The sequence below is a fragment of the Methylobacterium sp. PvP105 genome, from assembly GCF_017876975.1.
GTDB lineage: Bacteria > Pseudomonadota > Alphaproteobacteria > Rhizobiales > Beijerinckiaceae > Methylobacterium > Methylobacterium radiotolerans.
This window is the reverse complement of the sequence record NZ_JAGIPA010000001.1, coordinates 1618724-1673886: the sequence shown is the minus strand read 5'-3', so window position 1 is coordinate 1673886 and position 55163 is coordinate 1618724. Positions and strand designations below refer to the sequence as shown.

At 72.9% G+C, this 55163-nt stretch carries 54 protein-coding genes and 1 tRNA gene (2 of these 55 running past the window's edge); 36 read left to right on the top strand and 19 right to left on the bottom strand.

Going from position 1 to position 55163, the window contains the following annotated elements; all coding sequences use genetic code 11:
• From J3A75_RS08030 to J3A75_RS08010, 5 genes are all read left to right on the top strand, one after another.
• Positions 1-463, top strand: partial view of a MotE family protein gene (locus J3A75_RS08030; protein ID WP_012317821.1) — the 3' portion only. It extends 398 nt beyond the left edge of the window; 463 of the gene's 861 nt are visible here — the last part of the coding sequence; its start codon lies off the left edge, out of view; it ends in the stop codon at positions 461-463.
• A gap of 148 nt (positions 464-611) precedes the next feature.
• Complete coding sequence (locus J3A75_RS08025; protein WP_209649942.1) at positions 612-2249, top strand: ABC transporter ATP-binding protein; 1638 nt, start codon at positions 612-614, stop codon at positions 2247-2249.
• Positions 2250-2251: 2 nt separating this feature from the next.
• Positions 2252-3472, top strand: a complete 1221-nt coding sequence (locus J3A75_RS08020; protein ID WP_209649941.1) for a phosphopentomutase — start codon at positions 2252-2254, stop codon at positions 3470-3472.
• A 12-nt stretch (positions 3473-3484) separates the two neighbouring features.
• Positions 3485-3676 carry a DUF1192 domain-containing protein gene (locus J3A75_RS08015; protein WP_012317818.1) on the top strand — a complete coding sequence of 64 codons (192 nt, stop codon included), beginning with the start codon at positions 3485-3487 and terminating at the stop codon, positions 3674-3676.
• Positions 3677-3679: 3 nt separating this feature from the next.
• A complete protein-coding gene (locus J3A75_RS08010) occupies positions 3680-4978 on the top strand; it encodes a leucine-rich repeat-containing protein kinase family protein (protein WP_209649939.1) in 1299 nt (432 codons plus the stop codon).
• 48 nt (positions 4979-5026) lie between these two features.
• On the opposite strand, the gene J3A75_RS08005 is transcribed toward J3A75_RS08010, so the two are convergent.
• Positions 5027-5626, bottom strand: a complete 600-nt coding sequence (locus tag J3A75_RS08005) for a cysteine hydrolase family protein (RefSeq protein ID WP_209649937.1) — start codon at positions 5624-5626, stop codon at positions 5027-5029.
• Between the two features lie 170 nt (positions 5627-5796).
• Between J3A75_RS08005 and J3A75_RS08000 the strand changes: the two genes are divergently transcribed.
• From J3A75_RS08000 to J3A75_RS07990, 3 genes are all read left to right on the top strand, one after another.
• Entirely contained in the window at positions 5797-6753 is a 957-nt protein-coding gene (locus J3A75_RS08000) for a lytic transglycosylase domain-containing protein (RefSeq protein ID WP_029360067.1), read from the top strand.
• A gap of 83 nt (positions 6754-6836) precedes the next feature.
• Positions 6837-7739: an alpha/beta hydrolase gene (locus J3A75_RS07995; RefSeq protein ID WP_012317814.1), complete on the top strand. Its 903-nt coding sequence runs from the start codon at positions 6837-6839 to the stop codon at positions 7737-7739.
• Between the two features lie 127 nt (positions 7740-7866).
• Positions 7867-9192 carry an O-antigen ligase family protein gene (locus tag J3A75_RS07990; protein WP_182178688.1) on the top strand — a complete coding sequence of 442 codons (1326 nt, stop codon included), beginning with the start codon at positions 7867-7869 and terminating at the stop codon, positions 9190-9192.
• A 445-nt stretch (positions 9193-9637) separates the two neighbouring features.
• On the opposite strand, the gene J3A75_RS07985 is transcribed toward J3A75_RS07990, so the two are convergent.
• The gene (locus J3A75_RS07985; protein ID WP_012317812.1) at positions 9638-11395 is read right to left on the bottom strand and encodes a pyrroloquinoline quinone-dependent dehydrogenase; all 1758 of its coding nucleotides are present in this window, start codon (positions 11393-11395) and stop codon (positions 9638-9640) included.
• A gap of 61 nt (positions 11396-11456) precedes the next feature.
• Positions 11457-11990, bottom strand: coding sequence for an ankyrin repeat domain-containing protein (locus tag J3A75_RS07980; protein ID WP_024830955.1), 534 nt, complete (start codon positions 11988-11990; stop codon positions 11457-11459).
• A gap of 134 nt (positions 11991-12124) precedes the next feature.
• On the opposite strand from J3A75_RS07980, the gene J3A75_RS07975 reads away from it, so the two are divergent.
• Complete coding sequence (locus J3A75_RS07975) at positions 12125-12343, top strand: hypothetical protein (protein WP_012317810.1); 219 nt, start codon at positions 12125-12127, stop codon at positions 12341-12343.
• A 16-nt stretch (positions 12344-12359) separates the two neighbouring features.
• Here J3A75_RS07975 and uvrB read toward each other — a convergent pair whose 3' ends face one another.
• On the bottom strand, positions 12360-15131 hold the full coding sequence (gene uvrB, locus J3A75_RS07970) for an excinuclease ABC subunit UvrB (protein WP_059410258.1): 2772 nt from the start codon (positions 15129-15131) through the stop codon (positions 12360-12362).
• Between the two features lie 313 nt (positions 15132-15444).
• On the opposite strand from uvrB, the gene J3A75_RS07965 reads away from it, so the two are divergent.
• The 8 genes from J3A75_RS07965 (at position 15445) to J3A75_RS07930 (ending at position 23480) form a co-directional block, all read left to right on the top strand.
• Complete coding sequence (locus J3A75_RS07965) at positions 15445-16062, top strand: hypothetical protein (protein ID WP_012317808.1); 618 nt, start codon at positions 15445-15447, stop codon at positions 16060-16062.
• Positions 16049-16438 carry a transcriptional regulator gene (locus J3A75_RS07960; protein WP_012317807.1) on the top strand — a complete coding sequence of 130 codons (390 nt, stop codon included), beginning with the start codon at positions 16049-16051 and terminating at the stop codon, positions 16436-16438. The genes J3A75_RS07965 and J3A75_RS07960 overlap by 14 nt, the downstream gene beginning before the upstream one ends.
• A gap of 76 nt (positions 16439-16514) precedes the next feature.
• A complete protein-coding gene (locus J3A75_RS07955) occupies positions 16515-17237 on the top strand; it encodes a di-trans,poly-cis-decaprenylcistransferase (protein ID WP_012317806.1) in 723 nt (240 codons plus the stop codon).
• Between the two features lie 43 nt (positions 17238-17280).
• The gene (coaBC, locus tag J3A75_RS07950) at positions 17281-18504 is read left to right on the top strand and encodes a bifunctional phosphopantothenoylcysteine decarboxylase/phosphopantothenate--cysteine ligase CoaBC (RefSeq protein WP_012317805.1); all 1224 of its coding nucleotides are present in this window, start codon (positions 17281-17283) and stop codon (positions 18502-18504) included.
• A gap of 317 nt (positions 18505-18821) precedes the next feature.
• Positions 18822-20918, top strand: coding sequence for a methyl-accepting chemotaxis protein (locus tag J3A75_RS07945; RefSeq protein WP_024830957.1), 2097 nt, complete (start codon positions 18822-18824; stop codon positions 20916-20918).
• 107 nt (positions 20919-21025) lie between these two features.
• On the top strand, positions 21026-21442 hold the full coding sequence (locus J3A75_RS07940; RefSeq protein WP_026605341.1) for an FKBP-type peptidyl-prolyl cis-trans isomerase: 417 nt from the start codon (positions 21026-21028) through the stop codon (positions 21440-21442).
• A gap of 48 nt (positions 21443-21490) precedes the next feature.
• A complete protein-coding gene (locus J3A75_RS07935) occupies positions 21491-22861 on the top strand; it encodes a Wadjet anti-phage system protein JetA family protein (RefSeq protein ID WP_012317802.1) in 1371 nt (456 codons plus the stop codon).
• A complete protein-coding gene (locus tag J3A75_RS07930; protein WP_012317801.1) occupies positions 22854-23480 on the top strand; it encodes a DUF4194 domain-containing protein in 627 nt (208 codons plus the stop codon). The genes J3A75_RS07935 and J3A75_RS07930 overlap by 8 nt, the downstream gene beginning before the upstream one ends.
• A gap of 60 nt (positions 23481-23540) precedes the next feature.
• On the opposite strand, the gene J3A75_RS07925 is transcribed toward J3A75_RS07930, so the two are convergent.
• Positions 23541-25217, bottom strand: coding sequence for a methyl-accepting chemotaxis protein (locus J3A75_RS07925; RefSeq protein ID WP_209649935.1), 1677 nt, complete (start codon positions 25215-25217; stop codon positions 23541-23543).
• Positions 25218-25393: 176 nt separating this feature from the next.
• Here J3A75_RS07925 and J3A75_RS07920 point away from each other — a divergent pair, with 176 nt between their 5' ends.
• Complete coding sequence (locus J3A75_RS07920; protein WP_059409633.1) at positions 25394-28831, top strand: SbcC/MukB-like Walker B domain-containing protein; 3438 nt, start codon at positions 25394-25396, stop codon at positions 28829-28831.
• 70 nt (positions 28832-28901) lie between these two features.
• Here J3A75_RS07920 and J3A75_RS07915 read toward each other — a convergent pair whose 3' ends face one another.
• Positions 28902-29117, bottom strand: a complete 216-nt coding sequence (locus tag J3A75_RS07915) for a hypothetical protein (RefSeq protein ID WP_012317798.1) — start codon at positions 29115-29117, stop codon at positions 28902-28904.
• Positions 29118-29545: 428 nt separating this feature from the next.
• Between J3A75_RS07915 and J3A75_RS07910 the strand changes: the two genes are divergently transcribed.
• Genes J3A75_RS07910 through J3A75_RS07900 form a run of 3 tightly spaced genes read left to right on the top strand, consistent with a single transcriptional unit; the run spans position 29546 to position 31710 of the window.
• Complete coding sequence (locus tag J3A75_RS07910; RefSeq protein WP_012317797.1) at positions 29546-30676, top strand: S1C family serine protease; 1131 nt, start codon at positions 29546-29548, stop codon at positions 30674-30676.
• Positions 30673-30945, top strand: a complete 273-nt coding sequence (locus tag J3A75_RS07905; protein ID WP_209649933.1) for a hypothetical protein — start codon at positions 30673-30675, stop codon at positions 30943-30945. The genes J3A75_RS07910 and J3A75_RS07905 overlap by 4 nt, the downstream gene beginning before the upstream one ends.
• Positions 30946-30948: 3 nt before the next feature.
• Positions 30949-31710 carry a DnaJ domain-containing protein gene (locus J3A75_RS07900; protein ID WP_043374929.1) on the top strand — a complete coding sequence of 254 codons (762 nt, stop codon included), beginning with the start codon at positions 30949-30951 and terminating at the stop codon, positions 31708-31710.
• A gap of 105 nt (positions 31711-31815) precedes the next feature.
• On the opposite strand, the gene J3A75_RS07895 is transcribed toward J3A75_RS07900, so the two are convergent.
• Positions 31816-33285, bottom strand: coding sequence for a D-alanyl-D-alanine carboxypeptidase (locus J3A75_RS07895; protein WP_029361563.1), 1470 nt, complete (start codon positions 33283-33285; stop codon positions 31816-31818).
• A 336-nt stretch (positions 33286-33621) separates the two neighbouring features.
• Between J3A75_RS07895 and J3A75_RS07890 the strand changes: the two genes are divergently transcribed.
• The 5 genes from J3A75_RS07890 (at position 33622) to J3A75_RS07870 (ending at position 38823) form a co-directional block, all read left to right on the top strand.
• On the top strand, positions 33622-33969 hold the full coding sequence (locus J3A75_RS07890) for a phasin family protein (RefSeq protein WP_012317793.1): 348 nt from the start codon (positions 33622-33624) through the stop codon (positions 33967-33969).
• Between the two features lie 205 nt (positions 33970-34174).
• On the top strand, positions 34175-34561 hold the full coding sequence (gene clpS / locus J3A75_RS07885; protein WP_012317792.1) for an ATP-dependent Clp protease adapter ClpS: 387 nt from the start codon (positions 34175-34177) through the stop codon (positions 34559-34561).
• Positions 34562-34599: 38 nt separating this feature from the next.
• Entirely contained in the window at positions 34600-37086 is a 2487-nt protein-coding gene (gene clpA, locus J3A75_RS07880) for an ATP-dependent Clp protease ATP-binding subunit ClpA (protein ID WP_012317791.1), read from the top strand.
• A 92-nt stretch (positions 37087-37178) separates the two neighbouring features.
• Positions 37179-37463 carry a hypothetical protein gene (locus tag J3A75_RS07875; protein WP_012317790.1) on the top strand — a complete coding sequence of 95 codons (285 nt, stop codon included), beginning with the start codon at positions 37179-37181 and terminating at the stop codon, positions 37461-37463.
• A 61-nt stretch (positions 37464-37524) separates the two neighbouring features.
• Entirely contained in the window at positions 37525-38823 is a 1299-nt protein-coding gene (locus J3A75_RS07870; RefSeq protein WP_076728910.1) for a flavin monoamine oxidase family protein, read from the top strand.
• A gap of 22 nt (positions 38824-38845) precedes the next feature.
• Here J3A75_RS07870 and J3A75_RS07865 read toward each other — a convergent pair whose 3' ends face one another.
• The 3 genes from J3A75_RS07865 to egtB are packed head-to-tail and all read right to left on the bottom strand — an operon-like array spanning position 38846 to position 42199.
• A complete protein-coding gene (locus tag J3A75_RS07865; RefSeq protein ID WP_076728909.1) occupies positions 38846-39910 on the bottom strand; it encodes an adenylate/guanylate cyclase domain-containing protein in 1065 nt (354 codons plus the stop codon).
• Between the two features lie 27 nt (positions 39911-39937).
• Positions 39938-40912, bottom strand: a complete 975-nt coding sequence (gene egtD / locus J3A75_RS07860; RefSeq protein WP_012317787.1) for an L-histidine N(alpha)-methyltransferase — start codon at positions 40910-40912, stop codon at positions 39938-39940.
• An 18-nt stretch (positions 40913-40930) separates the two neighbouring features.
• Positions 40931-42199 carry an ergothioneine biosynthesis protein EgtB gene (egtB, locus tag J3A75_RS07855; RefSeq protein WP_029360624.1) on the bottom strand — a complete coding sequence of 423 codons (1269 nt, stop codon included), beginning with the start codon at positions 42197-42199 and terminating at the stop codon, positions 40931-40933.
• 298 nt (positions 42200-42497) lie between these two features.
• On the opposite strand from egtB, the gene murI reads away from it, so the two are divergent.
• Complete coding sequence (murI, locus tag J3A75_RS07850; RefSeq protein WP_029360622.1) at positions 42498-43373, top strand: glutamate racemase; 876 nt, start codon at positions 42498-42500, stop codon at positions 43371-43373.
• A 151-nt stretch (positions 43374-43524) separates the two neighbouring features.
• Here the strand turns inward: murI and J3A75_RS07845 are convergent, their stop codons facing one another.
• Both J3A75_RS07845 and J3A75_RS07840 read right to left on the bottom strand, forming a co-directional pair.
• Complete coding sequence (locus J3A75_RS07845) at positions 43525-43722, bottom strand: hypothetical protein (protein WP_012317784.1); 198 nt, start codon at positions 43720-43722, stop codon at positions 43525-43527.
• A 422-nt stretch (positions 43723-44144) separates the two neighbouring features.
• Entirely contained in the window at positions 44145-44357 is a 213-nt protein-coding gene (locus J3A75_RS07840) for a hypothetical protein (protein WP_012317783.1), read from the bottom strand.
• A gap of 258 nt (positions 44358-44615) precedes the next feature.
• Here J3A75_RS07840 and J3A75_RS07835 point away from each other — a divergent pair, with 258 nt between their 5' ends.
• The 4 genes from J3A75_RS07835 (at position 44616) to J3A75_RS07820 (ending at position 46974) form a co-directional block, all read left to right on the top strand.
• Positions 44616-44828 carry a hypothetical protein gene (locus tag J3A75_RS07835; protein WP_012317782.1) on the top strand — a complete coding sequence of 71 codons (213 nt, stop codon included), beginning with the start codon at positions 44616-44618 and terminating at the stop codon, positions 44826-44828.
• Positions 44829-44934: 106 nt separating this feature from the next.
• Positions 44935-45192: a hypothetical protein gene (locus tag J3A75_RS07830; RefSeq protein WP_012317781.1), complete on the top strand. Its 258-nt coding sequence runs from the start codon at positions 44935-44937 to the stop codon at positions 45190-45192.
• A 138-nt stretch (positions 45193-45330) separates the two neighbouring features.
• Positions 45331-45972, top strand: coding sequence for a DUF47 domain-containing protein (locus tag J3A75_RS07825; protein WP_209649931.1), 642 nt, complete (start codon positions 45331-45333; stop codon positions 45970-45972).
• Between the two features lie 15 nt (positions 45973-45987).
• A complete protein-coding gene (locus J3A75_RS07820) occupies positions 45988-46974 on the top strand; it encodes an inorganic phosphate transporter (RefSeq protein ID WP_012317779.1) in 987 nt (328 codons plus the stop codon).
• A 30-nt stretch (positions 46975-47004) separates the two neighbouring features.
• Here the strand turns inward: J3A75_RS07820 and J3A75_RS07815 are convergent, their stop codons facing one another.
• From J3A75_RS07815 to J3A75_RS07800, 4 genes are all read right to left on the bottom strand, one after another.
• Positions 47005-47340, bottom strand: coding sequence for a GCG_CRPN prefix-to-repeats domain-containing protein (locus J3A75_RS07815; RefSeq protein ID WP_209649929.1), 336 nt, complete (start codon positions 47338-47340; stop codon positions 47005-47007).
• 66 nt (positions 47341-47406) lie between these two features.
• Positions 47407-47670, bottom strand: a complete 264-nt coding sequence (locus J3A75_RS07810) for a GCG_CRPN prefix-to-repeats domain-containing protein (RefSeq protein ID WP_012317777.1) — start codon at positions 47668-47670, stop codon at positions 47407-47409.
• Between the two features lie 181 nt (positions 47671-47851).
• A complete protein-coding gene (locus tag J3A75_RS07805; protein ID WP_209649926.1) occupies positions 47852-49225 on the bottom strand; it encodes a cell wall metabolism sensor histidine kinase WalK in 1374 nt (457 codons plus the stop codon).
• Complete coding sequence (locus tag J3A75_RS07800) at positions 49225-49959, bottom strand: response regulator (protein WP_012317775.1); 735 nt, start codon at positions 49957-49959, stop codon at positions 49225-49227. The genes J3A75_RS07805 and J3A75_RS07800 overlap by 1 nt, the downstream gene beginning before the upstream one ends.
• Before the next feature lie 149 nt (positions 49960-50108).
• Here J3A75_RS07800 and J3A75_RS07795 point away from each other — a divergent pair, with 149 nt between their 5' ends.
• On the top strand, positions 50109-51188 hold the full coding sequence (locus J3A75_RS07795; RefSeq protein ID WP_209649924.1) for a tartrate dehydrogenase: 1080 nt from the start codon (positions 50109-50111) through the stop codon (positions 51186-51188).
• Positions 51189-51213: 25 nt separating this feature from the next.
• Here J3A75_RS07795 and J3A75_RS07790 read toward each other — a convergent pair whose 3' ends face one another.
• Entirely contained in the window at positions 51214-52269 is a 1056-nt protein-coding gene (locus J3A75_RS07790) for a zinc ribbon domain-containing protein (RefSeq protein WP_058608166.1), read from the bottom strand.
• Positions 52270-52537: 268 nt separating this feature from the next.
• Here J3A75_RS07790 and J3A75_RS07785 point away from each other — a divergent pair, with 268 nt between their 5' ends.
• From J3A75_RS07785 to J3A75_RS36995, 4 genes are all read left to right on the top strand, one after another.
• On the top strand, positions 52538-52990 hold the full coding sequence (locus tag J3A75_RS07785) for a hypothetical protein (protein WP_012317772.1): 453 nt from the start codon (positions 52538-52540) through the stop codon (positions 52988-52990).
• Between the two features lie 4 nt (positions 52991-52994).
• Positions 52995-53414: a thiol-disulfide oxidoreductase DCC family protein gene (locus J3A75_RS07780; protein WP_024830971.1), complete on the top strand. Its 420-nt coding sequence runs from the start codon at positions 52995-52997 to the stop codon at positions 53412-53414.
• Between the two features lie 4 nt (positions 53415-53418).
• Complete coding sequence (locus J3A75_RS07775; RefSeq protein ID WP_012317770.1) at positions 53419-53634, top strand: hypothetical protein; 216 nt, start codon at positions 53419-53421, stop codon at positions 53632-53634.
• Positions 53635-54049: 415 nt separating this feature from the next.
• Positions 54050-54184 carry a hypothetical protein gene (locus J3A75_RS36995; RefSeq protein WP_012317769.1) on the top strand — a complete coding sequence of 45 codons (135 nt, stop codon included), beginning with the start codon at positions 54050-54052 and terminating at the stop codon, positions 54182-54184.
• A gap of 560 nt (positions 54185-54744) precedes the next feature.
• Here the strand turns inward: J3A75_RS36995 and J3A75_RS07770 are convergent.
• Both J3A75_RS07770 and leuC read right to left on the bottom strand, forming a co-directional pair.
• Positions 54745-54829 (bottom strand) — tRNA-Leu (locus tag J3A75_RS07770).
• 67 nt (positions 54830-54896) lie between these two features.
• Positions 54897-55163, bottom strand: partial view of a 3-isopropylmalate dehydratase large subunit gene (leuC, locus tag J3A75_RS07765; protein ID WP_012317768.1) — the end only. The gene runs 1146 nt beyond the window's last position; 267 of the gene's 1413 nt are visible here — the last part of the coding sequence; its start codon lies off the right edge, out of view — the gene reads right to left on this strand; its stop codon occupies positions 54897-54899.

The following is a 55163-nucleotide window of genomic DNA, read 5'->3' as shown; positions in this document are numbered from 1 at the left end:
GCTCCTCGAGAAGCTCGGCGCCCGGCGCGACGCCCTGCGCCAGAAGAGCGACGAGCTGGAGCTGCGCGAGAAGATGCTGGGCGAGGCCGAGCGCAAGCTCGAGACCGGCCTCGGCGACCTCAAGAAGGCCGAGGACAAGGTCGACGCCGCCGCGAAGGCCAAGGAGGAGGCCGAGAAGCAGGGCCTGAAGAACATCGTCACGATGTACGAGGCGATGAAGCCCAAGGACGCCGCCCGGGTGTTCGACCGGCTCGGGCTCGACGTGCTGGTCCCGATCGTGCTGGCCATGAACCCCCGGAAGATGTCCGAGGTGCTGGCGGTGATGCAGCCCGAGACCGCCGAGCGCCTGACCGTGGCCCTCGCGAACCGCGCCCGCGGCGCCGCAGGGCCGCAGGCCCAGGCGGGAACGGGGCTCCCGGCGAACGAGCTGCCGGCGATCGATCCCGGGGCGCCCGTGCGGTAGCTCCGCGGCGCCGCAGGGCGCCGGGCCGATCTTCCGAGGCTGCCGGCGGATCCGTCCGGCCGGCTCTGTCCGCGCGGCCCTCCCCGCTCGACCCCGTGCGGCGTCCGCGCGGGCTAGGGTCCGGGGCCGGGCGCGCTATAAGGGGCTCATGTCAGAGGTCGATCCCCAGCCGCTCCTCGCCGTCGAGGACCTCTCCGTGGCGTTCCGCGCGCGGGAGGGCGAGACCGTGGCGGTCGACGGCGTCTCCTTCACCATCCGCCGGGGCGAGACCGTCGCGCTCGTGGGCGAATCGGGGTCCGGCAAGTCGGTGACGGCGCTGGCGATCCTGCGCCTCCTCGACCCCGCGGCCCGTCAGGACGGGCGGATCCTGTTCGCGGGCCGCGACCTCGCGCGGCTGCCCGAGCGGGCGATGCGGGACGTGCGCGGCGCCGACATCACCATGGTGTTCCAGGAGCCGATGACCTCGCTGAACCCGCTCCACACGATCGAGCGGCAGATCGGCGAGGTGCTCGGCCTGCACCGCGGCCTCACCGGCAAGGCGGCCCGCCGGCGGATCCTGGACCTTCTGGAACTCGTGGGCCTGCGCGACGCCGAGCGGCGCATGGGCGCCTACCCGCACGAGCTCTCCGGCGGTCAGCGCCAGCGCGTGATGATCGCCATGGCGCTCGCCTGCGAGCCCGACCTCCTGGTCGCCGACGAGCCGACCACGGCCCTCGACGTGACCGTGCAGGCGCAGATCCTGGCGCTGCTCGCCGACCTGCAGAAGCGCCTCGGCATGGCGATGCTGTTCATCACCCACGATCTCGGCATCGTCGAGCGCATCGCCGACCGCGTCTGCGTGATGCTGAAGGGCAGGATCGTGGAGGCCGGCGCCACCAAGGCCGTCTTCGCGGACCCGCAGCACGAGTACACGCGCCGCCTGATCGCGTCCGAGCCCAAGGGCCGGGCCAACCCCGTCCCGGCCGACGCCGCGCCGCTCCTGGAGGCCGGCCCCCTGAAGGTCTGGTTCCCGCTGAAGTCGGGCCTGCTCCGGCGCGTTACCGGCCATGTCAGGGCCGTGGACGGCGTCTCCCTGCGGGTCCGGACCGGCGAGACCATCGGCGTCGTCGGCGAGTCCGGCTCGGGCAAGACGACCCTCGGCCTCGCCCTCTTGCGGCTCACGGGCTCGGAGGGGCCGATCGTCTTCCTCGGCCAGGCGATCGACGGCTACGGCGTGGCGCAGATGCGCCCGCTGCGGAAGGACATGCAGGTGGTCTTCCAGGATCCCTACGGCTCGCTGTCGCCTCGCATGTCGGTGGCCGACATCGTGGCCGAGGGGCTGGTGGTGCAGGGCGCCGCGCGCTCGCGGGCGGAGCGCCGGGCCGTGGTCGCCAAGGCACTGACCGATGTCGGGCTCGATCCGGCCGCCATGGACCGGTACCCGCACGAGTTCTCCGGTGGCCAGCGCCAGCGCATCGCCATCGCCCGGGCGATGGTGCTCAACCCCCGCTTCGTCGTCCTCGACGAGCCGACCTCGGCCCTCGATCGCTCGGTCCAGGCACAGATCGTGACCCTGCTGCGCGACCTCCAGCGCGAGCGGGGACTCGCCTACCTGTTCATCAGCCACGACCTGAAGGTGGTGCGGGCGCTCGCCAACTACGTGATCGTCATGCAGAACGGCCACGTGGTCGAGGAGGGCGCCGCGGAGACGATCTTCGCGAATCCCCGGACCCCCTACACCCGCGCCCTGTTCAAGGCCGCCTTCGCCCTCGAGAGCGACGCGGCCGCCGAGCTGGAGTCCGCCTGACCGTGGCGCGCGCCCTCATCATCGTCCTCGATTCCGTGGGCGTCGGCGGGGCCCCGGACGCGGACCGCTACGGCGATGCCGGGTCCGACACGCTGGGGCACATCGCCGAGCGCTGCGCGGAGGGCCGCGGCGACCGGGCGGGGCTGCGCGCGGGTCCCCTGCGCCTGCCCCACCTCGCCGAACTCGGGCTCGGCTTGGCGGCCGCCGGGGCCTCGGGCCGCATCCCGCCGAACCTCACCCCGGTCGGCCCGCCGCGCGGCGTCTACGGCCACGCGGTGGAGACGGCCGCCGGCAAGGACACGCCCTCCGGTCACTGGGAGATTGCCGGCCTGCCCCTGCCCGAGCCCTGGGGGCATTTTCCCGATACGCGGCCGGCCTTCCCGCCGGAGCTGACCCGCGCGCTCGTCGCCGAGGGCGACCTCCCGGGCATCCTCGGCGATTGCCACGCGCCGGGCGTCGCGATCATCGACGCGCTGGGCGCCGAGCACCTCCGGACCGGCCGGCCGATCTGCTACACCTCGGCCGACAGCGTGTTCCAGATCGCCGCCCACGAGGAGGCGTTCGGGCTGGAGCGGCTCTACGACCTGTGCCGCGTGGCGCGCCGCCTGTGCGACCGCTACCGCGTCTGCCGGGTGATCGCCCGGCCCTTCGTGGGCTCGCCGGAGGCGGGCTTTCGCCGGACCGGCAACCGCAAGGATCTCGCCGTCGCCCCGCCCGGGCGCACGCTGCTCGACCGCGCCGAGGCGGCCGGTCGCGCGGTCGTGAGCGTCGGCAAGATCGGCGACATCTTCGCCCACCGCGCCACAGGCCGCGAGATCAAGCCGGGCCCGAACGCGGCCTGCCTGACGGCGGGGCTCGACGCGCTGGCGACGCTGCCGCAGGGAGGCCTGATCTTCGTCAACCTCGTCGATTTCGACACGGAGCACGGCCACCGCCGCGACGTGCCGGGCTACGCCGCGGAGCTGGAGGCGTTCGACGCCCGGATCCCCGAGATCCTGGCGGCGCTGGCACCGGGCGACCTCGCGGTGATCACGGCCGACCATGGCAACGACCCGACCTGGACCGGGACCGATCACACCCGCGAACAGGTCCCGGTCTTGGCCTTCGGCCCCGGCGTGGCCGCCCGACCGATCGGGCGGCGCGAAACCTTCGCGGATATCGGCGCCACCGTGGCGGCCCATCTCGGCCTCGCCTGGGACGGGGCCGGAACACCGCTCCTGTAGGGAGGACACGACGTGCGGGACGACGACGACCGGCCGCGCAAGGCCGTTGCCCACGAGATCGGGCAGCCCCTCGACACGCTCTCGCTCGGAGATCTCGACGAGCGCGTCGCGCTCCTGCGCGCCGAGATCGCCCGGCTCGAGGCGGCGCGGGCCGCCAAGCAGGCGGCGCAGGGCGCGGCCGACGCCTTCTTCAAGCGGGGCTGAGGCTTGGACCGGAGCGAAACCCTCGCCGCCCTGCGGCGCGGCGAACTCGGCGGCGCGCGGGAGCTGCGGCTGCCCGACGGGCTGACGGCGGTGCCGCGCGAGGTCTTCGCCCTCGCCGACACGCTGGAGGTACTGGATCTCGGCCGGGGCAGCCTCGTCGACCTGCCGGACGATCTCGGCCGCCTCCACCGCCTGCGCGTCCTGTTCTGCTCCGGCAACCCGTTCCCGCGCCTGCCGCCGGTGCTCGGCGCCTGCCCGGCGCTGAGCCAGCTGGGCTTCCGCGGCTGTGGCATCCGCGAGGTTCCGGCGGAGTCGCTGCCGCGCGAGCTGCGCTGGCTGACGCTGACCGACAACGCGATCGCCGAGCTGCCCGCCGCCCTCGGCGAGCGGCCGCGCCTGCGGAAGCTGATGCTGGCGGGCAACCGGCTCACCGCGCTGCCCGACAGCCTGTCGGGGGCGGACGAACTCGAGCTGATCCGACTCGCCTGCAACCGTCTCGCGGCGCTCCCGCCGTGGCTCGCGCGCCTGCCCCGCCTCGCCTGGATCGCCTACGCCGGCAACCCCGCCGAGCCGCCGACGGCGCCGGTGGCAGCGCCCGCGGTGCTGTGGGCCGACCTCGCCCTCGGCGAGCTGCTCGGCGAGGGCGCCTCGGGGCGGGTCCACCGGGCCCGCTGGCGGGGGCCGGCCGGCGGGGAGGACGTGGCCCTGAAGCTGTTCAAGGGCGCGATGACCAGCGACGGCCTGTCCGAGCGGGAGATGGAGGCCTGCCTCGCCGCCGGGATGCACCCGGCCCTCACGGGCGCGCTCGGCCGGCTCGACGGCCATCCCGACGGCGCGACGGGACTGCTGCTCCGGCTCCTGCCGGCGCACTGGCGCCCGCTCGCCGGGCCGCCGAGCCTCGCGAGCTGCAGCCGCGACGTCTACGACCCGGACCTGCGCCTCGACGGCGACGCGGCCCTGCGGATCGCCCGCGCCGTGGCCGAGGCGGTGGCGTACCTGCATGGGCGGGGCCTGCTGCACGGCGACGTCTACGCCCACAACACGCTCTGGGACGCCGGAACCGGCGCGGCTGTGCTCAGCGATTTCGGGGCGGCCTCGGCCCTGCCGGACGGGCCGCTCGGCGCGGCTTGGGCGCGGGTCGAGGTCCGCGCCGTCGGCATCCTGATCGGCGAGCTGCTCGACCGCTGCGCGGCGCCGCCGGAAACCCTGCGCGCCCTGGCGCAGGCGTGCACGGGGTCGGATGTCGACGGGCGGCCGGACCTCGGGGCGGTGATCGCCGAGATCGGGCGGCTCCAGGCCTGAGCGCGGCGTCGACCGGTCCCGGGACCCTTCCGCCGCCCTCGCCGCGGCTCAGTCCGGGATGTCGCCCTGCCCGCGCGCGACCACCGCGAACAGGTCGCCGAGGGCCGCGAGGCTCGCCGCCTGGAGCTGGGCCGCCGGCACCACGCCGCCGTCCGGTCCGGGCAGGTCCCGCGTCGCCGTGGCGGCGGCCACGACGGTGGGGCGGAACCCGAGGTTGAAGGCGCTCCGGGCCGTGGAGTTGACGCACATGTGCGTCATGAAGCCCGCCAGGACGACGTCCTTCACGCCGGCCTGCTCGAGCCGCGCCTGGAGGTCCGTGCCCACGAAGGAGCTCGGATAGGCCTTGGTGATCACCGGCTCGTCGCCCTGCGGCGCCACTTCCGGGCTGATCTGGCCGATCGGGGCGGTCACGTCGTAGGGCGTGCCCGGCCCGGCATCGTGGCGGACGTGGATCACCGGGATCCCCGCGTCGCGGGCCCGTCGCAGGAGCGCGGCCGCCTCCCGGAGCGCGGGCTCGACGCCGTCGAGCCGCATCACGCCCTCCCGGTAGGTCTGCTGCAGGTCGATCATCACGAGCGCCGAGCCCTTGAGCGGGGCCGGCGCGGGGCTCAGGCCGGACAGGCCGCGCAGGGTTGCCGGATCGGACATCGGCGGTTCCTCCAAGGGGCCGCCTCGGAGGCGGCTCTCTGAACCCGGGACGCTACGACGGTGCGGCCCGGTCGCGCCAGTGGGCAAAGGTGCAACGCTCGGGCACGCGGGCCGGATGTTCCCCCAGGAAGGTTGGCCGCGCGGATTGATCCGCCCCGGCGCGTCGCTACATGCGCGGCGTGACCGCCCCGCCCCTGCGCCTCGGCGCGCTGCTCCTCGCCCTTGCCTGCGCGCATCCGGCCGCGGCCGCCCCGTCCGAGGGAGCGACCGAGACGGTGGAGCAGGCGCTGTGCCGCCTCATCGACGACTCCGCAAAGGCCCGCGGCCTGCCGGTGCCGTTCCTGACACGCCTGATCTGGCGCGAGAGCAGCTTCCGCGTGGGCGTCGTCAGCCCGGCCGGGGCGCAGGGCGTCGCGCAGTTCATGCCCGGGACGGCCCGCGAGCGCGGCCTCCTCGACCCGTTCGACCCCGAGCAGGCGATCCCGCACGCGGCCCATCTGCTCGCCGACCTGAGGACCCAGTTCGGCAATCTGGGTCTCGCCGCCGCGGCCTATAACGGCGGCGCCGCGCGGGTCAGCAAGTGGCTCGCCGGCGACGGTGGCCTGCCCGCCGAGACCCGGGCCTACGTGGCCGCCATCACGGGCCGGCCGGTGGACGACTGGCGGACCGGCCCGGCCAAGGGGATCGAGTTTCCGGAAGGCGGCGCGCCCGCCAAGCCCGAGAGCAAGCCCGAGGGCAAGGACGCGAAGGACCAGAAGGACGCCAAGGTGGAGGTGAAGCCGGATGCGCCGCAGACCTGCCTGCAGGTCACCGCGAGCCTGCGCGTCCCGTCGCGCGGCGACCGCTTCGCCCTCGGCCTCAACGAGGGGCCGGCCGCCCCGTGGGGCATCCAGCTCGCCGGCAATTTCTCCAAGGCGCTGGCGCTGCAGAGCTTCAACCGCGCGCGGAGCGCCTACGTGGGGGTGATCGGCGAGGTGCGGCCGATGATCATCGGCACGCGCCTGCGCAACCGCGGGACCCGCGCCTTCTACCGGATCCGCATCCCGGCGCAGAGCCGGCAGGCGGCCGACGACCTGTGCGGCCGCATCCGCAAGGTCGGCGGCGCCTGCATCGTGCTGCGGACCTGATTTTTCGTGCCCCGCCCCGAGACCGTCATCAATCCGCCCCGAGGGCGGTGCGGTATGGCCCGGTCGGGACAACCGGATGGGATATGACACGTCTCCTCACCGCGCTCGCTAGCCTCCTCTGCCTCGGGCTCGCCGCGTTCGGCTTCACCGCTGCCTCGCCGCTCGCGCTGTTCGACGCGATCGGCCCGCGCGATCCGGGAGGGCGGCTCGCCGCGAAGGACCAGCCCTTCGGCGAGGGCCCGCGGCGGCGGCTCGACGTCTACGTACCCACCGCGGGCGCCGAGAACGCGCCGGTCCTGGTGTTCTTCTACGGCGGCTCCTGGCAGAGCGGCGCCAAGGACGACTACGCCTTCGTCGGGCACGCCCTCGCGGCGCAGGGCTTCGTCACGGTGCTGCCCGATTACCGGCTCTACCCGGAGGCGCCGTTCCCCGGTTTCCTCGAGGACGGCGCCGAGGCCATCGCGTGGGTGCGCGACAACATCGCCGGATACGGCGGCGACCCGCGCCGCATCGTGCTCGCCGGCCACTCGGCGGGCGCCTACAACGCCGTGATGCTCGGCCTCGACCCGCGCTACGTGATCGCCGCCGGGGTCGATCCCAAGGTGATCAAGGCCGTCGCCGGCCTGTCCGGCCCCTACGATTTCCTGCCGTTCGATCAGGACACCACCGTCAAGGTGTTCGGCAAGGCCCCCGACCCGGAGGCCACGCAGCCCGTCGCCTTCGCGGGCCCGCTCTCGCCCCCCGCCTTCCTGGCGACCGGCGACGCCGACACCGTGGTGAAGCCGCGGCACACGGTCAGCCTCGCCGCCAAGCTGCGGGCGGAGCACGTTCCGGTCCAGGAGCGGCTCTACCCGGGCCTCGACCACAAGGACACGCTGCTGGCGCTGTCCGTCACCTTCCGCTCGAAGGCGCCGGAACTCGCCGAGATGGCGTCCTTCCTGATGCGGCAATCCGCCGGGCGCTCGCAGTACACGATGCGGCGGTGATCGCCCCGGGCCCGCGTCAAGGTTATCGCGCGATCGTCGGCCGCAACCGTCCGATTTCCCGTCGCCCGGCACCCGCGGCCCGCTAGAATGGTCCTGGCCGCGCGGCGCGGCCTCGCGGTGGGACGGCATGGCTTCTGCGGACGCGGCGATCGGGATCCCGGCCGACGGGCGGCAGCGCGGCGTCGCGGGCCGCGACGTGCCGGACGTGCTGCGCGTGCTCCTGAACGGGGCCGTCTTCGTCCTGCTCTGGAACCACGTCTGGCTGAAGGACCTGTCCGACCGGTCGATGCTGGCGGCCTCCGAGGACGGCAGCCTGCTGACGCAGATCCTGTTCCTCTCCGCCGGCGCCGCCATGGCGGCGGCGATCCACCGGATCGGCGTGCGCCACCTCCGTCCTCTGGTGACGCGCCCGCTCGTGCTCTGCGCCCTCTGGCTCGGGGCGACGGCGCTGCTCTCCATCGAGCCGAGCCTGTCGCTGCGGCGGCTCGCGCTGTTCGCCATCGCCGCGATGCTCTCGGCGGGCGTGCTGATCGTCGCCCGCTCCCCCCGGCAGCTGGCCCTGACCATGGCCGGGTCCGCCCTGGTGATCGTGCTCGCCTCCTACCTCGCGGTCGGTCTCGTGCCGAACCTCGCGATCCACTCGGCCTTCGATGTCAATTCCGATCCGAGCCATCCGGGTCTCTGGCGCGGGATCTTCCCGCAGAAGAACGAGGCCGGCGCCGCCATGGTCATCCTGGTGATCGTGGGCCTCTACGTCGCCACCGTGGCGAGCCGCGTCCTCGGCTGGGCGATCGTCCTGCTGGCGACCGGGTTCCTGGTTGCGAGCGGCTCCAAGACCGCGATCCTGCTCCTGCCGGTCATCCTCGCCGTGACCGGCCTGTGCCAAGTCCTGACTGGCGGGTTCCTGCGCCGCCTGCTGCTCCTCGGCCCGGTGATCGGGTTCTCGCTGATCTCGATCGGCTCGGTGCTCGCGCCGCCGATCCAGGAGGCGGTGGGCTCGCTGCTCACCGACGCGACCTTCACGGGCCGCAGCGAGATCTGGCAGTTCGCTATCGACAACATCATGATCCGACCCTGGCGCGGCTGGGGGATCGGCGCATTCTGGATGACCGAGCGGACCATGTATGCCGGCTCCGAGGCGCTGACCTGGGTCAATACCGTCGACCACGCCCACAACGCCTATCTCGACACGGCGCTGATCGGCGGCCTGCCGTTCCTCGCCCTGACGGTCGTGGCCTTCGTGCTCGCCCCGGTGCGCGACCTGCAGCGCGTGGCCGGCGGCACGCGCCTCGACGCGGAGACCCTGCTGTTCCTGAGGCTGTGGTTCCTCGGGCTCGTCTCGGCCTCCTTCGAGACGGTGCTCTACAACGGCAACAACGCCACCTGCTGCATGTTCATGATGGCGGTGTTCGGCCTGCGCCTGCGCACCCGCTACGCCGTCGCGGCGGGCTGAGGCGGTCCAGGCGCCCGGAAGTCGCGCGCCGTCCGCGGGGGTCCGCGCGTCGTGGGCGCGCCTGTCCCGGCCGGCGCCCCCGCGCGAACGCCCCGTCGCCCCGCGCTGACGGCTTCTGTCCGGTAGCGGACGGCAACAACTTGTCCGGGAATTTGTTGTTCAGAATTCTCGCGGAGATTCTGCATGCCGGGCAGGACTCGTTTCGCTTGGACCGACGTGACGTTCGCGCTGGGTGTGAGCATCCTGTGCGCACTGTCCCTCTTCGTAGCGCACTAGCCGCGGAGCCGCGTCGAGGCCCGTCACGCGGATCGGTCCGCGCGGCCGCTCCCGTCACGCCGCGCGCCGCGGCGTCGAGAGCCCGGCGCGCCGTGACCTCCGAACGCGCCGGCCGCCAGCCCGCGAGGACGTCGCCGGCGGACTTCCGCGAACCGTCGCCCGGCCGCGGTCAGTCGGGCAGTGCGAAGACCAGCAGCGCGTCGCCGGTCCCGAAGCCGGACGCACGGGTGAAGGAGGCGCCGCCCGCCGCCACCGCGACGTACTGCTTGCCGTCGAGTGCGTAGGTCATCGCCGGCCCGCTGATGCCGGCCCCGCACTGGAAGCGCCAGAGGATCCGGCCGTCCCGCGCGTCGTGGGCGTCGAGATGCCCGTCCTCCTCGCCCGAGAAGACGAGCCCGCCGGCGGTCGCCAGCGTGCCCCCGGACAGGCGGCTCGCGCCGCGGACCGACCACGCGATGCGACCGCCCTCCGCGAGGTCGACGGCGGTGAGCGTGCTGAAGGACGGCTCGCCCCTGGCCTCGCCGGTCTCCGTGTAGCGGATCTCCGGTCGCCCCGCGGCGGCCGGCACGGTCTTCACCGTGTAGGTCGTCGCGCCGTGGCGGACCTGCACGTAGGCGCGCGTCCCGTCATAGGCGGTCGGCGGCCACGAGACGGCACCGAGGGGGCCGGGCGCCACCACCGTGCCCTGCGGGGTCGGCGGCGCGAACAGGTTCTTCTGCGCGAGGAGCGGGGCCGAGCGGGCTAGCAGTTTCCCCGTGGCGCGGTCGTGGACGTAGATCCAGCCGGTCTTGCTCGCCGAGGCCACCGCCCTGGCGCCGCCCGGCATGTCCAGCAGGAAGGGCGGCGCGGCGACGTCGTAGCCCCACTCGTCGTGCGGCACCTGCTGATAGTACCAGCGCAGCGTGCCGGTTTTCACGTCGAGGGCGACGAGGCACATCGTGTAGAGGTTGTCGCCCGGACGCGACAAGCCGAAATTCTGCGGCGCCGGGTTGCCGGTCCCGAGGAAGATCAGGCCGAGATCGGGGTCGTAGGCGGGCGTCATCCAGAGGGAGCCGCCGCCCACCCGCCACGCGTCGCGGTTGGCGGGGGCCGCCGCCTTCTCGGCGGCGATGTCGCGGTGGAGCGCCGTGCCGTCGGCGGTCCTCTCCACGAAGCCCCCCTCCCAGCCCTCCGCGGGCGTGACGTACCAGCGCCAGCGCTCGTCGCCGGTCTTCGCGTCGTAGGCCGCGAGCCAGCCGCGCCGCCCGTAGCCGCCCTCGATGCCGACCACCGCGCCGCCGTCGAGGCCGCCCGCCTCGTCCTCGATGTGGAGCCCGTAGCCGGCGCCGGTGACGCCGACGATGACGAGCCCGTCGGCGACGAGCGGCGGCATCTTGAAGCCGAGGCGGCTCGAGCCCTGGACGGGCTTGCCGCCGAGGGTCGCGGCGAGGCCCGAGGCGGTCTCGGTCTCGCCCTCCTCCGGGCGCACCGCCTCCTTCTCCCAGACGACCTTGCCGGTCTTGGCGTCCAGGGCGATCAGCTGCCCGTCCATGGTCGCCTCGTAGACCAGGCCCCCCGACACCGCGACCCCGCGGTTCGAGGGCGGCCCGAAGATCTTCTCGGTGCGCGGCCTGTGGGTGTAGGTCCAGAGGGGCTTGCCGGTCCGTGCGTCGAGGGCGGCGACGTTGTTCTGCGTCGTAGAGACGTAGAGGGTGCCGTCCACCATCACCGGCTGGGCCTGGAAGTAGCCGGTCACCCCGGTCTGGAAGATCCAGGCGGGGCGCAGACGCCCGACCGTGTCGCGGTTGATCTGGGTCAGGTCGGAGAAATTGCGGTTGCTCGGATCGTGCCCGAAGGCCGGCCAGGGCGTCTCGGCGGCGGAGGCCGGGCCAAGGGAAGCAGGTCCTGCAAGGCAGGCCAGCAGGGCGGCCCCGATCCATCGCGTCAAAGCTGTGCTCCCGTGTGCGGCGACCGTGGCGCCCGAGCAGGTGTGTTCCCGAAGCGTGGCCTTAGGCCTCCCGACGGACCGCCGCGTCGAGCTGCGCCGGCGTCGCCTGGGCGCCCATCGCCCGGGCCATGTCGGCGGCGCTCTGGCCGGAGGCGTCGCGGCGATCCGGGTCGGCGCCGTGCTGGAGGAGCAGGTCGACCATGTCGGTGCGGTCGAACATGGCCGCGGTCATCAGGGCCGTGCGGGTGCCGTCGCCGGTCCCGTCCACCGCGGCCCCGTGCCGGAGCAGGAGCTGCGCGATGGCGAGGTCGTTCTTGAAGGCCGCGCCGGCGAGCGGCGTCTGGCCGCGGTCGTTGGCGAGTTCCGGGTCGCCGCCGGCCTCCAGGATCACCCGGACGGCGTCCGCCTGGCCATTGTAGGCAGCCAGCATCAGCAGGCTGTCACCCTTGTCGTTGCGCAGGTTCGCCGGCAGCCCCTGCCCGAACAAGTCGGCGAGTTCCTCCGCGTGGCCCATCCGCGCGTACTGGAAGACCCGGGCCGCGAAAGCCAGGGTCGCGTCGTCGAGGGTCGGGGGCGTGTTCGTCTCTGAGGCCATCGCGTGCTCGTCTCTCATCGCGGCTGATCTGGGCCGCTGCGGCATCGACGTCCAGCGGCGGCGGGAACAGTTTCGTCGCGCGGCTCGTTCCAGCCGCCAATCCGGGCGAGGCCCGGCGTCTCCGGAGCGCGACGATGCCCCGACCGTTTGAGCCGTACGCCGACGCACTGCGCACCGCCCGCGAGATCGTGCGCGAGCGGGCGGGAGCCGTCGTCGAGGCGGCGGTCCGCGCGGATTCCCAGGCGTTCGACGAGGCCTGCAACGTCCTGGTCGTCCGCATCGCGGAAGCCATCGTCGATGCCGGCGAAGCCGGGCGCGGGCACGGTCTCGGCCGGGGCAGCGAGGCCGCCTGAGACGCGGGCGGCCGGGTCAGCCCCGCCGTCGCCCGCCGCCGCCCTTGTACTTGGGCTTCTGCCCGCCGAGCCCCTGCGTCGAGCGCGGCTTCGGCCGCTCCTGCCAGACCGGCGCCGCGCCGCCCACCGGCAGCTCCCGGTCCGTGCCCGGGCCCATATGGTCGAGGTCGGGCTTGGCGATGCGGCTGCCCCCGCCCCCGCGCGGCGCCTTCCGGCCGAACTTCCCCGCCTCGCGCTCCACGTCGCTCTGCCGCGCCATCGGGTCGTCCGAGACCAGCAGCTCGGTCGCCTGAAGCCGCTTCAGCTCGTCGCGCAGCCGCGCCGCCTCCTCGAAGTCGAGGTCCGCGGCCGCCGCGCGCATGCGCTTCTCGAGGTCCGCCATCACGGCCTTGAGGTTGTGGCCCACCGTGATCGCGTCCTTGGCGAGCCCGGTATCGACCTGGACGTGGTCGCGCTCGAACACGCTGCTCAGGATGTCGGCGATCCCGCGCTTCACGCTCTGCGGCGTGATCCCGTGCTCTTCGTTGTAGGCGAGCTGCTTGGCGCGTCGGCGCTCGGTCTCGGCCATCGCCCGCTCCATCGAGCCGGTGATCGAGTCCGCGTACAGGATGCAGCGCGCGTCGGCGTTGCGGGCGGCGCGGCCGATCGTCTGGATCAGAGAGGTCTCTGAGCGCAGGAAGCCCTCCTTGTCGGCGTCGAGGATCGCCACCAGGGCGCATTCCGGGATGTCGAGGCCCTCGCGCAGCAGGTTGATGCCGATCAGCACGTCGAAGGCGCCGAGCCGCAGGTCGCGGATGATCTCGATCCGCTCCAGCGTGTCGATATCGGAGTGCATGTAGCGCACCCGCACGCTGTTCTCGTGCAGGTACTCGGTGAGGTCCTCGGCCATGCGCTTGGTCAGCGTGGTCACGAGCGTCCGGTAGCCGGCCTGCGCCACTTCGCGGACCTCGCCCAGCAGGTCGTCGACCTGGCTGCGGGCCGGGCGCACCTCGATCACCGGATCGACGAGGCCGGTCGGGCGGATGACCTGCTCGGCGAAGACGCCGCCGGTCTGCTCCATCTCCCATTTGCCGGGCGTGGCCGAGACGTGGACCGTCTGGGGCCGCATCGCGTCCCACTCCTCGAAGCGCAGCGGCCGGTTGTCCAGGCAGGAGGGCAGCCGGAAGCCGTACTCGGCGAGCGTCGCCTTCCGGCGGAAGTCGCCCCGGTACATGCCGCCGATCTGCGGCACGGTGACGTGGCTCTCGTCGGTGAAGACCAGGGCGTTGTCGGGCAGGTACTCGAACAGGGTCGGCGGCGGCTCGCCGGGCTTCCGGCCGGTGAGGTACCGCGAATAGTTCTCGATCCCGTTGCAGGCGCCGGTGGCCTCGATCATCTCGATGTCGAAGGTGCAGCGCTGGTCGATGCGCTGCGCTTCGATGAGCCGGCCCATCTTGGTCAGCTCCTCGATCCGGCCCTTCAGCTCGTGCTTGATGCCCTTGATCGCCTGCTGCAGCGTCGGGCGCGGCGTGACGTAGTGCGAGTTCGCGTAGACCTTCACGAACTTCAGCTCGGAGATGGTCTTGCCGGTGAGCGGGTCGAACTCGACGATGCTCTCGACCTCGTCGCCGAACAGCCCGATCCGCCAGCCGCGATCCTCCAAGTGGGCCGGCCACAGCTCGATCGAATCGCCGCGCACCCGGAAGGTGCCGCGGGCGAAGTCGGACTGGATGCGCTTGTACTGCAGGGCCACGAGGTCGGCGATCAGCTGGCGCTGCTCGATCCGCTCGCCGAGCGAGACCGTGAACGACATCGCCGTGTAGGTCTCGACCGAGCCGATACCGTAGATGCACGAGACCGAGGCGACGATGATGACGTCGTCGCGCTCCAGCAGGGCGCGGGTGGCGGCGTGGCGCATCCGGTCGATCTGCTCGTTGATCGAGGATTCCTTCTCGATGAACGTGTCGGAGCGCGGGACGTAGGCCTCGGGCTGGTAGTAGTCGTAGTAGGAGACAAAGTACTCGACCGCGTTGTCGGGGAAGAACGCCTTGAACTCCCCGTAGAGCTGCGCGGCGAGCGTCTTGTTGGGGGCGAGGATCAGCGCCGGGCGCTGCGTCTCCTCGATGATCTTCGCCATCGTGAAGGTCTTGCCCGAGCCGGTGACGCCGAGCAGAACCTGGTCGCGCTCCAGCGCCTGCACGCCGCCGACCAGTTCGGCGATGGCGCGGGGCTGGTCGCCGGCCGGCGTGAAGTCGGAGTTGAGCGTGAACCGGACGCCGCCCTCGGATTTCTGCGGCCGCTCAGGCCGGTGGGGCGTCCAAGTCTTGCCGTCCTTGAAGAGCGGATTGCCCTCGGTGAGCAGCCGCTCCAGCGCCGTCACCGTCGCCGAGGCGCCGCCGTCGCCGCCGGGATCCGGCAGGTCGGCACCCTCCGGCGCGGGGCCGTCCTCGGGCGGCGTCAGGCCGAGCGCCTGGGCCAGGCGCGGGTCGACGTCGGCCGCGTCGCCGAGGGCGTAGCCGGCCTGGGGCGCCTCCGCGAAGCCGTCGCGGGCGATCTCGGCCCTCCGGGTCGCGGCCGCCGACGTCCCGTCCTTCGGACCACCCTTCCCGCCGCCCGGCTTGCCGCCTGTCTTGCGGCCGGGCCGCGCGGGCGCCTCGGGCGGCGGCTCGACGGCGGCCGGACGGTTCCGGTTGAGCGCTGGGTTCAGCAGCTCCGCCAGATAGGTGTCCAGGGGCTTCAGCTCGGGCTTCGACGCCTTGGCGGACGTGGCCGTCACGGAGGCGGCGCGCGGTTTCTTCGGTGCGGGCATGAGAACAATATGGGCCCGGACCGCGCTCCGAGAAACCCTGCGCGGGTGCGGTTTGACGGCTTTCGTCTGCCGCCGGCGGCAGCGGGGACCGGCTGCGGACCGGCCGCGGAGCGCCGCGCCTTTCCACTAAAGACGGTGTGGCGAATACAACCGTTAGGTAGAATTCACCCGGGAGCGAACTCGACCGCGGTCCCGGATGCTGAGAAGATCCGCCTCCGTACACGGGAAATCGGCTTGCCGTGGGCCGACCCCGGCGATACTTTGCGATGCAAAGCGGGGTGGACGGCATGCTGCGGCCGGGGGCTTGAGGCACATGCAGGACCTGGACAAGGCGCTGGCCGACATCGTGGCCATCCGGTCGCAGATCGCCCGCGATACGGCGTTCCGCGGATTGGGCGCCGCGACGGTGGCCGGCACCGGCGGCCTCGCGCTCGCCTGCGCGGCGGGACAGGCCCTGTGGCTCGGGGATCCCGCGGCGCGGCCGGGCCTGTTCTTCGGTCTCTGGATCGCGGCGGCGCTGGCGGCCTTCGCGATGATCGGCGTCGAGGCGGTCCGGCGCAGCCGGCGCCTGCATTCCGGCCTCGCCGACGCGATGGTGTGGAACGCCATCGAGGTGTTCCTGCCGGCCGCGGGCGCGGGGGCCTGCCTCGCCCTGGTCATCGCCCGCTTCGCCCCCGACGAGGTCTGGATGCTGCCGGGTCTCTGGCAGGTGCTGGTCGGCCTCGGCCTGTTCGCCTCGGCGCGGATCCTGCCCCGGGCGGTCCAGGGCGTCGGGGCCTGGTACCTGCTCGCCGGGCTCGCCGTGCTGGCGATCTCGGCCGAGACGCGGGCCCTGTCACCCTGGACGATGGGCCTGCCCTTCCTGTTCGGCCAAGCGTGGCTGGCCGGGATCATCCATCACGGGGCCCGGGCCTTCGATGACGACCGCTGACCGTTCCGACGGGCGCTTCTCCTACGAGGGGCTCGACAGGATCATCCACGAGCGGGCGCGCCTCAGCGTCCTGACGTCGCTGGTGGCGCATCCGAAGGGGCTGCCCTTTCCGGACCTCAAGCGCCTGTGCGGGCTCACCGACGGCAACCTGAGCCGCCACCTCGCCGTGCTGAGCGAGGCGGACCTGGTGAGTCTCGAGAAACGCTTCGCGCAGAGCCGGTCGCAGACAATCTGCCGCCTAACCCCGGTCGGGCGTCAGCGCTTCATCGGCTATCTCGGTGTGCTGGAGCAGGTGGTGCGCGACGCCGCGGATGCGGCCGAGCGCGGCCCCGAATCCGGTGTCCGCGGCCTCGATCCGGCCACGAAAACGGCGTGAGACCGCCCGTCCCGCCAGGAATGTTAACCCCGTTTCGATAGACCTCTGCGCCACGCCCATGCCGGGAGACTTTACGATGCAAAGCGAAGCGGTGCCGGGAGCCCTGCACGCCGCGATCATCATGGACGGCAACGGGCGCTGGGCGACGCAGCGCGGCTTGCCGCGGCTGGCCGGCCACCACCGGGGCGTCGAGGCGATCCGCCGCACCGCCGAGGCCTGCCCGGATCACGGCATCGGCACGCTCACGCTCTACGCCTTCTCGGCGGACAACTGGCAGCGGCCGGCCGAGGAGGTCGGCGGCCTGATGCGGCTCCTGCGCTCGTACCTGCGCAACGAGACCCAGCGCCTCGCCCGCACCGGTACCCGCCTCAGCGTCGTCGGCCGGCGCGACCGTCTGCCGGACGGCATTCCCCAGGCGATCGCGGCCGCGGAGGCCGCCACGGCGGGGGGAACCCGGCTGCACCTGCGGATCTGCGTCGACTACTCGGCCCGCGACGCGATCATCGCGGCGGCCCAAGGCCTCGCCGGCGAGGAGCCGACGCGCGAGAGCTTCGGCAAGCTGGTCGCCGGCCCGATGCACGGCTCCCCGGTGGATGTCGATCTGCTGATCCGCACAGGCGGCGAGCGGCGCCTCTCCGACTTCATGCTGTGGGAAGCCGCCTACGCCGAGCTGCTGTTCACCGAGCGGATGTGGCCCGATTTCGGCCCCGACGACCTCGCCGAGGCCGTGGCCGAGTTCGGCCGCCGCGAGCGCCGGTTCGGCGGGCTGAAGGCACCGGCCGTTCCGGCCGCGGCCTGAGGCCGCTTGACGCGCGCGCGCCGGCGCGCAGAGGGTCGGCGGCATGACCGAGACCCTCGCCCAACGCCGCGTCCTCCTCGTCATCGGCGGCGGCATCGCGGCCTACAAGGCCCTCGACCTGATTCGGCGGCTGCGCGAGCGGGGCGCCAGCGTCTGCCCGGTGCTGACCGCGGGGGCCCAGGAATTCGTGACGCCGCTGGCGGCTGCCGCGCTCGCGGGTGAGCGGGCCCATACCGACCTGTTCGACCGGGCCTCCGAGGCCGAGATCGGCCACATCAAGCTCGCCCGTCAGGCGGATGCCGTGGTGGTGGCGCCCGCGACCGCCAACCTGATGGCCCGGATGGCCGGCGGCCACGCGGCCGACCTCGCGACCACGATCCTGCTGGCCACGACTCTGCCGATCCTGATCGCGCCGGCCATGAACGTCCAGATGTGGGCGCACCCCGCCACCCGCCGGAACCGCGCGGTCCTGGAGGGGGACGGCGTCCGGATCGTCGGCCCGAACGCCGGCCGGATGGCCGAACCCGAATCCGGGCCGGGCCGCATGGCCGAGCCCAACGAGATCGCCGACGCGCTGGAACGGATGCTCGGCGCCCCGGCCGGGGACAGGCCCCTGGCCGGCCGCCGGGTGCTCGTGACGTCGGGGCCCACCCACGAGCCGATCGACCCGGTCCGCTACATCGCCAACCGCTCCTCCGGCCGCCAGGGTCACGCCATCGCCGCGGCCGCCGCCGCGGCCGGTGCCGCCGTGACCCTGGTCTCCGGGCCGGTGGCGATCCCCGACCCGCCGGGCGTCGCCGTCGTGCGGGTCGAGACCGCCCGGCAGATGCTGGCCGCCGTCGAGGCGGCGCTGCCGGCCGACATCGCGGTCTTCGCCGCCGCGGTCGCCGACTGGCGCCCGGAGCAGGAGGCCGGCAGCAAGAAGATCAAGAAGGACGGCACCGGGCCGGCGCCGATGCCGCTGGTCGAGAATCCCGACATCCTCGCCACGGTGGCGCGCCGGCCGTCCGGGCGCCCGCCCCTCGTGGTCGGGTTCGCCGCCGAGACCGACGCGGTGGTCGAGCACGCCCGGACGAAGATCGCCCGGAAGGGCTGCGACCTGATCGTGGCCAACGACGTGTCGGCGGAGGGCGGCGTCATGGGCGGCGTCGACAACACGGTGCACCTGATCGGGCGGGACGGCGCGGTAGAGACCTGGCCGCGCCTGGGAAAAGACGAGGTCGCGCGCCGGCTCGTGGCCCATCTCGCGGCCCTGCTGGCCGGCTGACGCCGCCCTGCGGGTTCGCCGCCGGTATCCGAGCCGGACTCGCCAAACGGCGTGACTCGTTCCGGGGCCGAAGGCCGTTGCGCACAGGGAAGATAGAAGTCTATCTCGCGCCGTCTCCGCTGTCTATCGAGACCAGGCAGAGTGTTTCGGTAGAGATGAGCGGTCTTTTTCGGGCCGTTCCGCGACATATCCGGGTGCGAAAAGTCAATTCGAGGTCGGACGCTGCCTGCATCCTCGCGCGTTGCCCGGATCGTGCCGGGAAAAACTTGCTATGATTTGGTTCGCCCGGCCGATCGGGCGACCGGAGACCAGGCACGATGCGCGTACGGGACCTGTCCATCCGGACGACGATGAGCCTCGTCCTCGTCGTCATGGCCACGATTCTGCTCGGCTTCGCGACGGGCACCGTGCGGGAGGCGCGGCAGCAGGCCGCCGAGGCCGACCGGGTCATCGCGCTGGTGCGGGCGAGCCGCGCCCTCCTCCAGACGCTGAACGTGACCCGGTTCGAGCGGGGCGCGACACTGCAGTTCCTGGCCGCCGCCGAGCCGGTCGAGGCCGAGACCCGCGCGTCGCTCTACGCTGACCGGGAGCGGGCGGTCGCGGGGCTCGCCGCGGCGCGGCCGCTCCTCGACGGGCTGGAACTTCCCGCCGTGACGGCGACCCTCGGCCGGCTGCACGAGGCGAGCGGACGCGTCGAGCGCCTCCGGCCGCGGGTCGACGCGGTTCTGAATGTGTCGGGCGCGCAGCGCGACGGCGCGGTGATGGCGGAGGCGAGGGCCGCCTTCCAGGCCATGCTCGATGCCCTGATCGCGACCAGCGACGCCGTGGACGGCGCGATCCCGCTGTCCGACGCGATCCTCCGGCGCGACCTCGCCCTGAAGCGGGCGGCGTGGGCGACCCGCATGGCCAACGGCGCCGTCGCGCTGCGCGTGCAGACGTCGCTGGCGGCCGGGGCATCGTGGTCGCTGAACGAGACCGTCGCGGCCGCCGAGGAGCGGGGACGGCTCGACGCGGCGTGGAGCGCGGCGACCGAGGCGGCGGCCGAGGCCTCGGAGACGGTCGGGGCCGCGTTCCGGCGGGCCGGGGAGAACAATTTCGCGGGTAGCCCCCTCGCCCGCCGGCGCGCCGTGGCGCAGGCACTGGCTCGCGGCGCGCCGCCGGGGCTGACGCTCGCGCAGGCGCGCAAGCTCGACACGCCCGAGCAGGTCACCCTCGTCGACCTCGCCTTCGTCTGCCTCGACGAGATGGTCGCGCGGGCCGAGACCCTGGCCAACGCGGCGCGCAGCACCCTGTGGCGCGACGGAGCGGCCCTGGTCGCAACCCTGCTGCTCGTCGCGCTCGGTCTGCTCGCCCTGTTCCGCGGCGTGCTGCGGCCGATCCGGGTGATCACTGCGGCCATGGAGGCCCTCGCGGCCGGAAACGCCGCCGTGGCTGTCCCGGGCCTGAGGCGGCGCAACGAGATCGGCGCCATGGCGGCGGCCGTGCAGGTGTTCAAGGACAACCTGATCCGCAGCCGGCAGCTCGAGGCCGAGGCCGAGGCGGCCCGGCAGGACGCGGAGCGCCAGCGCAGCCTCGTCATGCGGCAGATCGCCGACCGGTTCGCCGACACCGTCGGCGGGATCGTCGCGCAGGTCTCGGCCGCGGCGACCGGCCTGCAGGCGACGGCCCGGAGCATGACCGAGACCGCCGCGCAGACCGCCGAGCAGTCGAGCACCGTCGCGGCCGCGGCCGAGCAGGCGGCCAGCAACGTCGGCACCGTGGCGGCGGCGGCCGAGGAACTCGGCACCTCGGTCCAGGAGATCGGCCGGCAGGTCGACGGCTCGGCCAGCCTCGCGCGCGCGGCCGTCGCCGAGGCCGATCAGACCGGCGCGCTGGTCCAGGAGCTGAGCGAGGCGGTGACGCGGATCGGCGACGTGGTCGGGCTGATCTCGACCATCGCGGGCCAGACCAACCTGCTGGCGCTCAACGCCACGATCGAGGCCGCGCGTGCCGGTGCGGCCGGTCGCGGTTTCGCCGTCGTGGCCACCGAGGTGAAGGCGCTGGCCGAGCAGACCGCCCGGGCGACCGAGGAGATCGCCGGCCAGATCGGGCGGGTCCAGGCCTCGACCGGTCAGGCCGTGGCGGCGATCGGGACGATCACGGCGCGGATCCGCGACATCGACGGCGTCGCGACCTCCATCGCGGCGGCGGTCGAGCAGCAGGGCGCGGCCACCCACGAGATCGTCCGCAACGTCGGGCAGGCGGCGCAGGGCGCGGCCGCGGTCACCGGCCACGTCGCCGGCGTCGCCGCGGCCTCCGGCGCGACCGAGGCGGCCGCGGGCGAGGTCCTGGGCGCGGCCGCCGCCCTGTCGACCCAGGCCGTGCAGCTGACCGCCGAGGTCGGCCGCTTCCTCGACGGCGTCCGGGCCGCCTGAGAGCGCCCCGGGGGGCACCAACCGTCTCTCCCTGGCCTGGACGGGTCCGAGGCGATAGAAGGCCTCCCGACGGCCGGCGCGCACGGCGCCGGCTCCAGGGAGAAACCATGCCTCGCCTGTCCCCCCTCTTCGGAGCCGCGTTGATCGCCATGACCACTGCCGCCAATGCCGAGACCGTGACCACCCCGTCGGGCCTCAAGTATCAGGACGAGGTCGTCGGCACCGGGCCTGAGCCGAAGGCCGGCCAGACGGTCACCGTCCAGTACACCGGCTGGCTCGACGAGGGCGGCAAGAAGGGCAAGAAGTTCGACTCGTCCCGCGACCGCAACCAGCCCTTCAGCTTCCCCCTGGGCGCCGGCCAAGTGATCAAGGGCTGGGACGAGGGCGTCGCCACCATGAAGACCGGCGGCAAGCGCACCCTGATCATCCCGCCGCAGCTCGGCTACGGCGCCCGGGGCGCCGGCGGCGTGATCCCGCCGAACGCCACGCTGATCTTCGACGTCGAGCTCCTCGGCGCGAAGTAAGGCAACGATCGGGGCTCGGGCTGCGCGACGGCGAGAGTTCACAGTACCATGCTGTTCGCGCAGCTGTCCGACGAGCTGTTCAAGCCGCTGGCCTCGCCGAGCCGCGGCTTCAACGCCGCCCTGCTCCTGCACCTGCACCGGCGCGTCCTCGGGGCCGAGCCGGTGCGCAAGGCCGAGCTCCTGGCGGAGATCGGCGACTTCGCCGCCGGCTGGAGCGACCCCGAGGTCAGCGGCGACGAGCCGATCTCGGCCGACCCGGCCGAGCGCCGCACGGCGCTCTACCGGCGCCTCCTCGACACCGGCTGGCTGATCGAGCGCCGCGAGCGCTACGTCCCGGTCGCGGAGTTCGACCCCGAGGCCCGCCTCCTGCTGGAGGAGCTGTCCCGGCTCGAAAGGGGCGAGACGCGCTCCTACGGCGGCGCCGTGCTGGAGGTGCTGGGCGGGCTCGAGAGCGCCCTGTCGGACCCGGCGAACCGCTCCGAGGCGCTGTCCAACGCCGCCCGGGCCGCTGCCGCCTTCCTGTCGCACGTGCGCGGCCTCGCGGCCGGCATGCGCAAGGTCGAGGAGCGCATCCTGCGCGAGCCCGACCGCGCCAAGACCTTCCGGCTGTTCTTCGAGGATTTCGTCGAGCGCCACCTGATCAGCGACTACCGGACGCTGCACACCCGCTTTAACCCGTTCCGCTTCCGCGCCAGCGTGGTGCGCGAGGCCGGTCGGGCGCTGCGCGACGCCCTCACGGTCCGGGCGCTGGCCGAGGGCCTGATCCGCGAGGGGCGGAGCGCCGACCTCGACGCGGCGCAGAAGGCCGTCCGGGCGGATCTCGCCCAGATCCTCGCGGTGTTCGAGGGCCTCGACAACCACCTCGACGCCGTCGACGCCGTGGTGGCGCGGCTGGAGCGCCGGATCGCTTCCGCCCTGCACGTGATGGACCGCCCGGACCCGAGCGGCGTCGAGCGCGTGGCGGCGATGCTGCGCGCCGTCGGCGGGTCCGAGATCGCCCCCGAGGTGCCGGGGGACGTCTCGCTGCTGCGGCCGCCGATCGGCCACGCGCATCTCCAGGCGCCGCGGGCCCGCAAGTCGGCCATCGACATGGAGCCCCTGCCCGACATCGAGGACGACCCCGTGGTCGACGCCTTCGCGGCCGCCAAGGCGGAGTTCCGGCGCCGCACCACCGTGACCCCGGAGAGCATGAGCGCCTTCGTGGAGGCCCGCCTCGGCAAGGCCGTGCGCCTGCGCGGGTCGCAGATCGTGATCGCGGGCGTCGACGACTTCATCGTGTTCCAGCGCCTGCGCGAGATCGACGTGCTGTTCGACGCCAAGCTCGGCGCGCGCTACGCCCTGACCCGGCTGCCCGAGCGGGTTGTCAACGGCTGGCTGGACTGCCCGGACTTCCTGCTGGAGCGCCGTCCCCGTGCTTGAGGGCTTCCGCGCGATCATCGACGGCGACGAGCCGCCGCCCCCCGGCGCCCGGGCGCCGGACGCCGAGGAGCTGTGCCGCGCTCTCCAGGTTCTGCTGAAGGGGCAGGTGATCTACGCCGAGACGCAGGGGATCGGACGGTCCTACGAGCTCGCCCGGCACTACGCGCCGTTCTTCACCGACTACTTCGCCTGCCTCGGCTACGCGCTGACCGTCTCGCACCGCGACCAGATGGTCTCGCTGAGCCCGGCCGCCGACGCCCCGCGGCACGACATCGTCTCGGAGCGCCTGCGCAAGGACGAGACCCTGGTGCTGCTGGCGCTCCGGCTCCTCTACGAGGAGGGCCTGCGCGACCACCGGGCCGGCACGGACGGGATCGTCGACTGCACCACCGACGAGATCGTCGAGAAGATCCGCGCCGTGGCCCGCAACGAGCCCCCCGAGGAGGGCCGGCTCGCCGACATCCTGCGCCTCTACGCCAAGCGCGGCGGCCTGCGCCTCGGCGAGCGCGACCGGGTCGAGCGGGTCACGCCGCTTTCGCTCCTGCCGGGCGTGACGGTGCTGGCCTCCGACGCCTGGATGGAGCGCCTGCGGGCGTGGTCCGAGGCCGGCGAGGCCTGAGCTCACCGCCGATCGCTCCGGAGGGAGCGACCCGGACCACCGCGCCCGCCGGTTCCCGGTTCAGGCCGCCCGGACCGTCGCCAGGAAGTGCTCGACCTCGCTGCCGAGATGGGCCGCTTGGCGGGCCATCTCGGACGCCGAGGCCAGAACCTGCGCGGCGGCCGCGCCGGTCTCCTCGGCGGCGCCCGCGACGCCGCTGACGTTGGCGGTCACCGACTCGGTCCCGGTCGCGGCCTCGGCGACGTTGCGGACGATCTCCTGGGTGGCCGCGCCCTGCTCCTCCACCGCCGCCGCGATGGAGTTGGCCATGCCGCTGATCTCGCGGATGCGGCCGGCGATGCCGTCGATGGCCTGGACGGCCTGGCCGGTCGAGCCCTGGATCTGGGCGATCTGGGCCGAGATCTCGGCCGTGGCCTTGGCGGTCTGGTCGGCCAGCGCCTTCACCTCGGTGGCGACGACCGCGAAGCCGCGGCCGGCGACCCCGGCCCGGGCCGCCTCGATCGTGGCGTTCAGCGCCAGCAGGTTGGTCTGGCTGGCGATCGCCGAGATCAGGTCCACCACCTCGCCGACCCGGCGCGCGCCGGTGCTCAGGGCCTGGACGAGGTCGGCCGTGGCGGCCGCCTCGCGGACGGCGGCCTGCGCCAGGTCCGCGGAGGAGCCGACCTGGCGGCCGATCTCGTTGACCGAAGAGCCCAGCTCCTCGGCCGCCGCCGCGACCGTGGTGACGTTGGAGGAGGCCTCCTCGGCGGCGGCCGCGGCGCTGGTCGACTGGCCGGCCGTCTGCGTCGCCGTCGCGGTGAGGCTCTGGGCGGTAGACTGGAGCTGCGTCGCTGCCGACGTCACCGAGCCGACGATACCGCCGATGGCCGACTCGAACCGGTCGGCGAGTTCGCGCGTCGCCTGCCGGCGCTGGGCCTCGGCGCCGGCCCGGGCCTGCGCGGTCTCGGCCTCCAGGGCGCGGGCGTGCAGCAGGTTCTCGCGGAAGACCGCGACGGTCGCCGACATGGCGCCGATCTCGTCCCGCCGCGCGGCGTAGGGGATCTCGGCCTGCGTGTCGCCGTCGGCGAGCCGCCGCATCGACAGCGTCATCCCGGCGAGCGGCCGCGAGACGCCCGTGAAGGCGTACAGCATGGCGCCGAGCGCGATGACGAGGCTGACGAGCAGGCTCACGACGGTCGTCCGAACCGCGTCCGCCTGGCTGTCGCGGGCCGCGCGTCCGGCCGCCTCACCGTTCCGGATGTTCAGGTCGGCGAGGGCGCGGGTCGCGGTCGAGGCCGCGAGGTAGTTGGCGTTCATCGGCCCGCGGAAATAGGCGAGCGCCTGGTCGTGCTGGTCGGCCGGGAAGGCGCGCAGGCGGGTCCAGTCGGCCTGCTGCACCGCCAGCTTGGCGAGCAGATCGTCGTAGATGGTCTGCTCCTCCTTCGACGCCACCAGGCCGCGGTAGGCCTCGGCCTTCGCCTGGCGGTTCCGCATCATCTCGTCGGCGTTCTTCAGGCTGGTCTCGCGCTCGGCGTCGGTATCCGCCGTCACGTAGCGGAACTGCCACAGTCGCGAGCGCATCACGAGGGCGTTGATCGCCTGGGCCTCGTTGATCGACGGCACGGCGTTGTTGATCAGCTCCGCGAGCCGCTGGTCGACCGCCTGCATCTTGTAGAGGGTCACGCCGCCCTGAACCATCGCCGCCAGGAGCATGAGGGCGAAGAGGCCGCTGAGTTTTGCTTTGAGACTGAGACGCATCGGTCGGTTCCGGTCGTGCGAACGGCACCCGCAGGACATGAACGGCTTGTGCTAACAGTGTCATAACCTGAGGTAGGATCAGGCATCATGGGTTCGCGCGTGTCGGCTTGCATACGCGGCCGAGTCCGGCCAACTGGGCCGCACATCCCTCATCACCGGCCCGCCCCACCGACACCGTGTACGTCCTCACCGACATCGCCATCTCGAACTGGTACCTGATCCGCCGCGAGCAGATCCGCCTGCGCGGCGCCGCGGCGCTGGTCGGGCCGACCGGGGCCGGGAAGTCGACGATCTTCGACGCGGTCGGCACCGTGCTGGCCGGCAACAACGCCAGCCGCCTCGCCCTCAACGCCTCGGCCTCCGGCCGCAGCGCCCGCACCGTGCGCGACTACTGCCTGGGCTGGATCAGCGACCCGGCGGAGGGCGGCCGCCCGACGCGGGAATCCTGCGAGACCGTGCTGGTGCTGGTCTTCGAGAACCCCGATTCCGGCCGGGTGGTCTCGGTCGGCCTCGCCCTGGCGGCCCGGGCCGTGGAGCCGAAGGAGACCGTGCTGTCGCGCTTCATCGCGGTCGGGCACCGGTTCGAGGTCGCCGACTACGCGCGCACCGCTCCCGGCGGCACCTACACGGCGCCCTGGAGCGAGATCGCCGCCGACCTGCGCGCCCGCGCGTCGAGCTTCACCGAGTACCGCACCTCCGGCGAACGCTTCACGGCCGACGTGCTCGCGACCCTGCGCGAGGGGGCGCCGGCGCCGGAGCCGCGCCACTTCCTGCGCAGCTTCGCCAACGCGGTGGCGTTCAAGCCGATCTTCGACACCAGCGCGTTCGTGCGCGCCTTCGTGCTCGACCCGGAGCCCCTCGACGTCGAGCGCGTGCGCCACTCGATCGCCAACTGGCGGCGCCTCCTGGAGACCATCGCCGAACTGGAGAGCCGGCTCGGGCGCCTGCGGCGCCTGCGCGACCGCTACGAGGCCTGGGGCGAGGCGGTCCTGGCCGCCGCGACCCACGAGCTGCGGGCGGCGAGCGCCGAGCTGCGCCGCCGCAGCCTCGACCTCATCGCCGTCCGGAGCCGCCTCCGCGAGGGCGCCGACACCCTGCGCATCGCGCGCGAACGCGTCACCGCGAGCCGAGGCTACGTCCGCGAGATCGACGGCGAGATCGCCGAGAAGAAGGCGCTGGCCGCCGCGAGCGCCGCCGAGGGCCGGCTCGCGGCCTCGACGCTGGGCCTGTCCATGCTGGAGCGGGACCGGAAGGAGCTGATCGGCCGGATCGGCGACCTCGTGGGGCTCGTCGGGCAGATGGCCAAGCTCCAGCCCGTCGCCCCGCTCCTGCGCCAGAGCTGCCCGCAGGCGGCCCGCCTCGCCGAGGCCTGCGCCCGGGCGGGCCTGCGCCGGGAATCCTCGCCCGAGGAGATCCTGCGCCCCGAGGGCCCGCTGGCCGAGCTGGCAGACGGACTGGCGCGCCTGCCCGATTTCGACGAGGCCCTGGAGCGGGCCGCCGAGGACGCGGCGCTCAAGGCCCGGGCTCAGGAGAGCGAGGCCGAGCGCACGGCCCCGCGCACCGGCGGCGGCCCGGCGGCGCGCCTGTCCTCCGACACGGTGGCGTTTCGCGGCGAGCTGGAGCGGCGCGGCATCGACGCGCTGCCGATCTGCGAGCTGGCGGAGATCGTCGATCCGACCTGGGGGCCGGCCCTCGAAGGCCTGCTCGGGCGCGCCCGCGAGGCGCTGGTGGTCGCCCCCGACCGGCTGAGCGAGGCGCTCGGCGTGCTGCAATCGGGCCGCGACCGCTTCAGCCGCTGCATCCTGGTGAAGACCACCGACACCGCAAAGCAGCGGTCCCGCCGCTACGACGACGGGCCGCTCACCGTGATCGAGACCAGCGACCCCCACGCGGAGGCCTTCCTCGGCGTGCGGCTCGGCGGCTACGACCTCGCCCGGGACGATGCCGAACTGGCGCGCCTGTCCCGCGCCGTGGCGCCGAGCGGTCGGACCACGGCCGGCATGGCCTACACGGTGACCCGCAACGTCGACCTGCTGATGACTCGCGGTCATCGCGGGCCGACCGCCGACAGCCGCCGCGCGCACGAGATCGCCGTCGCGGAGGCGCGGCGCCTGCGCGGCGAGGCCGCGGTCCTGCGCGAGGCCGCCCGGACGGCCGCCGCGATCCGGGCCCGCGTCGCCCGGGGCCTCGACGACGTGGAGGCCTTGCGGGCCGAGCTCGACGGGCTCGAGGGACGGCGGCGCACGCTCCAGACCGAGCGGGAGGGCATCGAGAAGCGCGACACGGCGGGGCTCACCGCCGAGATCGCCGCGCTGACCACCGAGCGGGTCGGCTACCTGCGGGAACTGTCGGAGGAGCTGGAGCCGAAGCTCGATCGTCTGCTCGCCGACGAGGCGGCCCTGCGCGCCCGGATGGGGCCTGTGCGCGAGGCCGTCCGCGCCGCCCTGTCGGCCCGCCGCGCGGCCCTGCGCCAGCTGAGCGGGGGCGACGCGGCGCGGGTGCGCCTCGCCCGCGCCGAGCCGTTCGACCTCGGTGCGGTCGCCGAGGCGCGGCGGTCGCTCGCCGGACTCGACGCCAAGGCGGCCGGGGCCCGGGTGAGTGCCGAGCGCGGCCTCGCCCGCGATTCCGCCGAGGCCGCCCGCTCGCACGGGCGGATCGCCGAGCGCGAGCTGGCGGAGGCCTGCGCCGCCTGGCGGGTGGAGAACCCGCTCGCCTCCGGGGACGCCCCGGCGATCGACGGTTTCGCCTGGGTGCGGCGGGAATACGAGGCGGTCGAGGGGCACGAGCTGCGTCGCTACCGGGCGCAGGCCGAGCGGGCCGAGGCCGAGATGCGCCGCCTGATGACCGAGGACCTGCTGACGCGCCTCGCCGACCGGTTCGAGCGGGTCCACGCCCGCCTCGCGGCCCTGAACGAGCGGCTCTCGGCGCGCAGCTTCACCGGCCAGACCTACGCGTTCGAGGCGGCGGTCGACCGCCGCTACGCCGCCGTCCACGCGCTGGCCACCGAGACCGCCCGCTCGCCCGAGGCCGCGCAGGCGCTGCTCGCCGGTGAGGCCGAGGGGCCGATGGCGGCCGCGCTCGAGGAGATCACCGCGCTGATCGCCGGAGAGGAGGACGCGGCGCGGCTCGCCGATTACCGCAACTACTTCGTCTACGAGATCGGCATGCGCGACCGGGCGGGCAACCGCACCACCATGTCGGCCCGGGCGCTGCGCGGCTCCGGCGGCGAGGCGCAGGCGCCGTTCTACGTGGCGATCGCCGCGTCGCTGGCCAGCGCCTACTATCCGGGCGACCGGCCGGGCGACGAGAATCCGGGGCTCGGCCTGTGCCTGCTCGACGAGGCGTTCTCGAAGCTCGACGTGCGCAACAGCCAGGCGCTGGTCGATCTCTACCGCGCCTGGGGGCTGCAGCTCCTCATCGCCGCCCCCGAGGACAAGCGCACCACGCTGACCGAGGTGATGGACACGATCGTGACGGTCTACAAGAGCCCGGATCTCACCTCGGTGCGGATCGAGGCCGAGCACCCCCTCGAGGCGGCCCGGCGGGCGCTGCACGCGATCAATCCCGACCAGATCGGGATCGAGGGCTTCCGCCGGTCGGACGCCGCCGAGTGAACCCACGGGGTACCGGGGCGGGGCTTCGCGCCGCCGTCCCCGGTATCCCCGTTCTTCGGGTGACGGATCGTCAGTTCAGGTAGGTGCGGATCCAGTTCGGCGAGAGGATCTCGCCCTCTTCGGTGATGATCCAGGGCTGCTTGGCCGGGTCGGCCAGGGCGCCGGCCGCGGCGGCGATCGCCTCCCGCAGGGTCTGGTAGCGCTCGGGCTGCGCGAGCGGGGCGCTCGCCGGGGCCGTGCGCCAGATCGTCAGATCCGCGGGCCGTTCCAGAGCTTCGGTTTCCATCTGTACTCGTCCTTCCGAACCGTTTTGGACCGTTCAGACCGCCGCCGCCGGGCTCTGCCGAGGGGCTGCGGCGATCGATGGTCTGAGCGTCAATGCAAGCATCTCTGCGGCAGCTTTGCGATCAATTCGGGCGGTTTTCGAAACCAGCATCCGGTGCCGAGGCAGGAGTCCGGGCGCAGCTCGGTGTTCCATGTCCGTATTGAGCGCAACTGAGCTGCCCTGGACTTGCGAGAATTGTGGCTCCTGAATGATGACCATTCCGTTAGCCAGTCTGCGCCGGTCGCCGACGTGCGCCAGAACACGTCAGGGGCCTGTCGGCGGCGGTGCCCCTCTGTGTTGACGCCCCGATCCTGAACGCGCACTTAAGGCTCCGCCCGTCGCGGGCCCGCCCGCGCGCGTTCCCGCGCGCCCATGCATCGGAGACACCCGTGCCGGATCGTACCGTGCGCATCCTGTTCGCCGCGGTCGTGGTCCTGCTGGCGCTCTACGTCGCCCAGCCCTACCTGCAGCCGCTGCTCTACGCGGCCGACACCCCCCGGGCCGTGACGGCCCGCGGCGATCTGGCGCCGGCCGAGGCCTCGACGGTGGCGCTGTTCGAGCGCGCGAGCCCGTCCGTCGTTCACGTTTTCGCGCAGAGCGCCGCCCAGAACCGCGACCTCCTCGACCTCGACGACCAGGGCGGCGAGCAGGGCGGGACCCAGACCGGCACCGGCTTCGTCTGGGACGGCGCCGGCCACATCGTCACCAACACCCATGTCGTGCAGAACGCCGCGCGGAGCGGCGGCTCGGTCTCGGTCCGGATGAGCGACGGCGAGGTCGTGCCCGCCACCCTCGTCGGGATGGCGCCGTCCTACGACCTCGCGGTCCTGCAGCTCGGGCGGGTGCGGAACATGCCGCCGCCGCTGGCGATCGGCACCTCGGCGGATCTCAAGGTCGGGCAGTCGGCCTTCGCCATCGGCAACCCGTTCGGCCTCGACCACACGCTGACGACCGGCGTCATCAGCGCCGTGCGGCGGCGGATGCCGACGAGCGAGGGCCGCGAATTGTCCGGCGTGATCCAGACGGACGCGGCGATCAACCCCGGCAATTCCGGCGGCCCGCTCCTCGATTCCGCGGGCCGGCTGATCGGGGTCAACACCGCCATCGTGTCGCCGTCCGGCGCCAGCGCCGGGATCGGGTTCGCGATCCCCGTCGACGTGGTGAACCGGATCGTGCCGGAGCTGATCAAGGCCGGACGGGTGCGCAATCCCGGCATCGGCATCATCGCCGCCCAGGAGGCGGCCACCGCGCGGCTCGGCATCGACGGCGTGGTGATCGTGCGGGTGCTGCCCGGCTCCCCGGCCGCGCAGGCCGGCCTGCGCGGCGTCGATCCGCAGACCGGCGACATCGGCGACGTGATCGTCGAGGCCAATGACCGCCCCGTCCACCGCCTCGCCGACCTGACGGCGGCCATCGAGGAGGCCGGCCTCGGCGCCGGCGTGACCCTCAAGGTCGAGCGCGATGGCCGGATCCGGCAGGTCCGCGTCACCACCGCCGAGGTCGCGGAGAACCGGCGATGACACACCCGAACCGCCGCCTGCCCCTGCCCCTGCCCCTGCCCCTGCTGCTGATCCTCGTCGCCGGCGCCGCGCAGGCCGGCGAGGTCCCCACCCGCGCGCGCCTCTGCCCGGAGAACCTCCCCGAGGGCGTGCGCCTGCCGCCGCAGCCCGGCTGCGACACCGCGACCCGCCCGCCGAGGCCGTCCCGGCCGGGGCACTTCGATCTCGGCGACGGCACGAGTATCCGGATCGGCGGGAGCGCGTCGGCCATCTACGGCGTGCGGCGCTGAGCGATGGCGCTGTTCGCCGGCCTGCTCGCCTGCCTGACCCTGTGGTGGCTCTCGAAGAACTCGGGCGGCCTCGGCCGTCGGCTGCGCCGCGGTCTCCGGGCGGGCCTCGACGCCGCCCGCGGGCGGGCGCGTCTGCCGACCTTCGGCGCCTTCGCGCTGCTCGCCGCGGGGTTCCTGCTCCTGCGCGGGAACATCGTCCTCGCGGCGCTGCTCGGGCTCAGCGGCGTCTGGATGATCGAGGGTCAGGCGGCCATGACCGCGCGGCTCCGCCGCCTGATCCGGCCGCGATCCGGCGACCGCCCCCGCGACCCGCAGGACCGCCGCTTCCGCACGGTCCTGATCGACGCGCTCCTGCGCCCGGACGGCAGCCTGCGCACCGGCCGCGTCATCGCGGGGCCGGGCGCCGGCGCGTGGCTCGACAGCATGCCCACCGGGGCCGTGGTCGAGCTGCTGCGGCTCTGCCGGATCCGCGACGCCGCGGGCGCCGCCCTGCTAGAGCCGTATCTCGACCGCCGGGCGCCCGGATGGCGTGTAGACGCTGAGGGCGATCGCGACCCGCGGCCGCGCCGTCCGCCGCACCCAGGGACGATGACGCAGGAGGAGGCGTACGAGATCCTGGGGCTTCAGCGCGGGGCGACCGCTGAGCAGATCCGGTCGGCCCACAGGTCTCTCATGAAGCGCGCCCACCCCGACCAGGGCGGCAGCGCCGAGGGAGCGGCGCGCGTCAACGCGGCCCGGGACAGGCTTCTGAACCGACATCGCTGAACTCCACGCGCGTTGTCAGAGAGATACCGATCGTCGGCCGCGGGCGAACTCGGTCGCGGCCGTTCCGTATCCGGCGCGCGGGCGCGCCGTCGGGTCTCGCGGGCCTCAGCTCCGGGTGGCGAAGCAGCTGAAGCCGCTGCGCTTCAGGGCCGAGCAGGCCTCCTGGGCGGAATCCTGCTCGGCGAAGCCCGAGAAGCGGGCGCGGAACAGCGTGGTGCCGCCGTGCTCGACCTTGACCGTGTACGGCGCCGCCTTCGACAGGCTGCCGCCGACCTTGGCGCGCGCCTCCGAGAGCATCGAGCGGGCCTTGCCCTCGTCGTCCATGGCGCCGAGCTGGATCACCCAGGCGGTCGGCACGACGCGGGCGCCGGAGACCGCCTTCGGCGGCTCGTCGCGCTCGAGGGAGGCCACCCGGGCCGTGGACTTGGACGCGCCCGGGAAGGGCGGCTGGGCGTTGCCGCCGCCGGCATAGGCCTGGGCCGCCTTCGGGATCGCCTGCGGGCCCGGCTTCCAGGTGCCGCCCGGCGTCGTCGTCTTGGAGGGAGACAGGTCGAGGGGCTCGCCGGTGGTGCCGGTGGTCTCGACGTCCTCGTCGTCCGCGGAGGCGACCTGCGTGCGGGTCCGCGAGACCGCGTCGGCGACGACCGCCGGGCGGGCGCGCTCCGCGACCTCGGTGACCGGCGCCGAGATCCGGGCACCGGCATAGGCGCGCGGCAGGCTGGATCGGACGAGGTCGGCCATGATCCGGTCGCGGCCCGCTCCGGACTTGCCGCCCAGCACGATCGCCACGATCTGGCGGCCCTCGGACTTCGCCGCGGTCATCAGGTTGAAGCCGGAATCGCGGGTGTATCCGGTCTTGATCCCGTCGACGCCCTGGACGTTGCCCAACAGGTGGTTGTGGTTGCCGATCACGCGCCCGCGGAACGCGAAGGACCGGGTCTGGAAGTAGCGGTAATAGTGGGGGAAGCGGTCCTGGATCGCCCGGGCCAGCACGGTCAGGTCGCGGGCGGTGGTGAGCTGCTCCGGATCGGGCAGGCCCGAGGCGTTGGCGTAATGGGTCCGGCTCATGCCGAGGGCGTGGGCCTTCGCGGTCATCATCTGGGCGAAGCGCTCCTCGGAGCCGGCGATGTTCTCGCCGATCGCGCAGGCCACGTCGTTCGCCGACTTCGTCACGATCGCCTTGATGGCGTCCTCGACCGAGATGGTCTGGCCGGGGCGCAGGCCGAGCTTCGACGGTGCCTGGGCGGCGGCGTGGGCCGAGATGGTCAGATCGGAATCGAGGGCGAACTTGCCCCGCTCCATCTGCTCGAACAGCAGGTAGAGCGTCATCACCTTGGTGATGGAGGCCGGGTGCCGCAGGGCGTCCTCGTTGACCGCGTGCAGCGTCTTGCCGCTCTTCACGTCCACGACCATGGCGGCGTAGGGCGGGTTGTAGCCGCCGGCCGCGCGGGCGTGGTGGTGGTGCCGGCCGCGCCGGGCCTCCGCCGGCGAGGCCAGTGCCGTCAGGACCGCGGCCGCCAGGATCGCGGCCGGGAGCGCTGGAATCGATCGAGAGCGGCCTACTACGCTACGCATCACGCCTGATTGCCTCGCGAGACCGGTCCGGCCGGTCGTATCCCCTGCGGAGCCTCCCGCCGATCGCGTGGCCCCGCTGCATCAGTGGAGAGTTAGGCAAGTGCAGTTACAGGCCCGTTAATGCGGTCGCGGCGGATGCCGGATCGTGTCGTCCCTGCCATCGCTTACCGGTCGTCCCCGACCCGCTGTCGCCGCGCGGCCATCGCCAGCCGGCTCCTGGCAGGGGGCTTACCGGCCCGAGCTTGACGCTGGCTGTCGTGCCGCACACTCTCGCGGCGGTCCGAAACGGCCGGTCGCCCATGGCCAGCCGGCTCGGCTGCGGTCCGGAGATCGGCGATGCAGAGACCCCCTGCCCTTCCTCTGGGCCCGGCCGTCCTCGGGTTCGGCACGCCGCTGCGGCGGTTCGGGATCGCGAGCCGGGCGGCCCAGTCCCTCGGCATCGAGTATCTCGACTCGTTCAAGAAGGCTCTCGACGACCTCGGCGCCACCTGGGGGGCGCTGGCGGCGGCCCGCAGCCCGACCGAGATCCTGGCGGTGCAGACCGCGTACCTGCATCGGGCCGGAGAGCGCGCCGCGGCCCGCTCCGCCGCCGCCGGCGACGCGCTGCTGGGCCTGAGCGGCGAACTCCTGCGGCCGAGAGCGGGGTCGCCGGCGCCCGCGGCCCGTCCCGGCCCGACACGCTAGCGGGTCGGCGGTCATGCGCCGAAGACGCGCCGTGCGGGGCGGACAAGTGCGCACAGGCGTCTGGCGAAGTCGGCTCACCGTCTGTAGATTGAACGGCGCGGAGCTGAGCGCTGCTCCCGGCAGGCCAGGATCAGGATCGGCCGTCAGGGCCGGCGGCGCCCGCTCCGAGCGAGGGATCGGTTCGACGCACATGACACAGGTCCCCATGCAGGGCACCGCGACTTCGACGAGGGACCACCGGCCGGCGCGCATCGCGGTCACGGCATCCGGTTCGCGCGCCCCCGGGGGCGACGACCGGTCCAACACCGCGATCATCACGCGGACCAAGCCGCGGACAAAGCGGCCCAGCCTGTACCGGGTACTCCTTCTGAACGACGACTATACGCCGATGGAGTTCGTGGTCCTGGTGGTCGAGCGGTTCTTCAACAAGAGCCACGAGGACGCCTACCATATCATGATGCACGTGCATCAGAACGGGGTCGGCGAGTGCGGGGTCTTCACCTACGAGGTGGCGGAGACCAAGGTGACGCAGGTCATGGACTTCGCGCGCAAACACCAACATCCTCTCCAGTGCGTTATGGAAAAGAAATAGGCGCCGCTCGCGGTAGGCACGAAGGACAGAGGCCAGCTTTGCCAAGCTTCTCACGCAGCCTAGAACAAGCCCTCCACCGCGCCCTGGCGCTCGCCGGCGAGCGCCGGCACGAATACGCGACGCTGGAGCATCTCCTGCTCGCCCTGGTGGATGACCAAGATGCGGCCGCGGTCATGCGCGCCTGCAACGTCGAGATCGACACGCTCAAGCGCAGCCTGGTCGACTACGTCGACACCGAGCTCTCCAACCTCACCGGCGACGGCCGTCAGGACGCCAAGCCCACGGCCGGATTCCAGCGCGTCATCCAGCGCGCGGTGATCCACGTCCAGTCCTCGGGCCGCGAGGAGGTGACCGGCGCCAACGTGCTGGTGGCGATCTTCGCCGAGCGCGAGAGCCACGCCGCCTACTTCCTGCAGGAGCAGGACATGACCCGCTACGACGCGGTCAACTACATCAGCCACGGCATCGCCAAGCGGCCCGGCGCCTCCGAGGCGAAGCCGGTGCGCGGCGCCGACGAGGAGGGCGCCTCCGAGCGGCCGAGCGACGACGGCGATCCCCGCGGCGCCAAGAAGAAGGGCGACGCGCTCGACGCCTACTGCGTCAACCTCAACAAGAAGGCGCGCGACGGCAAGATCGACCCGCTGATCGGCCGCGAGAGCGAGGTCCAGCGCACCATCCAGGTGCTCTGCCGGCGGCAGAAGAACAACCCGCTGCTCGTGGGCGATCCCGGCGTCGGCAAGACCGCGATCGCCGAGGGTCTGGCGCGCAAGATCATCCAGCACGAAGTGCCGGAGGTTCTGGCCGACGCGACCGTCTTCTCCCTCGACATGGGCACGCTGCTCGCCGGCACCCGCTATCGCGGCGACTTCGAGGAGCGCCTCAAGCAGGTGATGAAGGAGATCGAGGCGCACCCGAACGCCATCATGTTCATCGACGAGATCCACACGGTGATCGGCGCCGGTGCGACCTCGGGCGGGGCCATGGACGCGTCGAACCTGCTGAAGCCTGCCCTGGCCTCCGGCACGCTGCGCTGCATCGGCTCGACCACCTACAAGGAGTACCGCCAGTACTTCGAGAAGGATCGCGCCCTGGTGCGCCGGTTCCAGAAGATCGACGTCAACGAGCCGTCGATCCCCGACACGATCGAGATCGTGAAGGGGCTGCGGCCGTACTTCGAGGAGTTCCACAAGCTCAAGTACACGACCGAGGCCGTGAAGGCCGCGGTGGAGCTGTCGGCCCGCTACATCAACGACCGCAAGCTGCCCGACAAGGCGATCGACGTGATCGACGAGACCGGTGCCTCGCAGATGCTGGTGCCCGAGGCGCGCCGCAAGCGCACCATCGGCATCAAGGAGATCGAGGCGACCATCGCCACGATGGCCCGGATCCCGCCGAAGACCGTTTCCAAGGACGACGCGGTGGTGCTCCAGCACCTGACCGAGAACCTGAAGCGGGTGGTCTACGGCCAGCCGAACGCCATCGAGGCCCTGACCTCGGCGATCAAGCTGGCCCGGGCCGGCCTGCGCGACCCGGATAAGCCGATCGGCTCGTACCTGTTCGCGGGCCCGACCGGCGTCGGCAAGACCGAGGCCGCCAAGCAGCTCGCCGCATCCCTCGGCGTCGAGATGCTGCGCTTCGACATGTCGGAGTACATGGAGCGCCACACGGTGAGCCGCCTGATCGGCGCGCCCCCCGGCTACGTGGGCTTCGACCAGGGCGGCCTGCTCACCGACGGGATCGATCAACACCCGCACTGCGTGCTCCTCCTCGACGAGATCGAGAAGGCGCATCCGGACCTGTTCAACATCCTGCTGCAGGTGATGGACCACGGGAAGCTGACCGACCACAACGGCAAGCAGGTCGATTTCCGCAACGTCATCATCATCATGACGTCGAATGCGGGCGCGTCCGATCTGGCCAAGGCCGCCTACGGCTTCACGCAGTCGAAGCGCTCCGGCGACGACGTCGAGGCGATCAACCGCCTGTTCGCGCCGGAATTCCGCAACCGGCTCGACGCGATCATCTCGTTCGGCCACCTGCCGAAGGAGGTGGTGGCGAAGGTGGTGGACAAGTTCGTCCTCCAGCTCGAGGCGCAGCTCGCCGACCGCAACGTCACGATCGAGCTCTCCGACGAGGCTCGGGACTGGCTGGTGGAGCACGGCTACGACGACGCGATGGGCGCCCGGCCCATGGCCCGGCTGATCCAGTCGACCATCAAGACGCCGCTCGCCGACGAGGTCCTGTTCGGCCGGCTGAAGGACGGCGGCGCGGTCCGCGTGGTCGTCCGCAAGCCGGAGGACGGCGAGGCCAAGACCGGCGCGAAGGACGGCCTGACCTTCGAGTTCCCGGCCGGCCCGGTCACGCCCAAGCCCGAGAAGGACGTGACCAACGCCGCCAAGCGCCACAAGCGGGCCAAGCCCCGCACCGCGTCCCGGAAGAAGACGCCGAAGGACAATAAGGGTGGCGGCGGCAGCTCGGGCGGCGGCGTCCGGACCGTGCCGAAGGTGCCACTCGTGCGCGCCTAATGCTGTGCGTGCCGGCCGGCGGCCTTCCGGACTCGGGGGCCGCCGGTCTATGACCGCCGCGACGCGCATGCGCCGCGGCGAGGAGGCGCCCGATGACTGACAACCTGCACGAGGGACCTCTGTCCCCCGTCGCGCAGCCGGCGCCCCCCAAGAAGCTCACCCGGCGCGAGGAGCGGCGCCGGCGTCGCCAGCGGCGCCGCCGCGGCGAGGAGGTGCTCGCCTGGGTGCTCGTGCCGTTCATCTGCTTCGGCATCTACTGGGGCATCGCCGCCGGCTTCGACTTCTTCGGCACCTCGCCGGGCCAGGTCTGGGACCAGCTGATGCAGGTCAAGGCCATGATGGAGAAGCGCTCGGGCAGCCAGGGCGCGCGCGGGTAGCGCGCCGCGCAGCCCGCGCGCGGAGGCCGACGCCTCCGGACGGATCCGCGCGGGCGCGTTCATGACACCGACTCGACGATCGCTTCTCGCTGCTCCCCTCCTGGCGATGCCGGCCCTCCGCGGCCGGGCCAGCGGCGGACCCGTGGTCGTCGTCGGCGCCGGAGCCGCCGGGCTCGCCGCGGCCGCCCTCCTGCGGGCCGCCGGGCAGAGCTTCACCCTCGTCGAGGCGCGGGAGCGGATCGGCGGCCGCGCCTTCACCGACCGGGCGCTCGGCGCCGCGTGCCGGTTCGACGCCGGCGCCGAGTACATCCACTGGGCCGAGCGCAACCCCTGGGCCCCGATCGCCCGGGCGGCGCAGGCGCCCGTCGCCCGCGAGGACGGCTGGGCGCGCAAGCTCGTGATCGACGGCCGTCCCGCCACCGCCGCCGAGGCGGCGCAGCGGCGCGCCGGCTTCTCCGGCCTCGACGCGCTGCTCGCCCCGAAGGCCGGCGACCCGTCCCTGGCGGAGGCGGCCCGGGCCGGCGGTCCGGACGCCGCCACGGCCGCGGCCGGTCTGAGCCGACTCTCCCTCGGCGAGGATCCCGAGCGGGTCTCGGCCGTCGACTACGACCGGCTCTGGTCCGGCTCCGACCTGTGGATCGACGGCTACGGCGACCTCGTGGCGCGGCACTTCGCCGACCTCCCGGTCAGCCTCGGCTGCCCCGTGCGGGCGATCGACTGGTCGGGCCGAGGGGTCCGGGTCGAGACGGCGCGGGGCACGATCGCGGCCGCCGCCGCGATCGTCACGGTGCCGGTCGGCGTGCTCAAGGCCGGGGCCGTGGCGTTCACGCCGGCCCTGCCGGAGGCCGCCCGGACGGCGCTCGACGGCCTGTCGATGGGCGCCTACACCAAGATCGGCCTGCGCCTCGACCCGGCACGCCTCGACGGAGCCGCCCTCGGCGACGCGGTCTCGGCCGCGACGGGCGGACCGACCATGTACTTCGAGATGCAGCCCTTCGGCCGGTCCCTGGCGGTGGCCAATCTCGGGGGCGACTTGGCGCGGGACCTGTGCCGGGCCGGCGAGGCGGAGGCGGTGGCGCTCGCCACCGAGCGACTCGTCGCGGTGCTCGGCGGCGGCGCCCGGAGCGCCGTCGAGGCAGGCCGCCTCGCCGGCTGGTGGACGGATCCGCACGCGCGGGGCTCCTACTCGATCGCCGCCCCCGGCCACGCGGAGGCCCGCGACCGCCTGCGCGCGCCGGTGGGCGGGCGCTTGTTCTTCGCCGGCGAGGCGTTGGCTGGCGGCGGCGCCATGACGGTCGGCGGGGCGACGCTCGACGGCGAGCGCGCCGCGCGGGCGGTGCTGAAGGCGCTGGGCGCCTGAGCGGCCGTCCGCCGCGGCCGGATCAGGCGGTCGCGGCGCGGCCCGGCAGCGGCCGCACCGGCGCCGCGACGGCGACCCGGCGCCGGACCGCCGCCACGGCCAGGGGCTCGGCGCGGCCGCGCAGGGCGTGGCTGCCGAGATCCTCCGCCACGAGGTCGTCCGGCAACGGCCCCATCCGGGCGAGGAGGTCGGCCGAGACGAGGACGTCGACCCCCAGGGTCTTCGACAGCGCCTCCAGCCGGGCCGTCGTGTTCACGACGTCGCCGAAATACGCGATCTTGTGCCGCTCCAGCCCGATCTCGGCGGTGACCACCGGCCCGCAATGCAGCGCCGCGCGGAACTGCGGCACCTGTCCGAAGCGGCCGCGCCAGTTCTCCGCCTCGGCGGCGAGCCGCTCCTGGAACGCGAAGACGCAGCGCAGGCAGGCGGCGTCGCGCAGGCCCCGCTCCATCGTCCAGGTCACCAGCGCCAGGTCGCCGACGTAGTCATCGATGGAGCCGCGGGCGTGCGCCACCGGCAGCGCCAGGGCGTTGAAGACCTGCCCGAGATAGGCCTGCGCGGCCCGGTCGCCGTACCGGTCGGCGAAGCGCGTCGACCCCGTCACGTCGAGGAAGAGGAAGATCCGCTCCTCGCTGATCGGCCGGTGGTAACGCCCGATCAGCAGGTTGGCGAAGACGCCGGGGCCGATCAGGTCGCGGACCCGGAACACGAACACCACCAGGGCCGAGATGCCGAGCGCGTAGAGCAGGCCGGACTGCGACATCAGCATCGCGTTCCGCTCGCTGTACATGAACCGGAACAGCTGATTCAGCACCGTGCTGGCCACGGCGTTCCCGACGACGATGAGCGCGATGTAGAGCGCGACCGTCGCGAGCAGGAACAGCGGCGTCGCGAGGCCGCGGACGCGGTCGCGCAGGCCCGGCGCCAGCAGCCGGCGCTCGTAGAGCAGGATCGGCGTGCCGATGATCGCGCCGCGGATCGCCGTGCCGGTCAGCGGGGCGATCCCGAAGATCGCCCCGTAGAGCAGTCCCGCCAGGGCGCCGAGACCCGGCGCCACCAGCAGGAACCAGCGCGGGCTGAAACGCATGGGTCGCGTCCCCTGCCCGGCCGACCCTCAGTCCAGCCGGAGCGCGTGGACCGAGAACAGCTGCTCCGGGTCCGTCCAGACCGTCAGCCACGTCCAGCCGGCGCGCTCGGTGAGCGCCCGGAACGTGGCCGGCGTGTACTTGTAGCTGCTCTCAGTGTGGATCGTCTCGCCCGCCGCGAAGCGGAAGGTGTCGGCGCCGACCCGCACGGCCTGCGCGTCGCGGGCCACGAGATGCATCTCGATCCGCGACGCGTCGGTGTTGAACACCGCCCGGTGGCTGAAGGCGCCGGGCTCGAAGCGGCCGGCGAGCTCCCGGTTGATCCGGGTCAGCAGGTTGAGGTTGAAGGCCGCCGTGACGCCCTGCGCGTCGTCGTAGGCGGTCTCCAGCACCGCGGCGTCCTTCACGAGGTCGACGCCCACGATCATGTGGGCGCCCGGCCCCAGGATCCGGCCGAACCGGCGCAGCAGCGCCTCGGCCTCGTGCGGGTCGAAATTGCCGATGGTCGAGCCCGGGAAGAAACCGGCGCGCGGCAGGCCGTTCAGGCTCTCCGGCAGGTCGAAGTCGCGGGTGAAGTCGGCGACGACCGGCTCGACCCGCAGGTCCGGGAAGTCGCCCCGCAGGGCCTCCGCCTGCCCGCGCAGGAACTCGCCCGAGACGTCCACCGGCACGTAGGCGGCCAGCGTGTCGAGATGGTGCAGGAGCCGGCGCAGCTTCACGGTCGAGCCGCTGCCGAACTCCACCAGCGCCGCGTGGGCCGGCAGCAGCGCGGCGATCTCGGGGCCGCAGGCCTCGAGGATGCCGATCTCCGTGCGGGTCGGGTAGTATTCCGGCAGCTGCGTGATCGCCTCGAACAGCGCGGAGCCGGCCGCGTCGTAGAAGTATTTCGGCGACAGGGCCTTCTGGGGCTTCGAGAGGCCCGCGCGGACGTCGTCGAGGAAGCTCAGCGGCGGCGCGTCCAGCGTGACCGGCGTCGCGTCGGTGAAGGTGGGCTTGATGGTCAAGGGCGGCTCCGGGGCGCGTCAGGCGGCATCGGCGAGGCGCAGGCCCGTGAACTGCCAGCGCTGGTGCGGATAGAAGAAGTTGCGGTACGGCAGCCGGGCATGGCCCTCGGGAGTCGCCACCGACGAGCCCCGCAGCACGAACTGGTTGGCCATGAACTTGCCGTTGTACTCGCCGAGCGCGCCCGGGAGCGGCCGGTAGCCCGGATACGGGACGTAGGCGCTGCGGGTCCATTGCCAGACGAGGCCGAAGGCGTCCGGCAGGCCGCCGTCGCGCGCCGCGACCTCCCATTCGAACTCGGTCGGCAGGAAGCGGCCGGCCCAGCGGGCGTAGGCGTCAGCCTCGTAGTAGCTGACGTGGGTGACGGGCGCGTCGAGGTCCACGGGGCGCTCGCCGCCCAGCGTCATGGTCGCCCACCCCTCCCCGGCGCGGCGCCAGTAGCCGGGAGCCTCCCAGCCCTCCGCCGGCCCGGCATACCAGCCGTCCGAGAGCCACAGCTCTGGCTTGGCGTAGCCGCCATCCTCCATGAAGGTGAGCCACTGGCGGTTGGTCACGAGCGCCCGATCGATCCGGCCGGCCGGGATCAGCGTCTCGTGCCTCGGGGATTCGTTGTCGAACGAGAAGCCCTCCCCCGCGTGCCCGATCCAGGCGATCGCGCGGTCGAGCGTGACCTGGCCGTCCTGCGCCGCTGCCTTCGGGAACCGCCAGTCCGGATCGTAGGCCGGGTTGAGCGGGTTCTGCGCGAAGGCGTGCAGGATGTCGGTGAGGAGGAGCTCCTGGTGCTGCTGCTCGTGGTAGAGGCCGATCTCCAGGATCGGCAGCACCGCCTCCAGGGCGCGCTCGGAGGCCTGGCCCAGCAGGGCCTCGACGGCGCGGTCGATATGGGCCCGGTAGGCGGCGACCTCCGCCATGGTCGGGCGGGTGATCATGCCGCGCTGGATGCGCGGCTGACGGGGACCCGCCGCCACGTAGTACGAATTGAACAGATAGTGCAGCCGCGCGTCATAGATCGCGTAGCCCGGCAGGTGCTCCCGGAGCAGGAACTGCTCGAAGAACCACGTGACGTGCGCCCGGTGCCACTTGGTCGGGCTGGCGTCGGCCATGGACTGGACCTGCTGATCCTCCGGGGAGAGCGGCGCGGCGCGGCGCTCGGTCTCGCTCCGGACCTGCCGGTAGGCGGCGATCCAGGCGGCCCGGTCGATCGGCCGGGCGGTGACCGGCGGCGGCGGGAAGGCCGGTGCCGCAGGGTCGCGTGTCTCGTCCGGGCGCAGTGCGGCTGTCGCTGCCATGACGATGGTCCCTTGTTTCGGGCCTAACCGAGAACCGTCTTCTCGACCTTGGCCGGCGCGCAGAAGATATGTTCCGGCCGTGCTCCGACAACCTCTGCGACAGCGCTCTTCCGCGACAGGGGGCTCGCTCGACGTCGAGGTCGGGCGGCCACCTGCGCGTCTCCGGCGTCTTCGCCGCGGCCGCGCGGCGGTTAACGGAACGGGTTGGGGATCACGGGTCTTTCTCTCGCCGCAGTGAGACTGCCTTAACCCTCGCTGCCGAGATTTTGGGACGCTCTTCGAGGAGTCCGGGGTTCTCATGCGGATCGATCTGATGGCCGGGGCCAGCCTGTCCGCCGCCGCGCTGCGCTGCGCCGCCGAGCCGACCATCCTGGTGTTCGATTCCGGCCTCGGCGGCCTGACCGTTCTCGACGCCGTGCGCCGCGCCCGCCCGGACGCCCGCTACGTCTACGTGGGCGACGACGCGGCCTTCCCGTACGGCCGGCTCTCGGAGGCGACCCTCGTCGCGCGCGTCCTCACGGTGATGGAACGGCTGGTCGCGACCCACCGGCCCGACCTCGTGGTGATCGCCTGCAACACCGCCTCGACGCTGGTCCTCCCGGCTCTGCGCCAGCGCTTCACCACGCCCTTCGTGGGGGTCGTGCCGCCGATCAAACCGGCCGCCGAGGCGACGCGCTCGCGGCTCGTGACGCTGCTGGCGACGCCCGGCACGGTGGCGCGCTCCTATACCCACGACCTGATCGCGACCTATGCCGGCTCCTGCGCGGTGACGCTGGTCGGCTCGCAGAACCTCGCCGGCTTCGCGGAGGCCGAGCTCGCGGGCGCGCCGGTGGACGACGCCGCCCTCGCCGCCGAGATCGCCCCCTGCTTCGTCGCCGAGGCCGACGGGCGGCGCACCGACGTGGTCTGCCTCGCCTGCACCCATTACCCGCTGCTGCTGCCGCGCCTCCAGGCGGTGGCGCCCTGGCCGGTCACCTGGATCGACCCGGCGCCCGCCATTGCCCGGCGCGTGGTGCAGCTGATCGGCCCCCGCCCCCGCGAGGCGGACCGGCACGGCTCGGCGCTCGGCGCCTTCACGGCCGGCACCTGCCTGACCGATGCCCTGCGCGCGGCCCTCGCCGACCGGGGCATCGGCGACGTCGCCGTCGAGGCGGTCCCGCTGCCGATGCAGTGAGGCGCCGCGGCGCCTCGCGTCCTGCCAGGACTCGATCGATCAGGACTCGACCGGGGCGTGACCGGCTCAGCCCGGCAGGTCTCTCGCTGCGCCGCTTCGGCCGGACAGGTCGCTCGGGTGCCGCGTAGGGCGTCCTCCGAGAGGGCGCTCCCTACCGAGTGGTGTGCTCACCCGCGGTCTGCGCCGTCGCGACCGGGGCCGCGGCCGCGTCTGCCTCGGCGGGAACGACGAGATGGACGAACAGCATGCCGGCCGCGACGATCAGCGCGAGGGCAAGGATGCGCCACAGCTCCAGGATCGGCTCCTGCGCCGGGGCATCCTGAGTCACTCGGTTCGTCTCGCTCGGCATCGCTTCCGCTTTCCCGCCTCTGACAACCCGGATCGGACACCCGGAGGATGAACGCTTCGTAAAACCCGCCCCGATCGGGCCGGCCCGCGACGACGGCGCGGGGCACGGCGTCGGGATCGTCGCCGCCACCGCGAGGCACCGGGAGCGGACGCTGGCGATCGCCACGCCGATCCGGGCGCTGTCGCAGCGGAATGGGGCCGCAGCAGGACGGGCTCGGTCCCGCGGCGTGCGGTGCCGCACCGGGCGACGCTGCAATCGGGGTGCGGTCTCTGTCTCGAGGCCGAGCGGAGGCAGCACCCCGTCATCCCGGGGCCGCGACGCGGAGCCCGGGCGCCGGATCCGCCGGATTGTCCCGGTCGTCCGGGCCGGAGATGCCTGTCTGCCGGATCGATCTTCTCGCCCGCGGGGCCGCTCCGGCGGGCCTACGCGGCGACCGGCAGGGCCGCGACCTCGCAGCTGTCGGCGCGCAGGCGCCAGTCGACCACCCGGGCGTCGGCGCAGAGAAGCGCCTTGGCCTGCCAGACGGCCGACACCTCCGACGACGCCCGGACCAGGATCGAGCGCTGCCGCACCCGGTGCTCGTGGCCAGTATCGTCCGCGACGGTCTTGTAGAAGGTGACGCGATAGAGGCGCATGGTTCTGGCTCCGGTCTGGCGCGGGGATCGTCGGAGACCGGGGCGGCGCGCGCATTGATCCCGCGCAAGGACAGATCCTGCGCAAGGACACTGCGCCCGCGTCGACCCTGGGCGGTCGAGGCGACGCAATCAGTTGTCGACAGTTGAATACCGCTCGATACAGGGCGTTGATTGCATTACCGGGAATGTTCTAGCTTCCTCAACGATCGTCCGCGTCTCCGAGTGGTCCGCGGCGGGACTCCGGTCCGGGAGTGCCTGATGTTCGAGAGTGTGTTCTGGGGCGCGGTACTCGTCGCGCTGATCGGGTCGGCCGCGCTGGTGGCGATCGGCGCCAGCGTCCAGCCGCGGTTGGGTCGCAAGATGGACGTGGACGCGCGCCTCTCCGATTCCCGCCGGACCTTCGGGCGCAAGCGGCGCTGGGCGCGCCCGCCGCGGACAACGCGGCGCCTCCGCCTGCTCCCCCTGCGGTGACGGGCGCTGCACCAAAGACGTACATCTTCCGCCGACGGCCCGCGTGATAGCCTCCGATCGACTGCGGAAATGCAGTGTTCACGCCGGGCTGGAGGGATCGGTACTGATGAGCGTGCGTCAGATTTGTGATCAGGTTCGGATCGCCGAGCAGGCGTTCACCGCCGCGCTCGGCAACATGAAGGCCACAGGCCTGCGCGAGGCGCTGACCCGCGAGCTGCAGGAGATGGAGAGCGCCGAGATCGACGCCGGTCAGGACGCGGCCTCGGCGCGGTCGGCCTCGTGGAAGCGGGTGAAGATGCTGCACGGGCTCGGCTACCCGGTCGATTTCGGCTGGCTTCACGCCGCCGCCAGCCCGGCCCGCTGAGCGGGGCCGGCCGCCGGCCGGCGATGCTCCCGACGGATTGTTTGCCGGCTTCCGGATCGGGTCGGCGCTTTCGCCCGTTGTGCCTGCCGGGTGTTGTCGCACCCGGCCGACGCGCCGACCTCTCGATCCGGACACGACATGCTGGCTTGGTTTCGCGGCCTGATGCCGCGGGAGGACCGGTTCTTCGACCTCTTCGAGCGCCACGCGCGAACGCTCGAGGATGGCGCGGCCGCGCTGCGTTCCCTTCTCGACGGGACTCAGGCCGTGCCGGCGGCCTACGCGGCGATCGCGGCCCACGAGGACGCGGCGGATGAGATCACCCGGGAGGCGCTGCTGGCGGTCCGCCGGACCTTCATCACGCCGTTCGACCGCGGCGACATCCAGGCCCTGGTCGGCTCCCTCGACGACGCCATCGACCAGATGCTCAAGACCGCCAAGGCGGTCCAGCTCTTCGAGGTCAGCACCTTCGAGCCGGCGATGCGTGAGATGGGCGCGGTCATCCAGGAAGCCGCACAGGTCACCGCCGAGGCGCTGCCGAAGCTGCGGGCCCTCGGCGAGAACGCCGCCGCGCTGAACAGCCTGACCGAGCGCGTCATCGAGCTGGAGGGGCGGGCCGACGACCTGCACAATGACGGCCTGAAGGCCCTGTTCAAGGCCTCGGGGCGGGACCCCATGGCCTTCCTCGTCGGGTCCGAACTGTACGGCCATCTGGAGAAGGTCATGGACCGGTTCGAGGACGTGGCGAACCAGATCAGCAGCATCGTCGTCGAACATGTCTGAGCCGCAGGTCGCCGCGTGACGCTCCTCGTCGTCCTCATCGTCCTCGCCCTGGTCTTCGACTTCCTGAACGGGCTGCACGACGCCGCCAACTCCATCGCCACCATCGTGTCGACGCGGGTGCTGGCGCCCCGCTACGCCGTGTTCTGGGCGGCGTTCTTCAACTTCGTCGCCTTCCTGGTCTTCGGCCTGCACGTCGCCGGCACGGTGGGCTCGGGCATCATCGACGTCGCCACGGTGGACGATCGGGTCATCATGGGCGCCCTCGGCGGCGCCATCACGTGGAACCTCGTCACGTGGTACGCCGGGATCCCGTCCTCCAGCTCCCACGCCCTGATCGGCGGCCTGCTGGGCGCCGGCATCGCCAAGGCGGGAGTCGGCGTGATCGTCTGGCCCGGCGTCATCGCCACCAGCGCCGCCATCGTCCTCTCGCCGGCCCTCGGCTTCGCCCTGGGGCTGCTGCTGATGCTGGCCGTCTCGTGGATCTTCGTCCGCGCGACGCCGCACGCCGTCGACCGCCTGTTCCGGGGCCTGCAATTCGTCTCGGCCTCGCTCTACTCGCTCGGCCACGGCGGCAACGACGCCCAGAAGACCATGGGCATCATCGCGGCCCTGCTCTACGCCCACGGCGAGAGCGGGGCCTTCCACGTGCCGCTCTGGGTGGTGCTGTCCTGCCAGACCGCCATGGCCCTCGGTACCCTTCTGGGCGGCTGGCGCATCGTCCACACGATGGGCTCGAAGATCACGCGGCTGTCGCCCATGCAGGGCTTCTGCGCCGAGACCGGCGGCGCCGCGACACTGTTCGCCGCGACCGCCTTCGGCATCCCGGTCTCGACCACCCACACGATCACGGGCGCGATCGTCGGCGTCGGCGCGGCGCGGCGGGTCTCGGCGGTCCGCTGGAACGTCGCGCAGGGCATCGTGATCGCCTGGGTGATCACGATGCCGGCCGCGGCCCTGGTCGCGGCCCTGACCTACGCGGCGTCGGGGCTCGTCCTGCCATAGGGGACGGGCGCGGCCGGATCCGGCACCGGTTCACCAGCGATGGCGCCAGCCGCCATGATGCCAGCCGCCATGATGCCAGCCGCCGTGCCATCCCCCATGCCAGCCGGCATGGCGGAACCCGCCCCAGCGATAGCCGCCCCACGCGAACCGCCGGTGCCAAGGGTAGCGGTAGCCGTAGTGCCACCGATAGCCGACCCGCGGATAGACCGGGACGTAGACGAACGGCCGATAACCGAGATTCGGGCGGCACCAGCCGTAGAGGTTGCGGTGAAAGCCGGGACCGCAGCCGTCGCGCGCCTCGGCGCTCGAACCGGCCATCAGAACCCCAGCGGCGAGCGCCACGGGCATGACGAGGGTGCGGATCATGACTCAACTCCAGCGAAGTCTCGACGGGAGTCCGGCCGCGGGGCCGGGCGAGGAATGGGGGGCGGCTCAGTTCGGCCAGCAACGGCGCCCATAGGGGCCGATGTGGAAGCCCGCCGGGCACGAGCGGCCGCGAACGTAGCCGCCCCACTGGCCGCCGGTGCGGCAGCCGCCGTAGGGGCCGCGATGCCCGTAGGGACCGCAGCCGCCGTAGACCTGGATGATCCGGGCGCCGTCGGCCCCGTCGGAGACCGCGTCCTGAACCAGCGGCAGCGCCGAGGCGGGGACCGCGAGGCCGACGAGGAGCGCGGCCGGGACGAGAACCTTCAACATCGATGATCTCCTTCCGCTCGATCGGGCAGTCCGGCCTTGAGCCGACCGCCGCCGCCGGGGCGGAGGATCCGCCGCGGCGTGTGAGCGAAGGTTCGTCCGCGCGCGCTTCCCGGATGTGACCGGGCCGCGCCGTCCTGTAACGATGTGTAACGGCCGGTTGCCTGCTCGTTGCCGCCCGCTTTCAGGACAGGCTCGGCAGGGTCACGACGAGCCGCGCGCCGCCTTCCGCACCGGCCTCCGCCACTACCGTGCCGCCGTGGGCCTCGGCGATCTGCCGGCTGATGGCGAGGCCGAGGCCGGTCCCGCCGGTCTGCCGGCTGCGCGAGCGCTCGACCCGGTAGTACGGGCTGAACACCGCCGTCCGCTCGGCCTCGGGAATGCCCGGCCCGTCATCCTCGACCACGATCCGGCAGACCGTCCCGGCCCGGCTCACCGCCACCGCCACCGAGGAGCGCCCGAACTTGACGGCGTTCCCGATCAGGTTGGCGACGACCCGGCGCAGGGCGACCGCGTCGCCGGCCACCGTGGCGTCCCGCACCTCCTCGCCGGTCAGGCTGATCGTGGCGCCCTGCGCGGCGTGCTCGGCCACCTCGACGGCGACGAGATCGGCGAGGTCCACAGGCGCCCGCGTCGCCTCGACCGCGGTGCCGCGGGCGAATCCCAGCGACGCGTCGATCAGCTCGGTCATGGCGTCGAGATCCGCCACCAGCTTGTCCCGGAGCGTCGGCTCCGCCACCGCCTCCGCGCGCAGGCGCAGCCGGGTCAGGTAGGTCTTGAGGTCGTGCGAGATGGCGCCGATCAGCAGCGAGCGCTCGGCCATGAGGCCCGCGATCCGCTCCTGCATGCCCTGCACCGCCTGGGCGAGGCGCCGGATCTCCGGCGCGCCCCGGGGCGCGCTCACCCGCTCCGGGGCGCGGCCGTCGAACCGGGTGACCGCGTTGGTCAGGCGCCGCAGCGGCGCGAGTTCGTGGCGCGTGCCGACCAGGACGAGTCCCGCCGCCGCGGCGCCCAGCACCGCCACCCAGAGGCTCAGCGGCTGGCCGAACAGCCACGGCATGAACGAGCGATGGTGCTGGGCCGCGGTGATCACCGCGTACCGGCCGTCGGGCAGCCGGTAGGTCGCCAGCGCGAGGCGCCCGACCGGTCCGGTGCGCTCCGCTGGGTCGATGTTGGCCGGATCGACGCCGCGGCGCAGCAGGGCGGCGTCGGTGTAGGCCTGGACGCGGCCGGCCGGCTCCGCCGTCATCCGGCGAAGCCGGGCTTCGAGGTGGGGCTCGCGGATCAGGTCGGTCGTCTCGGGCGACGCGTCGACGATCTCCGCCCGCAGCACCTCGCCGCTCACCGCCCTCAGGATGGCCGGTCTCTGGGCGGGATCCGCGTCGCGCAGCAGCGTCATGATGCCGGCAGCCTGATCGACCCGCGGGAAGCGGGAGCCGGTGGGCCACCGCTCCTCCCGGCGCTGCCAGTGATCCAGGGCCACTGTGGCGAGGACGAGGAGTGAGAGGGCGCCCAGCAGGAGCAGCATGATGCGCCCGAGGAGCCCGATGCGGCCCATCACGGGGCTCCGGAGCGGACCGGGGCGGCGAGGATGTAGCCGGCGTTGCGCACGGTCTTGAGCAGGGACGCGGCCTGGCTGCCCGAGGCGTCGAGCTTGTGCCGCAGTCGGCTCACCTGGACGTCGATGGTGCGATCGAAGGCGTCGGCGGTCCGGCCGCGGGTCCAGTCGAGGAGCTGGTCGCGCGAGAGCACACGCTGCGGCCGGGTGACGAAGCAGTGGAGCAGGTCGTACTCGGCGCTGGTCAGCGGGACCTCGGCGGCGGGCTCACCGGTGAGCACCGTGCGGGCCGCGAGATCGACCACGAGGTCGGCGACGCTCAGCCGCTCGCTCGCGGCCTCGGCGGCCTGGACGCCGGCGCCGTGGGCCCGTCGCAGGACCGCGCGGATCCGGGCCAGCAGGACCCGCGGGTTGAACGGCTTCGAGACGTAGTCGTCGGCGCCCATCTCCAGTCCGAGGACCCGGTCGATGTCCTCATCCTTGGCGGTCAGCATCACGATGGGTGGCCCGCCCGATTCACGCAGGCGGCGGCAGATGGACAGGCCGTCCTCGCCGGGCAGCATCCAGTCGAGGACGACGAGGTGCGGCGCGACGCCCGACGCGAGCAGGCGGTCGAGGGCCGCGCCACCGTCGAGGGCAACGGTGCGGAACCCCTCGCCCTCCAGGTAGCCGGCGAGCAGGGCCCGGATGTCGGGATCGTCCTCGACGATGGCGATGGTGGTGCCCTCGTGCATCGGGCGAGCATAGGGGCGGTGGTCGGCTCGGCAACGCGAAACTGCGCGGTGTCACAAAACGTTACACGTCCCGATCCGGACGCCGAGCCCGCGCCACCGTCAGGGTTCGCTTACTCGCCTCGCCCCCGAAGACGCTCGAGAAGACACCCATGACGAAGACCTACACCATCGCGGCCATTCCCGCGGACGGCATCGGCGTCGAGGTCATCGCCGCCGGCATCGAGGTGCTCGACGCGCTGGCCGAGAAGGCCGGCTCCTTCGCCTTCCGGTTCGACCATTTCGACTGGGGCTCGGACTACTACAAGAAGCACGGCGTGATGATGCCGGCCGACGGCCGCGAGCAGATCCGGAACCACGACGCGATCTTCTTCGGCGCCGTGGGGGCGCCGGACGTGCCCGATCACATCACCCTCTGGGGCCTGCGGCTCGCGATCTGCCAGCCCTTCGACCAGTACGCCAATGTCCGCCCGACCCGGATCCTGCCGGGCATCACCAGCCCGCTGCGCAACGTCTCGGGTCCGGAACTCGACTGGGTGATCGTGCGCGAGAACTCGGAGGGCGAGTATGCGGGCGTCGGCGGCCGGGTCCACCAGGGCCATCCCAACGAGGTCGCCACCGACGTCTCGATGATGACCCGCTCGGGCGTGGACCGGATCCTCCGCTACGCCTTCGAGCTCGCCCGCTCCCGCCCGCGCAAGTTGCTCACCGTCGTCACCAAGTCCAACGCCCAGCGCCACGCCATGGTGATGTGGGACGAGATCGCCGCCGCGGTCGCGAAGGACTTCCCGGACGTGACCTGGGACAAGATGCTGGTCGACGCCATGACGATGCGGATGGTGACGAAGCCCGAGACCCTCGACACGATCGTGGCGACGAACCTGCACGCCGACATCCTGTCGGACCTCGCGGCGGCGCTCGCCGGGTCGCTCGGCATCGCACCGACCGCCAACATCAACCCGGAGCGGACCTTCCCGTCGATGTTCGAGCCGATCCACGGCTCGGCCTTCGACATCACCGGCAAGGGCATCGCCAACCCGATCGCGACCTTCTGGACGGCGTGTCAGATGCTGGAGCACCTCGGCGAGAAGCCGGCGGCCGACCGGCTGATGCGCGCGGTCGAGCGGGTCACGGCGGATCCAGAGCTGCACACGCCGGACCTCGGCGGCACGGCGACGACCCGTCAGGTCACCGACGCGGTCATCGCGGCGATCCGGGGCGACAACGCCTGAGGCGCAACCGGGTGTCCGGGCGGCCTCAGGTCACCGCGCTCGCGAGATCCGGGCTCCGGGTGCCGCAGGCCCGGCAGAAGCGCTCGAAGGTGCTCTTGCGCTGCGCGCAGGACGGGCAGTGCGCGAAGATGCCGAGGCCGCAATGGGGGCAGAAGTTCGTGCTCGCGTCGTCGAGGGCGATCGGCCGCTCGCAGCCGGGGCACGCCTTCTTGGCGAGGCGCGCCAGGGCCTGGTCGGTGGCGATCTCGGTCCGCCGCTCGGCGTCCGGGCGCGCCTCCACCACCGCCTGCCGGGCGCGGTAGGCGTGCAGCGCGTTGATCGCCGCGCGACCCGCGACCAGCGTGACGATCACGCCGACGCCGTACTGCACGTAGCCGCCGTAGCTCGGCATGTAGGGGACGAGCTCGACGAAGAACGCGAAGGCCGCCGCGAAGGCGAAGCCCCACACGAACGGCCAGTTGCGGGTGCGGCGGCGCTTGAGCAGGAGCCATCCGGCGAGGGCCAGCAGCGGCAGCGTCAGGGCGAGGCGATAGCCGAAGACGCGCAGTTCCTGGCCGCGCTCGGCCGCGTCGAGCCGCGCCTGCGCCGCCGCCCGCAGATCGCTGTCCACGCGCAGCTGCGCCGCCTCGCGCTCCGACAGGTCGAGCCCCGTCCGCGCCAGGGCCGCGAGCCGCTCCTCGACGCTGCGCTCGGCGGCCTTCAGCGCGTCGAGCTGCTGGGTGCGCGCGACGAGCCCGGGATCCTGGTCGACCCGCTGGGTGGCGTCCCGAGTCTTCAGCCAGTTGGCGAAGGTCTCGCGCGCGCCCTCGGAGGCGGACTGCGCAGCCTCGAGGGCGAGCTGATCCTGCTCGACCTTCCGTCGGTTGTCGTCCTGCTCCCGGCGGATCTGCTTGAGGGCCTCGGCCGACGCCGTGCCCTGGTCGGTGTCGAGGAACTGGTCGAGGGTGTAGCGGTGCTCCACCTGCGGCAGATCGCCGACGACCAGCGATCCCAGCCCGATCAGGAACCACGCGAAGACGAGCGCGACGAGCCAGAGCGCCAGCGTGAACCAGCGTTCGGAGAGCCTTGAACCGGACCGCACGCGAATCGACCTCGCCGAAAACCGTAGCGGGTCCTTATATCCCGCGTCGCGTTCCGGGATACGCGGGCCGAACCTGAGGGGAGAGTGCCGCCACCGCGGACGGGCGGCTCCACCGGGGCCGCGAGCGCGATCGGCGGCATCCCGACAATCGGACCCCTCCGTACCCGGACGGGTGCGGCGTTGCGCCCGGGAACGTCGCCGAGCGCACCGCCTTTTCCGGCGGTGCGCTCGCGGGCCGCGCCGACCCTCCAACCGGGACTGACTCCACATGCTGACACTCGTGCGCGGATCGGCGACGCTCCTGGTTCTCCTGGCCGCAGGGCCGGCTCTCGCTCAGGGCAAGCCCCTGCCGCAGCCTGCCACCGACGCGATGCCGCCCGTGGAACTGACGATCAGCCTGAAGGACGGCAAGCCGGTCTGCGCCCCGGCCGAGCTCAAGCTTCCTGCCGACACCAACGTCGCGCTGAACATCGTGAGCAGCGCCGACGCGCCGGTGACGATCACCGCGCCCGGGCAGTTCGAGAACGGCCTCGTGCTGCACGCCGACGGCGACCTGGTGCATGTCGCCAGCGAGAAGGGCTACACGGTCAAGCAGAACGGGAAGGGCACGCTGCGCCTGCGGACGATGAAGGCCGGGCAGGACGAGTACGCCTGCACCAGCACGCGCAACGCCGACGCGCCTTTCAAGGGCAAGCTGGTCCTGAGCCCGGCGGCGAACTGAGACCGTGGGCACCGGCGCGGCCACGGCCGACGAACGCTCCGACGGGCCGCTCAGCGTCTACTACGACGGCGGCTGCCCGCTGTGCCGCGCCGAGATCGACCAGTATCGCCGATGCGCCGGCGCGGGCCAGGTCGCCTTCGTCGATGTCGGCCGCGGAGCGACCGAGCCGGTGCTCGGCCCGGATCTCGACCGGGATCGGGCCCTGCGGCGCTTCCACGTCCGGACCGCGGACGGGCAGCTGATCTCCGGTGCGGCCGCGTTCGCGCGCCTCTGGCGGACCCTGCCCGGCTGGCGCTGGCTCGGCCGCGTGGTCGACCTGCGCGTCCTGGGCGCGCGCCCGGTGCTCCCGCTCGCCGAATTGGCCTACCGGCTGTCCCTGCCGCTGCGGCCGCGCTTGGCCCGGCTGATCGCCCGCCTGCGGTGAGCCGATGGCCACCCGCTGCGTCCACTACGTCGGCTTCCGTGATGACCGGTACTGGAACGCCTACCGGATCTTCGGCGGCCCGCGCGTGATCCACCGGCGCTGGGATTTCTACGCGACCCGCGATGTCGGACCGGACGACGTGGTGGTCTTCGCCGAGGGTGACGAGACGCAGCCCGTCGCCGACCGGAACGCGACCGACCTCGACGAGCGCTGGCTGTAGCGGTCCAGCCCGGCCTGCGCACTCCTGTCGCGACGCGGCGCGGGCGGCAGGTCGGACATAGGATCGGGACGCGGCAGAAGGCTTGCCAGGCCGCCCGCGCTCTCGGCCCCGCCCCGATCTGCTCACGGGGCGGGGGAGCGCCTGATCTCACCAGCGAGTGAGCCGAGCCGATACGCAACTTGGCTCAAGGATAGATTGACCGACCGGGGTTACCGATACGTGCCGCGTGCCGCGGAACGGCGGTCCCGCGCGGGGATTCCGGAAACAGGACCGGCGCCGGTGGACCGGGCGCTTCCGCGGATGGCGCCCCGCGCGTCCGCGTCGGGCGCCGTCCAGTATCTTAAGAGGTATTGATCCCGCACAGGGAATCGTCAGTCTGACAGCAAGGTTCTACCCGAGATCGAGGAGGTCCGCGGTGGTCGAGATCCGTATGTCGGAGGACAACGACGGCCGCTGGACGGTCTACGCGCCGGGGCTCGTGGTCACCGATCTGACGCACGAGGAAGCCGAGGCGTTCGCCGCGAGCTACCGTCGCGTCACCGCAGCCTGATCGAGGACGCGCCGCGCGGCGGTGCCGGCGGGGCCGAGCGACGATCCCCGGAGGGATGTCGCGCCGTCGCGAGCACCGCGCCAGCGGAACGCCCGGCGCGAAAAAACCGCCGCGGCCGGAGCCGGGCGGTTCGAGGTGATCTCGCTGGGGAATGTCGAGGCCCGGTCTACGCGCGGGACGGTGGTGCGGTTCCGAGACCGCGGCGCACGGTGGCTGGCCCGGGCCCGGGATCTTCCGTCGAATCGGCCAGGCCCCTCGCCCCCCAGCCTGTCCGACGGCCGCCAGCACGATTCGCGTGAGGGCCGGCAGGCCACGCCATCGAGCGCCTCGTTCTGCAGACCGCTGCCTCCGCGCGCCCGATCCTCGGCAGGTCCGCGTCGGCGAAGACCCGACACCCGGATGCGCGCCGCCGATCCCCGAACGAGGGAGGCGCGACCGGTATCCGGGCCGTCAACCGAACCTCGACGGCTCGCGGCGGGGTCCCGGAGACCGGTCCGGAGTTCTCGGCCTCTAGAAACAACAAAGCCCGCCAAGGCTTTGGCGGGCTGCTGTCAGGCATTTGGTGCCCAGGAAAGGACTCGAACCTTCACCTCTCGCGAGACTGGTACCTGAAACCAGCGCGTCTACCAATTCCGCCACCTGGGCTCGCCGTCGGCCATCGGCCGGCGACGGCTCCGTTTAGGCAACGGAGCCGCCGGCGTCAATCGGGATTTCAGCCCTGCGGCCACTCCCGGATGTCGACGAAGCGTCCGGCCACCGCCGCGGCCGCCGCCATGGCGGGAGACACGAGGTGTGTGCGCCCGCGCGGACCCTGCCGGCCCTCGAAGTTGCGGTTCGACGTCGAGGCGCAGCGCTCGCCCGGACGCAGCTTGTCCGGGTTCATGCCGAGGCACATCGAGCAGCCCGGCTCGCGCCAGTCGAAACCCGCCGCCTTCAGGATCTTGTCGAGACCTTCGGCCTCCGCCTGCGCCTTCACGAG

What these genes read in the sequence shown, in the direction of transcription:
- J3A75_RS08025 (WP_209649942.1), top strand. Translation starts at nt 612, where the DNA reads ATGTCAGAGGTCGATCCCCAGCCGCTCCTCGCCGTCGAGGACCTCTCC.
- J3A75_RS08005 (WP_209649937.1), bottom strand. Translation starts at nt 5,626, where the DNA reads ATGTCCGATCCGGCAACCCTGCGCGGCCTGTCCGGCCTGAGCCCCGCG.
- J3A75_RS08000 (WP_029360067.1), top strand. Translation starts at nt 5,797, where the DNA reads ATGCGCGGCGTGACCGCCCCGCCCCTGCGCCTCGGCGCGCTGCTCCTC.
- J3A75_RS07995 (WP_012317814.1), top strand. Translation starts at nt 6,837, where the DNA reads ATGACACGTCTCCTCACCGCGCTCGCTAGCCTCCTCTGCCTCGGGCTC.
- J3A75_RS07990 (WP_182178688.1), top strand. Translation starts at nt 7,867, where the DNA reads ATGGCTTCTGCGGACGCGGCGATCGGGATCCCGGCCGACGGGCGGCAG.
- J3A75_RS07980 (WP_024830955.1), bottom strand. Translation starts at nt 11,990, where the DNA reads ATGGCCTCAGAGACGAACACGCCCCCGACCCTCGACGACGCGACCCTG.
- J3A75_RS07975 (WP_012317810.1), top strand. Translation starts at nt 12,125, where the DNA reads ATGCCCCGACCGTTTGAGCCGTACGCCGACGCACTGCGCACCGCCCGC.
- uvrB (WP_059410258.1), bottom strand. Translation starts at nt 15,131, where the DNA reads ATGCCCGCACCGAAGAAACCGCGCGCCGCCTCCGTGACGGCCACGTCC.
- J3A75_RS07965 (WP_012317808.1), top strand. Translation starts at nt 15,445, where the DNA reads ATGCAGGACCTGGACAAGGCGCTGGCCGACATCGTGGCCATCCGGTCG.
- J3A75_RS07960 (WP_012317807.1), top strand. Translation starts at nt 16,049, where the DNA reads ATGACGACCGCTGACCGTTCCGACGGGCGCTTCTCCTACGAGGGGCTC.
- J3A75_RS07955 (WP_012317806.1), top strand. Translation starts at nt 16,515, where the DNA reads ATGCAAAGCGAAGCGGTGCCGGGAGCCCTGCACGCCGCGATCATCATG.
- coaBC (WP_012317805.1), top strand. Translation starts at nt 17,281, where the DNA reads ATGACCGAGACCCTCGCCCAACGCCGCGTCCTCCTCGTCATCGGCGGC.
- J3A75_RS07945 (WP_024830957.1), top strand. Translation starts at nt 18,822, where the DNA reads ATGCGCGTACGGGACCTGTCCATCCGGACGACGATGAGCCTCGTCCTC.
- J3A75_RS07940 (WP_026605341.1), top strand. Translation starts at nt 21,026, where the DNA reads ATGCCTCGCCTGTCCCCCCTCTTCGGAGCCGCGTTGATCGCCATGACC.
- J3A75_RS07935 (WP_012317802.1), top strand. Translation starts at nt 21,491, where the DNA reads ATGCTGTTCGCGCAGCTGTCCGACGAGCTGTTCAAGCCGCTGGCCTCG.
- J3A75_RS07925 (WP_209649935.1), bottom strand. Translation starts at nt 25,217, where the DNA reads ATGCGTCTCAGTCTCAAAGCAAAACTCAGCGGCCTCTTCGCCCTCATG.
- J3A75_RS07915 (WP_012317798.1), bottom strand. Translation starts at nt 29,117, where the DNA reads ATGGAAACCGAAGCTCTGGAACGGCCCGCGGATCTGACGATCTGGCGC.
- J3A75_RS07905 (WP_209649933.1), top strand. Translation starts at nt 30,673, where the DNA reads ATGACACACCCGAACCGCCGCCTGCCCCTGCCCCTGCCCCTGCCCCTG.
- J3A75_RS07900 (WP_043374929.1), top strand. Translation starts at nt 30,949, where the DNA reads ATGGCGCTGTTCGCCGGCCTGCTCGCCTGCCTGACCCTGTGGTGGCTC.
- J3A75_RS07895 (WP_029361563.1), bottom strand. Translation starts at nt 33,285, where the DNA reads ATGCGTAGCGTAGTAGGCCGCTCTCGATCGATTCCAGCGCTCCCGGCC.
- J3A75_RS07890 (WP_012317793.1), top strand. Translation starts at nt 33,622, where the DNA reads ATGCAGAGACCCCCTGCCCTTCCTCTGGGCCCGGCCGTCCTCGGGTTC.
- clpS (WP_012317792.1), top strand. Translation starts at nt 34,175, where the DNA reads ATGCAGGGCACCGCGACTTCGACGAGGGACCACCGGCCGGCGCGCATC.
- J3A75_RS07875 (WP_012317790.1), top strand. Translation starts at nt 37,179, where the DNA reads ATGACTGACAACCTGCACGAGGGACCTCTGTCCCCCGTCGCGCAGCCG.
- J3A75_RS07870 (WP_076728910.1), top strand. Translation starts at nt 37,525, where the DNA reads ATGACACCGACTCGACGATCGCTTCTCGCTGCTCCCCTCCTGGCGATG.
- J3A75_RS07865 (WP_076728909.1), bottom strand. Translation starts at nt 39,910, where the DNA reads ATGCGTTTCAGCCCGCGCTGGTTCCTGCTGGTGGCGCCGGGTCTCGGC.
- egtB (WP_029360624.1), bottom strand. Translation starts at nt 42,199, where the DNA reads ATGGCAGCGACAGCCGCACTGCGCCCGGACGAGACACGCGACCCTGCG.
- murI (WP_029360622.1), top strand. Translation starts at nt 42,498, where the DNA reads ATGCGGATCGATCTGATGGCCGGGGCCAGCCTGTCCGCCGCCGCGCTG.
- J3A75_RS07845 (WP_012317784.1), bottom strand. Translation starts at nt 43,722, where the DNA reads ATGCCGAGCGAGACGAACCGAGTGACTCAGGATGCCCCGGCGCAGGAG.
- J3A75_RS07840 (WP_012317783.1), bottom strand. Translation starts at nt 44,357, where the DNA reads ATGCGCCTCTATCGCGTCACCTTCTACAAGACCGTCGCGGACGATACT.
- J3A75_RS07835 (WP_012317782.1), top strand. Translation starts at nt 44,616, where the DNA reads ATGTTCGAGAGTGTGTTCTGGGGCGCGGTACTCGTCGCGCTGATCGGG.
- J3A75_RS07830 (WP_012317781.1), top strand. Translation starts at nt 44,935, where the DNA reads ATGAGCGTGCGTCAGATTTGTGATCAGGTTCGGATCGCCGAGCAGGCG.
- J3A75_RS07825 (WP_209649931.1), top strand. Translation starts at nt 45,331, where the DNA reads ATGCTGGCTTGGTTTCGCGGCCTGATGCCGCGGGAGGACCGGTTCTTC.
- J3A75_RS07815 (WP_209649929.1), bottom strand. Translation starts at nt 47,340, where the DNA reads ATGATCCGCACCCTCGTCATGCCCGTGGCGCTCGCCGCTGGGGTTCTG.
- J3A75_RS07810 (WP_012317777.1), bottom strand. Translation starts at nt 47,670, where the DNA reads ATGTTGAAGGTTCTCGTCCCGGCCGCGCTCCTCGTCGGCCTCGCGGTC.
- J3A75_RS07805 (WP_209649926.1), bottom strand. Translation starts at nt 49,225, where the DNA reads ATGGGCCGCATCGGGCTCCTCGGGCGCATCATGCTGCTCCTGCTGGGC.
- J3A75_RS07800 (WP_012317775.1), bottom strand. Translation starts at nt 49,959, where the DNA reads ATGCACGAGGGCACCACCATCGCCATCGTCGAGGACGATCCCGACATC.
- J3A75_RS07795 (WP_209649924.1), top strand. Translation starts at nt 50,109, where the DNA reads ATGACGAAGACCTACACCATCGCGGCCATTCCCGCGGACGGCATCGGC.
- J3A75_RS07785 (WP_012317772.1), top strand. Translation starts at nt 52,538, where the DNA reads ATGCTGACACTCGTGCGCGGATCGGCGACGCTCCTGGTTCTCCTGGCC.
- J3A75_RS07775 (WP_012317770.1), top strand. Translation starts at nt 53,419, where the DNA reads ATGGCCACCCGCTGCGTCCACTACGTCGGCTTCCGTGATGACCGGTAC.